At 55.7% G+C, this 45,805-nt stretch carries 40 protein-coding genes; 11 read left to right on the forward strand and 29 right to left on the reverse strand.

The window, feature by feature from the left end; translation table 11 throughout:
- Positions 1-142: 142 nt before the first annotated feature.
- The 6 genes from EDC14_RS23285 to EDC14_RS23305 form a co-directional block, all read right to left on the reverse strand.
- On the reverse strand, positions 143-1,114 hold the full coding sequence (locus EDC14_RS23285) for a glycoside hydrolase family 43 protein (protein ID WP_243663090.1): 972 nt from the start codon (positions 1,112-1,114) through the stop codon (positions 143-145).
- A 182-nt stretch (positions 1,115-1,296) separates the two neighbouring features.
- The gene (locus EDC14_RS23290; RefSeq protein WP_243663091.1) at positions 1,297-2,394 is read right to left on the reverse strand and encodes a mandelate racemase/muconate lactonizing enzyme family protein; all 1,098 of its coding nucleotides are present in this window, start codon (positions 2,392-2,394) and stop codon (positions 1,297-1,299) included.
- A gap of 159 nt (positions 2,395-2,553) precedes the next feature.
- A complete protein-coding gene (locus tag EDC14_RS23295; protein ID WP_243663092.1) occupies positions 2,554-3,006 on the reverse strand; it encodes a PaaI family thioesterase in 453 nt (150 codons plus the stop codon).
- A gap of 54 nt (positions 3,007-3,060) precedes the next feature.
- A complete protein-coding gene (locus EDC14_RS23300; RefSeq protein ID WP_132016948.1) occupies positions 3,061-3,492 on the reverse strand; it encodes a hypothetical protein in 432 nt (143 codons plus the stop codon).
- Positions 3,493-3,745: 253 nt separating this feature from the next.
- On the reverse strand, positions 3,746-3,919 hold the full coding sequence (locus EDC14_RS26950) for a hypothetical protein (protein ID WP_165908264.1): 174 nt from the start codon (positions 3,917-3,919) through the stop codon (positions 3,746-3,748).
- A 199-nt stretch (positions 3,920-4,118) separates the two neighbouring features.
- Positions 4,119-4,439: a YmaF family protein gene (locus tag EDC14_RS23305; protein ID WP_165908265.1), complete on the reverse strand. Its 321-nt coding sequence runs from the start codon at positions 4,437-4,439 to the stop codon at positions 4,119-4,121.
- Between the two features lie 314 nt (positions 4,440-4,753).
- On the opposite strand from EDC14_RS23305, the gene EDC14_RS23310 reads away from it, so the two are divergent.
- A complete protein-coding gene (locus EDC14_RS23310; protein WP_132016953.1) occupies positions 4,754-5,044 on the forward strand; it encodes a hypothetical protein in 291 nt (96 codons plus the stop codon).
- Between the two features lie 93 nt (positions 5,045-5,137).
- Here the strand turns inward: EDC14_RS23310 and EDC14_RS23315 are convergent, their stop codons facing one another.
- The 8 genes from EDC14_RS23315 to EDC14_RS23350 all read right to left on the reverse strand — a co-directional run bounded on the left by EDC14_RS23315 (position 5,138) and on the right by EDC14_RS23350 (position 14,753).
- Complete coding sequence (locus EDC14_RS23315; protein ID WP_132016955.1) at positions 5,138-5,992, reverse strand: class II fructose-bisphosphate aldolase; 855 nt, start codon at positions 5,990-5,992, stop codon at positions 5,138-5,140.
- Positions 5,993-6,031: 39 nt separating this feature from the next.
- Positions 6,032-7,339, reverse strand: coding sequence for a sulfatase family protein (locus EDC14_RS23320; protein ID WP_132016957.1), 1,308 nt, complete (start codon positions 7,337-7,339; stop codon positions 6,032-6,034).
- 72 nt (positions 7,340-7,411) lie between these two features.
- Positions 7,412-8,581 carry an aldose epimerase family protein gene (locus tag EDC14_RS23325; RefSeq protein WP_243663093.1) on the reverse strand — a complete coding sequence of 390 codons (1,170 nt, stop codon included), beginning with the start codon at positions 8,579-8,581 and terminating at the stop codon, positions 7,412-7,414.
- A gap of 153 nt (positions 8,582-8,734) precedes the next feature.
- Complete coding sequence (locus tag EDC14_RS23330) at positions 8,735-9,562, reverse strand: carbohydrate ABC transporter permease (RefSeq protein ID WP_132016959.1); 828 nt, start codon at positions 9,560-9,562, stop codon at positions 8,735-8,737.
- 11 nt (positions 9,563-9,573) lie between these two features.
- Entirely contained in the window at positions 9,574-10,500 is a 927-nt protein-coding gene (locus EDC14_RS23335) for a carbohydrate ABC transporter permease (protein ID WP_132016961.1), read from the reverse strand.
- Between the two features lie 63 nt (positions 10,501-10,563).
- The gene (locus tag EDC14_RS23340; RefSeq protein WP_132016963.1) at positions 10,564-11,832 is read right to left on the reverse strand and encodes an ABC transporter substrate-binding protein; all 1,269 of its coding nucleotides are present in this window, start codon (positions 11,830-11,832) and stop codon (positions 10,564-10,566) included.
- A 104-nt stretch (positions 11,833-11,936) separates the two neighbouring features.
- A complete protein-coding gene (locus EDC14_RS23345; protein ID WP_132016965.1) occupies positions 11,937-13,355 on the reverse strand; it encodes a hypothetical protein in 1,419 nt (472 codons plus the stop codon).
- A 207-nt stretch (positions 13,356-13,562) separates the two neighbouring features.
- Positions 13,563-14,753 carry an ROK family transcriptional regulator gene (locus EDC14_RS23350; RefSeq protein ID WP_165908266.1) on the reverse strand — a complete coding sequence of 397 codons (1,191 nt, stop codon included), beginning with the start codon at positions 14,751-14,753 and terminating at the stop codon, positions 13,563-13,565.
- Positions 14,754-15,212: 459 nt separating this feature from the next.
- Between EDC14_RS23350 and EDC14_RS23355 the strand changes: the two genes are divergently transcribed.
- Positions 15,213-15,416, forward strand: coding sequence for a hypothetical protein (locus EDC14_RS23355; RefSeq protein ID WP_132016969.1), 204 nt, complete (start codon positions 15,213-15,215; stop codon positions 15,414-15,416).
- A gap of 284 nt (positions 15,417-15,700) precedes the next feature.
- Entirely contained in the window at positions 15,701-16,792 is a 1,092-nt protein-coding gene (locus EDC14_RS23360; protein ID WP_132016971.1) for an aldose epimerase family protein, read from the forward strand.
- A 108-nt stretch (positions 16,793-16,900) separates the two neighbouring features.
- Here EDC14_RS23360 and EDC14_RS23365 read toward each other — a convergent pair whose 3' ends face one another.
- The 5 genes from EDC14_RS23365 to EDC14_RS23385 all read right to left on the reverse strand — a co-directional run bounded on the left by EDC14_RS23365 (position 16,901) and on the right by EDC14_RS23385 (position 23,040).
- Complete coding sequence (locus EDC14_RS23365) at positions 16,901-18,727, reverse strand: methyl-accepting chemotaxis protein (protein WP_132016973.1); 1,827 nt, start codon at positions 18,725-18,727, stop codon at positions 16,901-16,903.
- A gap of 188 nt (positions 18,728-18,915) precedes the next feature.
- Positions 18,916-19,413, reverse strand: a complete 498-nt coding sequence (locus EDC14_RS23370; RefSeq protein WP_132016975.1) for a chemotaxis protein CheW — start codon at positions 19,411-19,413, stop codon at positions 18,916-18,918.
- Between the two features lie 277 nt (positions 19,414-19,690).
- Positions 19,691-20,047 carry a Na-translocating system protein MpsC family protein gene (locus EDC14_RS23375; protein WP_243663095.1) on the reverse strand — a complete coding sequence of 119 codons (357 nt, stop codon included), beginning with the start codon at positions 20,045-20,047 and terminating at the stop codon, positions 19,691-19,693.
- Positions 20,048-20,892: 845 nt separating this feature from the next.
- A complete protein-coding gene (locus tag EDC14_RS23380) occupies positions 20,893-21,594 on the reverse strand; it encodes a LysM peptidoglycan-binding domain-containing protein (protein WP_132016979.1) in 702 nt (233 codons plus the stop codon).
- Between the two features lie 213 nt (positions 21,595-21,807).
- Complete coding sequence (locus tag EDC14_RS23385) at positions 21,808-23,040, reverse strand: DUF116 domain-containing protein (protein ID WP_132016981.1); 1,233 nt, start codon at positions 23,038-23,040, stop codon at positions 21,808-21,810.
- Between the two features lie 141 nt (positions 23,041-23,181).
- On the opposite strand from EDC14_RS23385, the gene EDC14_RS23390 reads away from it, so the two are divergent.
- From EDC14_RS23390 to EDC14_RS23405, 4 genes are all read left to right on the forward strand, one after another.
- Complete coding sequence (locus EDC14_RS23390; protein WP_165908267.1) at positions 23,182-24,609, forward strand: spore germination protein; 1,428 nt, start codon at positions 23,182-23,184, stop codon at positions 24,607-24,609.
- An 11-nt stretch (positions 24,610-24,620) separates the two neighbouring features.
- Positions 24,621-25,703, forward strand: a complete 1,083-nt coding sequence (locus tag EDC14_RS23395) for a GerAB/ArcD/ProY family transporter (protein ID WP_132016985.1) — start codon at positions 24,621-24,623, stop codon at positions 25,701-25,703.
- Positions 25,700-26,809, forward strand: coding sequence for a Ger(x)C family spore germination protein (locus EDC14_RS23400; RefSeq protein WP_132016986.1), 1,110 nt, complete (start codon positions 25,700-25,702; stop codon positions 26,807-26,809). Before EDC14_RS23395 ends, EDC14_RS23400 begins: the two co-directional genes overlap by 4 nt.
- Before the next feature lie 144 nt (positions 26,810-26,953).
- On the forward strand, positions 26,954-27,379 hold the full coding sequence (locus tag EDC14_RS23405) for an EamA family transporter (RefSeq protein WP_132016988.1): 426 nt from the start codon (positions 26,954-26,956) through the stop codon (positions 27,377-27,379).
- A 432-nt stretch (positions 27,380-27,811) separates the two neighbouring features.
- On the opposite strand, the gene EDC14_RS23410 is transcribed toward EDC14_RS23405, so the two are convergent.
- Both EDC14_RS23410 and EDC14_RS23415 read right to left on the reverse strand, forming a co-directional pair.
- On the reverse strand, positions 27,812-29,236 hold the full coding sequence (locus EDC14_RS23410) for a sensor histidine kinase (RefSeq protein WP_243663094.1): 1,425 nt from the start codon (positions 29,234-29,236) through the stop codon (positions 27,812-27,814).
- Positions 29,226-29,900 carry a response regulator transcription factor gene (locus EDC14_RS23415; protein ID WP_132016990.1) on the reverse strand — a complete coding sequence of 225 codons (675 nt, stop codon included), beginning with the start codon at positions 29,898-29,900 and terminating at the stop codon, positions 29,226-29,228. Before EDC14_RS23415 ends, EDC14_RS23410 begins: the two co-directional genes overlap by 11 nt.
- Positions 29,901-30,371: 471 nt before the next feature.
- On the opposite strand from EDC14_RS23415, the gene EDC14_RS23420 reads away from it, so the two are divergent.
- Positions 30,372-31,058 (forward strand): response regulator transcription factor, encoded by a 687-nt coding sequence (locus EDC14_RS23420; RefSeq protein WP_132016992.1) that lies wholly within the window; start codon positions 30,372-30,374, stop codon positions 31,056-31,058.
- A gap of 365 nt (positions 31,059-31,423) precedes the next feature.
- The gene (locus tag EDC14_RS23425; protein ID WP_132017023.1) at positions 31,424-32,674 is read left to right on the forward strand and encodes a flagellin N-terminal helical domain-containing protein; all 1,251 of its coding nucleotides are present in this window, start codon (positions 31,424-31,426) and stop codon (positions 32,672-32,674) included.
- Between the two features lie 113 nt (positions 32,675-32,787).
- Here EDC14_RS23425 and EDC14_RS23430 read toward each other — a convergent pair whose 3' ends face one another.
- The 7 genes from EDC14_RS23430 to EDC14_RS23460 form a co-directional block, all read right to left on the reverse strand.
- A complete protein-coding gene (locus EDC14_RS23430; RefSeq protein ID WP_132016994.1) occupies positions 32,788-33,204 on the reverse strand; it encodes a hypothetical protein in 417 nt (138 codons plus the stop codon).
- 5 nt (positions 33,205-33,209) lie between these two features.
- On the reverse strand, positions 33,210-35,120 hold the full coding sequence (gene fliD / locus EDC14_RS23435; protein ID WP_132016996.1) for a flagellar filament capping protein FliD: 1,911 nt from the start codon (positions 35,118-35,120) through the stop codon (positions 33,210-33,212).
- A gap of 75 nt (positions 35,121-35,195) precedes the next feature.
- Positions 35,196-36,260 carry a flagellar hook-associated protein FlgL gene (gene flgL / locus EDC14_RS23440; protein ID WP_132016998.1) on the reverse strand — a complete coding sequence of 355 codons (1,065 nt, stop codon included), beginning with the start codon at positions 36,258-36,260 and terminating at the stop codon, positions 35,196-35,198.
- Positions 36,261-36,271: 11 nt separating this feature from the next.
- A complete protein-coding gene (gene flgK, locus EDC14_RS23445) occupies positions 36,272-37,792 on the reverse strand; it encodes a flagellar hook-associated protein FlgK (RefSeq protein ID WP_132016999.1) in 1,521 nt (506 codons plus the stop codon).
- 146 nt (positions 37,793-37,938) lie between these two features.
- The gene (gene flgK, locus EDC14_RS23450) at positions 37,939-39,411 is read right to left on the reverse strand and encodes a flagellar hook-associated protein FlgK (RefSeq protein ID WP_132017001.1); all 1,473 of its coding nucleotides are present in this window, start codon (positions 39,409-39,411) and stop codon (positions 37,939-37,941) included.
- Positions 39,412-39,475: 64 nt separating this feature from the next.
- On the reverse strand, positions 39,476-40,840 hold the full coding sequence (locus EDC14_RS23455) for a flagellar hook protein FlgE (RefSeq protein ID WP_132017003.1): 1,365 nt from the start codon (positions 40,838-40,840) through the stop codon (positions 39,476-39,478).
- Positions 40,841-40,953: 113 nt separating this feature from the next.
- Entirely contained in the window at positions 40,954-41,391 is a 438-nt protein-coding gene (locus EDC14_RS23460) for a flagellar hook capping FlgD N-terminal domain-containing protein (protein WP_132017005.1), read from the reverse strand.
- 313 nt (positions 41,392-41,704) lie between these two features.
- Between EDC14_RS23460 and EDC14_RS23465 the strand changes: the two genes are divergently transcribed.
- Together EDC14_RS23465 and EDC14_RS23470 are read left to right on the forward strand one after the other, a co-directional pair.
- The gene (locus EDC14_RS23465; protein ID WP_132017007.1) at positions 41,705-42,172 is read left to right on the forward strand and encodes a hypothetical protein; all 468 of its coding nucleotides are present in this window, start codon (positions 41,705-41,707) and stop codon (positions 42,170-42,172) included.
- A gap of 86 nt (positions 42,173-42,258) precedes the next feature.
- Positions 42,259-43,278 (forward strand): SDR family oxidoreductase, encoded by a 1,020-nt coding sequence (locus EDC14_RS23470; protein WP_132017009.1) that lies wholly within the window; start codon positions 42,259-42,261, stop codon positions 43,276-43,278.
- A 396-nt stretch (positions 43,279-43,674) separates the two neighbouring features.
- On the opposite strand, the gene EDC14_RS23475 is transcribed toward EDC14_RS23470, so the two are convergent.
- Positions 43,675-45,444: a BamA/OMP85 family outer membrane protein gene (locus tag EDC14_RS23475; protein ID WP_132017011.1), complete on the reverse strand. Its 1,770-nt coding sequence runs from the start codon at positions 45,442-45,444 to the stop codon at positions 43,675-43,677.
- Between the last annotated feature and the right edge of the window lie 361 nt (positions 45,445-45,805).

Raw genomic sequence — 45,805 nt, forward strand, 5'->3', positions numbered from 1 at the left:
TTGATTCATAGGTTGAAATAAATACCGTGATTTGCCCTTTTCCAGCCATGCTTCACGGATGGAAAAGCTTACTCAAATATTTATTTCAACCTATATAACTTGATACTCAGATTTTGTTTTTGGGTTGACTTCCGGCTCCGACTTATCTTTCCAATCCCGGCCCGTCCACCACTGGTACGCCGAAATCGGGCGTGCCGTCCGGCTTCCATCCCAGCCGCTGCGCCCGGGTATGCCGGTTGGGATCGGAGAGCGGATCCCCTTCGATCCGCTTATAATTGCGGGCATGGTAGATCAGCACGTCCTCCCGGCCATCCTCGCTTACGGTGAAGCTGTTATGGCCCGGGCCGTACTGGCCATTCTCCTCGGAAGTCTGAAACACCGGCCGGGGAGACTTGGACCAGGAGGCCGGATCCAACAGGTCGCTGTTCTCGTCGGCGGTGAGCAACCCCATGCAGTAATTGAAATCGGTGGCGCTCGCCGAATAGCTGATGAAGACCCGGCCGTTCTTCCGGAGCACCGCCGGCCCCTCGTTCACCCAGAAACCAATGATCTCCCAGGGATATTCGGGCTTGGTGAGCATCACCGGCGGGCCGCCGAGCGTCCAGGGGTTCCGGAGCGGCGCGATGTATAAATTGGAGTTGCCGCGGATCGCCGGATCCTGCTGCGCCCAGACCAGGTAGCGCACGCCGCGGTATTCAAAGGTGGTCGAATCCAGGGCGAAGGATTCCCACCCCGTCTTGAGCTGTCCCTTCTCCTCCCAAGTTCCCTCCAGCGGATTGGGGTTCGGATTCTCCAGCACGAAGATACGGTGGTCGAACAGGCCATCCTTCGTCTCCGCGGTCCGGGCCGCCGCAAAGTAAATATACCAGGCGTCCCCGATGAAATGGATCTCCGGCGCCCAGATATTGGCGCTCATCATCCCGGCCGGGTGTTTCCGCCAGGCCACTACCGGCGTCGCCTCGCCCAGCCCCTGAATGGTGGCGGACCGGCGGATCTCGATCCGGTCGTACTCCGGCACCGAAGCCGTGAAATAGTAATAGCCATCGCTGTGCTTGTAAACCCAGGGGTCCGCCCGCTGTCTGACGATGGGATTGGTGAATGCCGTCCGCTGCAACGCTAATCCGCTCCTTTGCCGCATAAGATACATTTGCAATGATCCAATTATAGCAAGTTCATCCAATGTTAGCAAACCCATTTCCAGGCGCGGCACGACGGCAGCAAAAAAGCCCCTGAATCAGGAGGCTTTTTTGATGACCGGCGGCGGGAGCTTCGTCCCCGGAGGGCGCCGCTCTGCCGTTATTCGTTATATTTCCGGACATTCTCCAGGTTGAGCGTCAACCCCAGGCCCGGGCCGTCGGGGATGGTGAGGATTCCGCCTTTGGGCTGCGGCGGGTCGACGAAGACGAGTTCGTTCAAGGGTTCAAAGGCCTGCAGCCGCTCGAGGAAGAGGCCGTTGGGCGCGGCGCTCACCAGGTGCATATGGATATAATCCATGCAGTGCGGCGCCAGCGAGAGGTTCCAGGCCTGGGTCAGCGCGGCGATCTTCTGCCACTCGGTGACCCCGCCGCAGCGGGCCGCGTCCATCTGGATGATGTCGGCCGCGCCGTGCTTCACCAGATCGCGCGCGCCGTACTTGGTATACTCGTGCTCCCCGGTGGCGACCGGAATATCGATGCTCGCCCGGACCCGGGCCAGGCCCTCCAGGTCGTCGGCCAGCACCGGCTCTTCAAAGAACAGGATATCCTCATCGGCCAGTTGGTGGCCGAGCCGGATCGCGGCCGCCGCCTGGAAGGCATTGTTGGCGTCCAGCATGATCCCGATGCCGCCGCCGAGCTCGCGCCGGACCCGCCGCACCCGCCGGACGTCGAGGTCGGGCCGTTTGCCGTCGGCCACGCCCACCTTCATCTTGACCATGGTGTAACCGGCGTCCACCATCCCCTGCAGCTCCTCCAGCAGCTGACGCTCGTCATAGGAGGTCCAGCCCCCGCTGGCGTAGACCGGCAGCTCCTTGCGCTCGCCGCCCAACAGTTTGTAGAGGGGCAAACCCACCATTTTGCCTTTCAGATCCCACAAGGCGATATCGATGACGCTCAGGGCGCAAAAAGCCAGGCCCTTCCGGCCGACGCCCCGGATGTAATGGAAGATCCCCTCCCAGATCGCCTCGGTCGCCAGCGGGTCCCGCCCCAAGAGCAGCCCGGCCAGATCCTTCTCAATCAGCGAACGGATGGCCGCCCCGCCGATCTCATGATAGGTGATGCCCATCCCGGTCAGGCCGTCGTCGGTATGCAGGCAAACAATGACATAGCCGAGCGAGGCCACGGTCCGGGTCGAGTCGGACGGCGAATTGGGAATCGCGGTGGAGACCAGGAATACTTCAACTTTGTCGATCTTCATCTGCAACATTCCTCCCCGGATTGCAATGACTTGGGACCGCCGGCTCGGGCGGCGCTCTTCGCCGTTGCGGCCCTTTTGATCCTCTATATTCTGCGTCATCCGGCCGAGTCCTGTGTGAAAATCACCCATTCCCCGGACAATTCGCTCCGGACTTCAGTCTTAGCCGCGCGGCGCTTCATCGCTCGGATGCGGTTGCTCCTTCCGCTCCAGCAATTCGGCCAAGCGCTCTTTCTTCCGGTAGACGGTCGCCTGCATCATTGCCACCAGCTCATCCGCCTCATCGGTCACCCGGACGGTGTAGGTCCCGAGCCTGGTGCCGCGCGACTCTTCGACGGCCTCGGCATAGAGCACTCCCTTGGCGACCGCTTTCGCGTAGGTGATCCCGGCGTTGACCGATACCGCCGCGCTCCCGTGCGAATTGGCGGCCGCAGCCAACGCCAGATCGGCCAGGGTGAAGATGGCGCCGCCCTGGACGATTCCCAGGCCATTGAGGTGTTGCGGACCGACCGCCAGCCGCGTCTGAGCCCAGCCCGGCCTGACCGCCACCAGCTCGATTCCCACCGTCTCCATGCAGAACCGGTCGTTTAAAATGGCGCGTTTCACAGTTTCCACTGCATATTCCTCCCCAACGCATTCAAATTCCGACGTTCCGTGCTGTCTTCCTTTCTAAATTGGCTGCCGCCGGCCGAATCCCTGCCCCAATCGCGCTGATTTTTCGGCATCCGGTCCAAAGCGCCATTCCCGTTTCCCGGCGAGCCATCCGCCGCTCACCTTCCCGGCCCGCCCCCGTACAACCATCGTTTTGTAATAATAATCGGAAACGTTGGGGCCAGGCTCAAGGCTTTCTATCATGGATGATAACATTTTTGAAAAAAGATAGCCGCTTTCCTTCGAGTGGCGGAAACGCATTGAAAGTGGTGCGTCCAATGGACAGGAAGCGAACCGGGTACTGAAATTTTCCGAAAAGCGGTGAGTCCAAAAGGCTAATTGGGTTTGAAAATAAAATGGTTTCGGCAAAACCCTCTCCGCATGGAGAGGGTTTTTTGAATATTGGCTCATTCGATCTTTTCCGCCTTCCCGAAACGGCTGTCCGATCATCCGGAGACCACGGCGTTTCCTCCGAAGCTCTGGGCGGAACCCGCCAAGCCCATGAAAGACCCGACGGGGTCTCCGCCGCACCTTCCCAACGCCCGGGCGGGCCCTCCCAAGGCCCCGGAGGTTCCGCCGGGCCTCCCGGAAGACCGGCCAAAGCGTTGGGAAGAGCCTCGAAAAGCTTTGGCTGCCTTTGCCTAATCTTTGACAGCGGATCTGCCGGCGCCGTTTCTTTCATCGTCGAGGGGCCGGGCCCCGGCTATTCTTCCGTTTCGGGCTGGGACGGGTTCTTTTCCTGTTCTTTGAGGAAATGCAGCGTCGACAGGCCGAGCACCATGGCCTTAAACCGGCGCGAACCCGGTTGCCGCTCCGCGGCTTCCCGGAATTCTTGCCGCTCCATGATCTCCTGAATCTCCCGTGGCAGTTCGGACATGAGCGTTTCACCCCTTCATCCCTAGGGTGCCCAAAAAATTGCTTCATCCGCAGCCAACTAAAAAGCGTCGCCTAGAGAAAGCGACGCGTTCCATCTTCAAAAAATAATTGGACTCTAACGCGGCGTGAAAACCTGCACCGCGCATTCCGGCAAGTCAAATCTTTAATTCTGCAATGAAAATTCTCTTTGGGCCGGCTTTTTAGCGCCGGCAGCGCCGACCCTTGTCGGTGGTGCCGCAGAAACAATGCCGGTGGCCTTCGTCTCGGGAGGTCTCGTCCCCAAACTCGTGAACATGCCCGGAACACATATATTTGGGCTTTCCGGTGCGGCAACGGTAGCAGTGGCTATGGCAGGAATCAGTGGAAGTGACTCCCTCCATTTTATGCTTATGGTCCCGGGTATCTTCCGCGGGCGAGGTGACTCCCCGGATGACATGACGGTGGCATTCCGTGACTTCGGTAAAAACGCAATAGGAATGAACATGATAGTTCGGATCTTCGCAACAGCACTTGTTTCCCATGATTCTCTCCCCCATATGACTTTTTAATTCATTTTATGGGAATGGGAAAAAAGTTGTTATATTCCAAGCGAATATGTTAAAAACATTCGGCTTAAGGCATTGGTGTTTCAAAAGAGCGCCTTGCGAATTTGCGGCCCGCGAATGATAAAAGCACCCGTTCTGTGCGAAGGGTACTCCAAAAACATAAAAATGCCTCACTTGCGGCAGGCTGGAAAAAAACATCGCCGGTGATCCGGGGTCATTTCACACCGGTTCCATTTCCGGCCCCTCCGCCATACGATATAGTACAAAATCCTAATCCTGGGGAGGGAACCATGAAAGAGGTATTTGAAGATCTGTGGCTGGTCATCAAGACGATCATCGAAGGCTATGTGTTTGAGCAAGAGAGTACGGGCAAAACCGGCGAGGAAAAGAAACAAGCCGTGGTCACAGCGGCCAATGACCTGATCGATTCCTTGGCCAAGGAAGCCAAGATCGCGCCGCTTCTGGTCAAGCTGATCAAGTTTCTGATGCCCTGGATCGTCGATAGTTTGGTTGCCAAACTGAACTTCGAGGGCAAGCTGAATGCGCACGCCTCCGGCACCGCTTCCGCCACGGTCGCGTGAAAAAGGCGGGCTTTTCCCGGACTTTCACCAGCCATCGGCTTTCAAGGAGCATGGAAAACCACGGCCCAACAGCCGTGGTTTTCCAATGCTCCTTTAACAGCGGTTCGCCGACCCGGAAAGCCGGATGATGTCGCGGATCACTTCTTCCAGTTTGGCCTCGGCGTATTGCGAGACCTTCCAGGAGTGGCCTTGATGGTCGAGATGGTCCAGCCCTTCCTGGAAGTATTCGAGGTATTTATGGCGGATCAGGGTTCCGAAATTGATCTTGGCCACTCCCAGCCGGATTGCGGCTTGAACCGTTTCGTCCGGCATGCCGGTGCAGCCGTGCAATACCAACGGAATAGCGGTGATCTGACGGACCGCCTCCAAAATCTCCAGGTGAATCTCGGGCTGGCCATGGTAAAAGCCGTGGGCGTTGCCGATCCCCACCGCCAGCATATCCGGGCTGCAGCCCGCCAAAAATTCCCGGACATCCTCCACCGACGCCAAATTCTTATTGGCCAGGGCCTGGCCGCCGGCATCCAACCGGACCAGCTCCCCGACCTCCGCTTCGACCGGGATCGCCAGCGCCCGGCAGAACTTGAGCACCTCATGGGTGTGGCGGATATTATCGGCGATGGACTCCGCAGAACAATCCAGCATAATCGAGGTAAAGCCGTAATGAACCGCTTGCACGCAGGTGGCAAAGGAATCGCCGTGGTCAAGGTGAATTGCCACGGGCACCGATACCTTGCGCGCCAGATATTTGGCGACTTCCGCAAACCATTCGTTCCCCGAATACGCGGCGGTGCTGACATAATGCGCCAGAATCACCGGCGAGCGCAGCTCCTCGGCGGCGTAACAGATGGCCCGGATAATATCGTAATTTCCGCCCTGGGTATTGATGGCCGGGACGGCGTAGCCCTTTTTTTGGGCGTCCAAAATCATTTCCTTGCTCGTGACCAGCATGGCAACCACTCCTTAACCTGTTAGAAAAATAATTTCATTCTATCGTTTTACGATCTCCGGTGCGCCTTCCCCGGCCTCGGCCATCTTCTGTTGCAGCTTTGCGGCCAGTCGGCCGCATACTCCCTGATAGGCCGGATTATCGATCAAATTGACCTTTTCAACCGGGTCAGCCTCCAGATCATACAAGTATTTCGGGACATACACCTCACTGCCGGAATCGTTCCAGCCGTCCTTATCCGGCGCAACCACGCCATATTTCCAGCGCCGGGTCCGAATGGCCCGGCCGACTTCCGTCTCGCTGACCTGGATCAAAACCGCATCCGGCCAGTCGACCGGTTCATCGTTTGCCAGGGGTAAAACCGAATGGCCATGCATATATCCTGGCACGGGGAGCCCGGCGACATCCAGAAGGGTCGGCGCCAGATCGATTAGACTCACCAATTGGGTCCGTACTTTCCCGCCCCTAAAACCCGGGCCCTGCATCACCAGGGGAATTCTGATGCTCGCCTCGTGACAGGAGCGTTTATACTCATCGTTGCGGGTCTTAAAATGACAGCCGTGGTCCGTGGTAAAAATGACCAGGGTCTCGTCGCGCAATCCCAAATGGTCCAATTCAGCGAGAACCCGTCCGAAATTTTCATCGATCCGCCGGCACATCCCATAATAATCGGCTAAGCTTTCCTCCCAGTCCCCCGTTCCCGGGATTAAGTCTCCGGGGACCCAAAGTTCGGTTAACCGTTCGGCATAGCCGTCCGGCGCTACAAACCGGTTCCGATCGTTCTGATGATGAGGTTCCAAAAACGACAGGTAAAGCAGGAAAGGCTGCTCCCGGGTCCGAGTACGCAAATAGTCCACGGCAAAGTCAGCGAGCGCATCCACCCGGTATTTCTCAAACCGCACGGCCCGGTTATCGGAATCGTACAGTACGCCCGCATAGGGATTGGAAGAGAATTCGAGAGCATCGGCGGCCAGCCAATATTCGTATCCGCCCCGCAGTTCCGCGGGTACGGGCCGGTCGCGGGTGATGGCCAAATGCCACTTTCCGATGTAACCGGTTTCGTATCCCGCGTCCTTTAAATAATGGGCGATGGTTTTTTCATCTTTCGCCAAGGGGATCCGGTTCCGGAAGACCCCGGTTTCCGTGCCAAATTTGCCCGTCTGAATACAGGCCCGGGCGGGAGTGCAAATCGGTTGGCACGAAAAGGCGTTTTCAAACCGGACTCCTTGCGCAGCCAAGCCGTCCAGGTTGGGGGTCAATCCCATCGGGTTTCCGTAGCACCCCACCGTATCCCAGCGCTGCTGATCCGTGAAGAAGACAATGATGTTGGGTCTGGATTCTAAAGGCATTTCCGTTTACTCCTGACGTTTTCAATATGCCGCTGACCGGCGTTGCATGATGGCAGCAACACCGATCCATTACTACTTTGTAGAAAACTTATAAATCGAGGTCGATTTGAACCATTCTCCCGGATTGAGAACCGTGGCGGGAAAATTCGGTTTGTTGGGGGAGTCCGGAAAATGTTGCGGTTCCAAACAAACACATCCGTACACTTGGTACGGTTTTCCGCCTTTGCCGATAAAACCGCCCTGCCCGTTGAGATTATTGCCTGAGTAGAATTGGATTCCCGGTTCAGTGGTGTAGATCTCCATCACCCGCCCGGAGTTGGGCTCATATAAACGGGCGGCGAAGCTTAGCTCATTGCCACTTTTTTTATGGAGTACAAAATTGATATCATATCCGGGCACCGTAGGAGTCACTTTTAACTGTGGGTAATCCTCCTTAATTTTCGCCCCAATTTTCATGCCTTTGGAAAAATCCATCGGTGTGCCCTTCACTGGAATGATTTCTCCAGTCGGAATAAACGTGTCATTTTTGGGAGTATAATAATCGGCGTTGATGGTCAGTTCATTATGAAGCACGTCGCCGGAACCTTCTCCCGCCAAATTGAAAAAAGCATGATTCGTCAGGTTGATAACGGTCGGTTGATCGGTGGTGGCTTCGTAGTCAATCCGCATTTCATTCTCGTCGGTTAGGGAATATACCACCTTCACATTCAGGTTGCCCGGATACCCTTCCTCGCCGTCTTTCGAAAAGTAGGTTAATTCAAGAGTTTTCTCATCAAGCTGGGTGGCATTCCACACCACCGTGCGGAAAGATTTGTTTCCGCCGTGAATGTGGTTGACTTTGGCATCGTTTACAGTGAGTTGATAGGTTTTCCCGTTCAACGTAAAAGAGGCGTTTCCGATCCGGTTGGCATAACGTCCGACAATCGAGCCGTAATTCGGATTGCCGGTAAGATATTGATCAATGTTGTCGTATCCCAAAGAAACATCACCCAACTGGCCTTTCCTGTCCGGAACCAGGATAGAGACGATCTTCGCCCCGAAATTGGTTATCTGAACGACCATGCCCTTTGTATTCTTCAAGGTGTAAAGAGCGACTTTCTTGCCGTCAACCACTGTCTGAAAAGCTTCCGGCTTTAGAACAACGTAATTACCGCTTGCCCCGCCATAGGCCGTGATTACGCAAATTGAAAACACGATCAAGCTTGAGATTAATAATCTAATGAAACGCTTCACCCCAAACACACCTCTCTTTCCAATTTTACCGGTAGTATGCCATTCCCAATTTACTTGCTTCTGATATCGCCTCCTGATTCCGGCCTATCATTTACGGCTGGTTTCAGACGAGTCAGCCGGTAAGCCTTATTCTTCAACCGTTGCCGCGCAACATCCCGAGCTTTATCCTTTCACTCCGCCGGCCGTCAATCCCTGGATCATGTAACGCTGGAAGAAGATGAACAGCAGGAATAGCGGGACTGTCCCGATCACCGAGATCGTCATCACCGTCGCCGAGTCATAGGACATTTCCCCCAGGTATTTCAAGGCGATCCCCGTGGAAAGCGTGCGCAGCGAATCCTTGGTAACCATGGTCAAGCATAAAACAAAATCATCCCAGGACAACAGGAAGGTGTAAATCCCGATGGCCAACAGCCCCGGTTTGGCGAGCGGCAATACGATCCGAAAAAGAATCCCCAGCCGGTTGCAACCGTCAATGGAAGCCGATTCTTCCAGCGAATAAGGAATATCGTCGAAAAAGCCCTTAATCAACCAAATGCAAAACGGCAATGCCATCGAGGTCAGGCCGAAGACCAACCCGATGGTGGTATTCAGCAAATGCAAACTTCGAAAGAGCGTATATAAAGCAATGATAATTCCGATCAGCGGAAACATCTGCGTTGAAAGCAAGGCAAACATCAAAAGTTTATTGCCTTTGAACTTGAACCGCGAAAAGGTGTACCCGGCGAAAACGGCTAACAAGATCGTGAGCGCGGTCGATAAGATCGATACCACCAGATTGTTGAGGTAGTAAATGACAAACTGCCGTTCTTGAAAGATCTTGAGGTAGCTTTCCACCGTCGGCGCCTTGGGAAACCACTCCGGCGGTATGCGGTAACTCGCCATATTCGTTTTAAACGAGGTCACAAACATCCAGTAGATGGGGAAGAGCAGGAAGACCATTAGCAGCAACAGCGCCAAATACCGGCCGATACTGATTTTTTCGCGCATTGATAACCCTCCTATTCGATCTCGTTGACTTTAAAGACTTTATCGTAGATGAAATATGTTAATAGCAAGATCAAGAGCCAAATAGTGGCTATCGCCGCCCCTTTGCCAAAATTCAAACTGACAAAGGCGTTTTTGTAACTGTAAATCGCCAGGGTCGTGGTGGCGTTCACCGGCCCGCCGCCGGTCATCGTCCAAAAGAGCGGAAATTGTTTGAAATTCATGATAATGGACATTAAAACGGTGGTCCGGATGACATTTCGTAAAAATGGCAAAGTAATATGGAGAAATGTTTTCAAACCGTTCGCCCCGTCGATCAAAGCCGCTTCATACATCTCCAGCGGAATGGACTGCAAGCCGGCCAGCAACATCAGGACCATCAGCGGCAACTGTTTCCAGACCGAAGTGATCATAATGCTCGGAAGCGCCAATTGGATGTCGCCCAGCCAGGAGACGGGCTTCTCCAGAATGTGCAATTGGACCAGGATAAAATTGACGATTCCATATTGGGTGTGGAACAGCCAGGCCCATAAGAGCGCGGTAATAATGGTGGGGACCACCCAAGGCAGTAAAATCAAACTCCGGATGAACTTTCTCCCGGCAATGCTTTTATTTAAAATAACCGCCAAAACCAGTCCCAGGCTTAACTGCACGGCCACAACCACGAACACATAGAGTAAGGTTACCCGAATCGCCGGAAGCAGGTCTCCCTCGGAAAAGATCTGGCGGTAGTTCTCAAAGTTATTCCAGAGATAATCGCCAGAGCGGGATAGCACATATTTAAAAAAGCTCATGGCAATGGACTGCACGACCGGTATGAAACAGCAGGTTGCCACCACCAGGAATGCCGGCAAAAGGGCAAAAAATATGAACAAGCGATCCTGGGTCTTTTTGCGGGTAGCATTGGCGGGGTTAAGCACGACCATCTTTTCGGTTTGCATGTTCAACCTTCCTATCAGCCGGCCAAGGGAGGGTCATCCCTCTCTTGGCCGCTAATGAAAACTTTATTTTAATACCTCTTTTAATTTGGCATCCAAATCTTTCACCACGGTTGCAGGAGCCTCTTTGCCGACGGTAACCCGTTGGGCGGCTTTGATTATCTCCAGATAAGCATCTTCCATATTCAAGTGCTGTCTTGTCACGGGGACGATCTGGCCGATGCTGCTCTTGGCCGGTTTCAAGAGGCTGTCATGCAGTTTCGACGAATCGTCCACCGATTTCCGGGCGGCGAAGAACGGCGTGTTTTTATACAGATTGATCATGGTGTCTTCGTCGGTAATGAATTCGATGAACTTGGCCGCTTCTTTTTTATGTTTGGAATCTTTAAGCACGCATAACACATGGGCATTCAAAGGACTGGCCGCTTTACCGAAAGCGGAAGCCGGCGCCGGAGCGATCCCGATCTGAGCCTTCATCGCAGGGTTGATCCCAAAGATACCGCCGGTCCCCCACGCCTGATCGAAATACATGCCGAGCCTGCCGATGGCCATCAGGTTCCGCAGATCTTTCAATTTGGCGTTATCCGGAGTATATTGATTCTCGTAAAGAGTCTTCAAGTATTTAAAAGCCTCGATATTTCCTTTGTTGTTGAGATTGACCTTCCCCTTTTTATCCCAGATGCCCCCGCCGAAACTGTACATCAGCCGGGAGATACAGCTGCCGCTGATCGGAACCAAACCGGTTGCCTCGCCAGCGCCATAAATGGGGTTGCCGTCCTTATCTTTCAGTTTGGACAGTTTGGCCGCGGCAGCCAGCAACTCATCATAGGTTTTCGGCGGAGCGTTGGGATCGAGGCCGGCTTTGGCGAATAAATCCTTGTTGTACACCAATACCCAGGGGCTGATAATCCAAGGGATTCCATATAGTTTCCCTTTTTGCCGCAGGTCGTCGAGGACGTTGGGATAAAAGTCGTTCAGATACTTGCTGCTGAACAAGCGGTTCATTTCGGCGAGGTAGCCGGAGCCCAGGTAGGAATTGACCATGGCCCGTTCCGCCTGGACCACGTCGAGCGTCTCTCCGCCGGATAGCATGACTAAGACTTGCTGTTTGATGTCACCATAAGGCAAATTCACCAATTCCACTTTGATGTTTTTGTTGGCAGCTTCAAAATCGGCCACCATCTTTTTGAATACTCCCTCGGTGGCTTTCTCGGTCGCGCCCCAGTTGGCGAACTTCAGCGTCACAGGCTTGGGAGCGGCGAAACCGACCGAACTGACGATGAAACACGCGACGAGCAATATCAGACCAAACCGGGCCATAAAATTCCGCTTCAACCTACATTCCTCCTTTTTGTTCAACAAGACAGGATATTTTGCCAAGTTAGATATCCCAGACCGAAAGTTGCCGTTCCGCGACCCCCTTTCTTTTCATCAATTCGTTATATTTGAAGATAATCCTGATAGGGTACTTTTTCCAAAGGGGTGATTCCCAACCAGGCGGCGATCTCCAACATCTCTTTGGAGTGATCTCCCAATCCGACGGCGTAATGGTGCTGCATTCGCTGGACCAGAATGGTATTGACGAGATCGCGGGCGGTTATCGGTTCCCGCGCCAGCCGCAACGCGCGCAGCCATCCCCGGCTTCCATCGTAGCTCGGTTTTTCGGGATTGAAGAACTCTCCGTCCAGGAGGAAGAGTTTCTCGCCTTCCCGGGTCAATCGCGCAATCGTGGCCGCTTCCGGCCGGTAAACCATCTCGGTGACCGGCGCCATCTCAACCATCCCCTGGCCCGGCTTGAAGCTGGGATTGCAATGCGGGTTCAGCCAAAGCCGTCCCCGCTCCGCCAGCCGTGGGGAGCCCACGCCGCAATGCCAGAACTGCACCGATTGGTCCCCCTCGTCAAAGGCGACCAAATCCATCAACACCGTGGGATCCGGCGACAATTGCCGTAATAGGAACATGCTCAGCAGGCCGTAGACGTCCCCTTCGCAAGCCGTGATCAGTCCGGCATGGTTGAGGTAGCCAACGGCCGAGCAGGCGACCATCCCCAATTCCTGGCGGAACTTGGGCCAACAATTGATGGTGAGCGCGGCGTACCCCGCTTCCCCGGCCATATCCAGCAGCGCCTTGCAGACCCGGGCGGTATTTTCTAGAGCGTTCTCCGCCAAGGGATGGATCGCGCAGGCGGAACCAGCCAGCTCTTCGAGAAGCGGCCGCACATCCGCCGAAGGATACGCCAGCGCTCTGTGTTTTAGATCGGAAAATTCGAGCTGGCGATCGATCCGCACTTGAAACCGGTCATAGACCCGGCGCTCGTCATAGTATTGGTTATCAAAGCCATCGGAGATCCCGCCGATGATGGCCATTCGGGTGTGGCGCATTTCTTTGATGGCTTGCAAAGCTCGGACGGTAATGCGAAACCGGGTCTGAAACCACTCTTCCTCCGGCCAGCCATAAAACCATTTGAAAACTCGCTTGCCGAGGTATTCCCCAAGAATGCTGGCATTCATATTCATACCGCACCAGGAGTTCTGGGGCAGCGTCCCGCTGGACTCGGTCTCGGGAATCGCCCATAATCCGAGCGCCACCGGCAGCTCGCCGAGGACCTCGATAATCTTTCCGGAGGCAAATTGAACGCTATGGACCAGCAACAGGTCGAGATTCTCGCTCTCAAGCTCTTTTTTGAAACGGCGCGCGTCATCGCCGTTGAATATCCCCGCGGTCACCGTATAGAGATCAAAATCCCACTGAACGGACAATTCTTTTAAACCGGCGGCAGTCCGCAGGTAAATCGCTTCCTTATCGCCCCGGAAATTGGGGTGCATCAAGCCCACCAAACCTATTTTCAATCGTTTCATGCCAGTCTCTCCTTAACTTGCATTCGCCTGGATTTGCAAATTGCATCCTGGCTTGTAATTAATTTTTAAATCTAATTAATTAAATTCACAAGAACCTTCCCGACCCCGACATCACTGGTTACAGCATTTTGTCAAAGCGTTCACGGGTTTAGAGTGAAAAGCACGAACGCCTCAGCGCTTTTCGCGAACCAAGCCGATTACGCTTTATCAAAATGCTATATGAGCGTCCAATTCGTTTTGGACCAGGAACTTTTGGATAGCCATGGCTCCGGCGCCGAGAATCACCAGTTCATCCCCTGCCTGGCTATGTTTGATGGGGATCTCTTCGCCGCTGAAATAGTTCTGCGTAACCGGCCGCAAAGCCGCTTGCGTGTAAGTAGTGGAATCAAAGATCGAGCCATGGAGAATAATAAGGTCCGGCGCGAACAGGTTGACCAGGTTGATCAGCCCGTAACCCATGTAGGTGCCGCCCTGGTCCATAATTTCGACGGCGGCCGGTTCACCCTGATTTCCAGCAGCCAACAATGTTCTCAACGTCTTGGAATAATCCCATTCATCGCCCCGCTTTTGCGCATACGCCGAAGTCAAGGCCCGCCCCGAGGCGAGAGTCTCCAGGCAGCCGAACTTTCCGCAACTGCAGAGCGGCCCTTCCGGCATGATGATGGTATGCCCAAGCTCCCCGGCGCCAAATTCCCGTCCCGAATACAGCTGGCCGTTTAAAATGATCCCGCAGCCGATGCCGTAGCCCACGTGGATGAGGATCAGCCGCGACACGCTCCCCCAATTGTGAAAAAAAGTGTTCTCGCCCAAAGCCATCAGCCTGACGTTGTTATCCACCGCCACCGGCAGGTCCAGCTCCCGTTCGAGCAAGGCGCCGAGGGGAAAATTGCGCCAGCCGAGATTCGGCGAATTTTTGACCAGGCCCGAAACACTATCCACGATTCCGGTGGCCCCTACGCCCAAGCCGACCAATTTTTCGGGGGGACAGTCGGCGAGTAGCGGCCTGACCGCCTGCAGCAACCGGTCAATGACTGCCCGGGGTTCTTTCTCTCGAATCTCCAGGGTTTCCCGGCGGAGCAGTTCTCCCTGCAAGTTGATCAATCCCACGGTGAGCTGGCGGATTCCCAGCTCGACTCCGAGCGCCAGTTTGGAATTGCCAAGCAGCTGCAGTTGAATCCGTTTCCGCCCGACTTGTTTCCCGGTTTCCACCCCGGTCTCTTCCAGCAAGCCCTCACGGAACAATTCATTGACCAGCACCGTGATGGTCGGAGGAGTCAAGCCGGAGATCTCGCTGATCTCCGCCCGCGAGATCGGGCTTCGCTTTAAAAGAATCTCCAAAATCTTCGAGCGATTATTTTTACGCAAATCGCCCATGTTTTCACCTTTAAGATGGTGCATTGTTCCTCCGGGCATCCATAAAGAGTAGTAGAGTAATTTTTAATTTTTTAAAAGCCATGTGATAAAGTCTTTCGAATCGGCAATTGCCTTGCAAAAAGATATCAAACGACTTTATCACTTGCTTTTCTGAGCTTTTGTGAATACCCCGGCCTTCAGACGGGGTTTATCACAACGCTTTTAAATGATTAACTGATTATTTTGTTCGCTCAGCAAATGAATTACCGCATGATACGCAACGGAGCCATGTCTAAACATGATAACTACGAAATTGAAGCCGAAGTTTTCGGACTGAACTCACCCCCGCAGTCCCCTTCTCTTTTTTACGATTTACCAGGCCTGTCTTGTCAGAAAGAGCGGGGGCGGGTAGGGTCGATCAAAATCCACCAAAAGTCGCTAGGGAGTGAGTTCGATTTATCCCTCCGTCTACTGAGTCAGTCGCTGAGCAAGCTCTCTCAGTCGTTGAGCAAGCTCTCTCAGTCGTTGAGCAAGCTCTCTCAGTCGCTCAGCAAGCTCTCTCAGTCGCCGAGCAAGCTCTCTCAGTCGTTGAGCAAGCTCTCTCAGTCGTTGAGCAAGCTCTCTCAGTCGCTGAACAAGCTCTCTCAGTCGCTGAACAAGCTCTCTCAGTCGCTGAACAAGCTCTCTAATGATTATTTTTTATTCTAATTAATTATTATCATACAAACTGAAACAGTATTTGTCAATCAAGTTTTAATCAGTTTTTTACATTGCCGAACCGGTTTTCGGGCAGAACGGGCATTTACTGTTGATTTCATTGGGTTTTGCTGCAGGGACGGTTTCCATTCAAATCTGTTACAAAAACGCTTGCAAACCTGCCAATTCATGATATGATAATGTTTGTATTAATTAATTTAAAAAACAAATAAATTCCTTGTATCGATCTCCTGCACCTTTTCAAGGAGTCAATCCTGGAAACGGAGGCATCTCTCATGGATCCCCATCTGTTCGCCCTTGACGATGCGCTCGTGATCCGGCCGGAAGCTTTTCGTAAAACCTTCCCGGGCGAGTCATGCGATCTTTTCACTCTGTCCAACGGAGCCGGGCTGGTGGTCCAGATTACCAATTACGGCTGCAAGATTGTCTCCTTGCTGGTTCCCGACCGTCACCACCGGTGGAGCGATATCGTTCTCGGCTATGATGACATCGAAACCTATCGAGACGGCAACCCCTATTTCGGCGCCCTGATCGGGCGTTATGCCAATCGCATCGCCGGCGCGGCCTTTTCATTGCATGGGACGCGGTACTCATTGGCCCGCAATGACGGACTCCATCACCTGCACGGCGGCATCCGCGGCTTCCATGACCGGATCTGGCGGGCCAGGCAGTCCGGGCCGGACTGCCTGGAACTAACGTATTTTTCCCCCGACGGTGAGGAAGGTTATCCCGGCAATCTGGAGGTTCAAGTCCGCTACCGGTTGACCCCGGCCAATGAGTTGATTCTGGAGTACAGAGCGACGACCGATCGGCCGACTGTGATCAACCTGACCAACCACTCCTTTTTCAACTTGGCCGGAGCGGGAGTCTCGACCATCCTGGACACACTGCTCACGATTAACGCCGATCGGTTTACCCCGGTCGATGAGCATTTCATCCCCACCGGACAGCTATGGGAGGTATCCGGGACGCCGCTGGATTTCCGGACTCCGGCGGCGATCGGCGCCCGGATTGATGAGGACTACTCCCAACTGCGATGGGCTCGTGGCTATGATCATAATTATCAGCTGAATAAAAACGGTTCCGAATTGAGTTTTGCCGCCCGCGCCTTTGAGCCGGTCTCCGGCCGGATCATGGAGGTTTATACCACGGAACCGGGCCTCCAATTGTATTCTGGCAATCGGCTCACCGGCCGAACGCCTTTCGTCGGAAAGGGCGGGAAACCCTACCCTCGCTATGGAGCTTTTTGCCTTGAGACGCAACGCTTTCCCGATGCCATCAACCAGCCCGGATTCCCTTCCCCGGTACTAAATCCCGGAGAACGCTATACTTCCGTCACCATTTACAAGTTTACGACGGCCGGCTAACCGATTCCCGCGGCCAACTCCATTCGGAATGCGGCCGCGGGAGAACAGTTATGCCCTCCGGGATTGAGGCTATTTACCGGGGCTCGATCCGGCCCGGCTTATCCGGGATTAATACTTGCCAAAGTCATCTTTCCGCCGGGGTAAACTGCTGGCAGCCGCTTCCTCAACCGCTTCGGCCGGCGGGGCGCTATGCTTCTTTTCCGCCAGATCCTCCAGCACCTTCATGAACTCCGGGTTCAAATTCTGGACTCCGGCATGGGTATAAGTCTCTTTCCTGAGTTTAAACTGGTTGATCAAATCCTTTAGCAACTGTGCCTGACTCGACAGTTCTTCGCTGGCGGAAGCGCTCTCCTCCGAAGTGGCCGAGTTGGTCTGCACCACCTGCGAAACCTGGGTAATGGCCTGATTGACCTGGGCGATTCCCGAAGCCTGCTCATTGGAGGCAGTGGCGATATTGCTGACCAGATTGGCCGCTTCGGCCACTCCTTTGACAATCTCTTTCAAAGCTTCGGCGGTACCATTGGCCATTTTGGTGCCGGCTTCCACCTTCTTGATGGAGCTTTCAATCATTTCCGTCGTCTCTTTGGCGGCATTGGCGCTCCGCGCCGCCAAATTGCGGACTTCCTCGGCCACCACCGCGAACCCTTTACCGTGTTGGCCGGCCCGGGCCGCTTCCACCGCCGCGTTCAGGGCCAGGATATTCGTTTGGAAGGCGATCTCATCGATCACTTTAATGATCTTGGAAATATTATTCGAGGAATCGTTAATCTCCAGCATCGCGCTGAGCATCTCTTGCATCTGCGCGTTCCCCTGAGTGGCCTTGTCGCGCGCGGCCGAGGCCAGTTCATTGGCTTGACTGGCGTTCAAAGCATTCTGTTTGGTCTGGGAAGCGATCTCTTCAATCGTTGAAGTAATCTCCTCGATGGAGCTGGCCTGTTCGGTCGTTCCCCGCGACAGACTCTGACTGGATATGGAGACCTGACGGGCGCCGGTAGCCACCTGGTCGGCGGCGGCATTGATGTTCTTCAGCACGTCATTATTCTTGTCGATCATCTCATTCAGCTTCGTGCCCAGCAAGTCATTGGGGGATTTCGCCTTCACCTGGATGGTCAAGTCGCCGGCCGCTATTTTTTCGACCGCGAAGGCCTGATCGCGGATATTGGCGATCATCTTCGCGAACGCCTCCATTAAGATACCGATCTCATCCTTCGTCTCGGCGTGCACCTTGACGGTGACGTCGCCCAGCGCCAACTGCTCGGCGGCAGCCACCATTTTCCGAATCGGATTGCTGATCAGGCGGGATATCCAAATGCCGAGCGCGATGGCGACTATTACGGCGATGGCCACGATGATCACCATCGTCAGGATGGTGTTATCCGTGTTCCGGGTCAACTGATCCGAATGCTTCTGGCCGTTTTCGATCTTGTAATTGACCAGATTGGTGATGGCTTCTTCGACGGCGTTTGCCAAGTCGCCGCCCTCATTGCGCATGATGGCGATGGCCTCCGCGTCTTTGTCGGCTTCGGCGGTCCGGATGATGGTGTCGCGCACCGGAATAAACTTTGCGATGGCCTCTTTCAAACGGTTGAACTCGTTGCGGACCCGGGTAGTGCGGATGGTTTTTCCGAAAGCGGCAAGATTCTCGTCGATGATCCGGTCCGATTCAACGAGCTTCTTTTGGTATTGACTTTTATCGGCTGCTGCATCGGCCAGGATCGTCTCGCGCATCGCCACCCGCTCAATCTGGAAGGCGATGGCCACCTGGCCGATCTGAGCTTGCGCCAGGCCGTACTGTTCATATAAATCCGTGTACTTGGCGTCGCTGTCTCTTAAATTGAGAATTCCCACGATTCCCAAGATCCCGGCGATCGTAGCGACCAGGATGAAGCCGATCAGTAATTTCACTGCAATCTTCAGGTTATAAAACCATTTCATCGATGTTACCTCCTGTTATTTGTCCATGAATCCCTTCGATGTCTTGAAAAAGCGCTTTTAAAAGCCATGTGATAAAGTCCTCAAATTCGGAAATCATCCTTTCAATGGACTAAAAAACGACTTTATCACTTGCTTTTCTGAGCTTTTGTGCTCACCCTGGCCTTCGGACAGGGTTTATCACAACGCTTTTAAGCGATCGAGCTTAAGTTTTCCAACTCGGCGCCGTCCAGCAGCCGGTCGCAGTCCAGCAATAGCTTGACTTCATTACCGACCTTGCCGATGCCTCTCAGGAAACGGTGCTGAGAGCCGTCGCCCAGCGCAGGCGGGGGCGCGATCTCATCCGCCGTGATCGGCAGCACTTCCGAGACCGCGTCCACAATTAATCCCACGGCAACCGCCCCGACATGGATGACAATCGTGCAAGTCCGGTTGGTATATTCCCGGGCCTCTTTTTTGAAGCGCAACCGCATGTCGATGACCGGGATAATCTTGCCGCGCAAATTGATAATCCCTTTGACATAGGCGGGAATCTCCGGGATCTCGGTAATGGCCTGCAGGCCGATGATCTCGGTCACGTACCGGATTGCAATCCCGTATTCCTCGTTGCCCAGGGCGAAGGTAAGGTACTTGTCTTTTTGGGAATCCTCGGCCAGTTCCAGTGGTTCTTCTTCCAATCGGTTCACCATCTTTGCTCCCTTCCTTGGACGTATCCAATGATTTAATTCACGAAGCTTGTCATGTTTCATCCCTTCCGTGCCATTGCGCCTCCCATGCTTCCAATTTGAAACTGACGCTCCGTTTTTACCCGTTTTTTGAATTCATTGCTAACGAAAAAGCGGAAAGACAATGCCGAAGCCGAACTTGCAGGCATTACCTTTCCGCCTTGAGTTGCCTTAACCGGTCGCTTATCGAGACTAGCCTTTTCAACTCCTGGAGAAGTAACGAACCGGATCATATGATTTTTTAACTACACTTATCTTTCATCCGCAAGGGTTTATTGAAGATCAACACCATAACCTGCTGGTCGTATTGGAAATCAAAATCGAAGATATAATTGTTCAGCTTCACCTCATAGTCTTCGAATAACCGGTTAAATTGGGTCTTGAACCTGGTATCGATGATCTGCTTGCGAATATCCCAGACCAGTCTTTTATTCTCTTCCGAAATACGCAGCAACGTTTTTTCCAGGGGAGTTAAAGAATCTTTGATGGTCAGATGCAAGCAGTTCTCATCGATATGGACCTTTACGATGCTCGGACCTTTGCCAAGGGAATTCTTGCATTCCTCAATCACCATACGGACGATCTCTTTTGTTTCCATATTCACCTCAGCGCCTTCGCATCAATCCAATGACGCCTTCGACGGCCATAGTGAAAGAATTCCAACTTTGAACCCCCCCTATTCATTTGTAAACCCCATTTCCCCATTAGCAATCCTTTTGGATAATCCTTTTTGAGCCGGTGGAGCGAGACGGTTTGCCGAAGGATCTTCTTTCCGGGCTTGACCGCAGCGGAGCGAAAACCGGTGCAAATAAAAAAGGTAATGCTTAAATAAGACTTAAGCATTACCTTCCCCTGAGCCGTTGCCTTAACTTTTTCTCTCCTGAAGAAAAGTCTTTTCAACTTGCGAAAGAGGTAACTTAACCGTCGCCTGACAACCGTTTGGGATAATGCAGCCACCGCCGGAGCATTCTGCTCCCTGCCCAAAGGTTGCCTTAACCGGTTCTCTCATAAGAACGGCCTTTTCAACCCGGTACAGAGATGACATAACATCTCCGCATGAGGCTTCCCGACATAAAAAAAAGGAATTACTGACAAAAAAAGATTGTATATTTGGTTTCTGATATATATTTCTATCTATCGTCAGGCCGATTCAGTTCCTTTAGCAAAAAGTTTCCGTAAAAAAATGCCAGATTGACAAAAACCGTTTCCATCAGCCCCCTCTTCGCCAGGAGCTGCCGGACTCATCTTTCCTCTTCATCGATCGTAATCGATGGCCTGAAAGAAGAGAACCCGATAAAACCGCGTTTTCACCCCATAAACCCGTCCTAATCGGCCGAAGTTCAGAATCCGGCGAAGGAAGAGCCCGGGAGGCAGGGAATGACTCCGGACGCCAAAGGAAGCGGAACCGTTCCCTGCCGGATGGGCTGCCGATCCCGGAGCGGTTTAACGCGGTATACAGACCGGCTGGCCGGGTTGGAGGGCGTTGGGATCCCGGAGATCGGGGTTGGCTGCCAGCAACTGTTGCGGGGTCAGGCCGTAGCGCCGGGCAATGGCATAGAGCGTATCGCCCGGTCGGACCCGGTAAATGGTTCCGCCATAGCAAGGGAAGGGACCGCCGCCGGGGGCGGGCGGCAAGCAGACGGTCTGACCGACCTGCAGGCGGTCGGGGTCCAGGCCGGGATTGATGGCTAACAAGGCATCGAGCGGATAGCCGAAGCGGCGGGCGATCCCGATGAAGGTATCGCCGGCCTGGATGGTGTAAGGCCGGCCCGGGCAGGGCTCGACGCGAGGACCGGCCGGGATGCAGATCCGCTGACCGACCCGCAGGCCTTCGGGATGAACCCCGGGGTTGGCCGCGAGCAATGCCTGGACCGCGATCCCGTACCGTCCGGCGATCCCGTAGAGGGTCTCCCCGGCCAGCACCGTGTAGGAGAAGCCGCCCGGACACGGCCCCGGCGCGACAGCCACCGGAATACAGATCGTCTGGCCGATCACCAGGTTACCGGGGTTGACCCCGGGATTGGCGGCCTGCAACGCGGCCACGGTGGTCCCGAAGCGAGACGCCAGGTTATAAAAGGCGTCACCTGGCCGGATCGTATAGGCCGTTCCGCCCGGGCAGGCGTCAGGAGATAAGTTGACGGACATCGAATGGACCTCCTCAAACGCTAGGAAAGCGAACACATCGAATGATACTGTTCGTATATCCTATTCTGGACATGAGGAAGCGGTGTCCCGGATCCGGACAGTTTACCCGGGCGCTCGGCGGTTGGCCGTTTCCGCGGGGCCAAGGAGCCGCGTTGGTCCGCTCCCGGCCGATTGTAAATCATTCCGGGATCCTCGCCGGTTCATCGCCGAGGCTCAAGGGGATGGCTCGGGATGGCATTCGGCTTTGCCCAGCACTTTCAGGAGCTGCCGATGGTTGATCTCCGTCATCAAACCTTCCTTCAACCAATGCTTCGGGCAGCCGCTGTAGTTCAGCAAGACGCATTGGACCGGAATGCCCAGGGCCTTCACCTTCCAGCCGCCGGAGAGCAGGTTGAGCACGCACGCCACGCCGACCACGCCCAGTCGCTCCCGGACTTCCGGCGCGGCGACGCCCCGGGCGAAAAGCGACGATTCATGCGGCACGAAATAAACCTCGAAATCATACTTCCGGCCCAGCCGGGTCAGTTGTCGGACCCCGCACCCCGCCGCACATTCCCGGCACTGCCAACCCAAAGCGGACCGCACCGCCCGGCAGCCTCCCCCGGGCTCCCGGCGCAGACAAGCGGGGAGCAATACGGCCTGGCGCGGCCGGGCCAGAAACTCGGGCCGGAAGGCCCGGTTCATGAGCGCCGCGCCCACCATGTTCAAATGATACTCCTCCCGCCGCCGGCCGCAGAAGACCCAGTCCTCCCGGAAACGATAGCGGGAATGCTCCTCCGCCAAAAAACGCTCCACCTCCGGCGTATACCGGCCCAGAACCGCCGCGCTCTCCCGCGCGAACCAGGCGGCGCAGTCGCAGGCCCCTGCCAGGATCCGGGCAGCTTCCTCCGGCGTCCGGCGCCTCAGATAAGTCCGCCAGGCCCGGAGCCGGATGACCTCCTGGCCGAAGTCTCCGGTGGCGCGGAGCCAGCGCAATAGCTTGTCGAGCTGAGCCAGGGTCGGCGCCGCATCCGGCGCGGAGCGGGACGGATAATTTCCCCAAGCCGTCAGTAAAATGCCCCTTCCCCAGTCGGCCGCGGCCTTGAATAACGCCACGCGGCGCACCCCGGCCAGCCCGGCGGAAACATAAAGCGGCAGTGGAGCGGCTCCGAGAGCCGCCCCGCCGACGGTCCGCCATAATGTCCCCAGCATCAGCAGTTCCAGGCCATACTCCGGCCGGCTGCGCGGCGTTTCGATTCCGGCCGCGCCGACGAAAGAACGGAAATCGTCCAGCCACGGTCCGAATGAGGCTTCCATCGCTTCGAGCACCTGGTCCGCGAAAGCGTCCACATCCCGATAGTATCCGTCCGAACCGAGCGGGTGGTTCTGCAATTGATAAGGGAGGAGCGGCATGGCGACACCTGCTTTTTGGGAATTCACACCCGATTTGATCGATCCGTGTTGCAATCGATCCTCAGGGTATTCCTAATTTATCATACCAAAATCCATCGGGATGGGCCAGATCCTCTCGGCCAGCCAGGGAACGGACGAGTATCCAAATTTTTGAGGGGAATGCATATCCTCTCAAATGCGTGGAAAATTAGCCCCATGAATAAAGACCCCTCTCCTGACGCTTTGATCAATTTCATCAGCGGTCTCGGCTACAAACCCATCGATCTGGAGGTCCGGTCGGTGGTCGCGGCGGATCATTCCCTGACCCACCTGGTGTTTCGGAAGGGTTTGGCCGATCCTGCCATTCTGACGGATACGCTCTCCCAGGCTCCGAAACTTTCCAGGCAAAGCTTTGCCCCCTTCGGCGAGGTCCTGGTCTATGAGGAGGCGAGCCGTCTGACCGAGGCCATGAATCAGGGCGCCACCATCGTATTCCTCGAGGATCACCAGCCTTTTGCGGTGCTGACTCCGGCCTGGGTCAAACGGCCCCCGGGCGAGCCGCTGATCGAACGCTCGATCCGGGGTTCCTATCATGCGTTCACCGAGGACATCTTCGACAATTTGGCGGTGGTTCGCAAGGTCCTTCCCGACGCCAACCTGGTCGCCGAAGAGCTGGCCATCGGGCAACGGACCCGGACCAAGACCGCTCTCGCCTACCTGCAGGACGTGGCCAATCCCGATCTCGTTCAAGAGGTGCGGCTGCGGCTGGCGCGGCTCCGGATCGATGCCGTCCTCGACTGCGGCGTCGTCGAGGAATTGATTCAGGACTATCCCTGGACGCCGTTTCCGCTGAACCAAAGCACCGAACGTCCGGATAAAGTCGCCGGATATCTGCTCGAAGGAAGGGTGGCCGTATTCATCGACAATTGTCCCCGGGCGATCGTCCTGCCGGTATCCCTCAACGATCTGTACCAATCGCCCGACGATTATTATTTCAATTTCTGGTCCGGCAGCATGATCCGGATCGTCCGTTTCGTGGGCAGCCTGATCGCCGTGGCCTTGTCCGGCCTCTATATCGCCCTGGTCGGAGCCAGCCCCCAGCTCTTGCCGATCACCCTGGGCCTGGAGATCGCCGGACTCCGGGTCGGCATGCCGCTGCCGCTGCCGATGGAGGTGATCCTCACCGAATTGATGGTGGAGCTATTTCGGGAGGCTGGGCTCCGCCTCCCCGGCGGCATCAATGTCTCCATGGGCGTCTCCACCGGGATCCTGCTCGGCCTGGCGCTGGTCATGACCGGCTATATCTCCACCCCGACCATCATCGTGGTTGGCCTGACCGCCATTGCTTCCTTCTCGACCCCTAACTTTTCGGTCGGCTTCACCTGGCGGGTGCTGAAATACTTTCTGATCCTGGCCGCCACTTTCCTGGGGTACTATGGCTTCATCCTGGGCGCGGTGTTGATCCTGGCCCATGTCGCCAGCCTGACCTCTTTCGGTTCGGCCTACGCCTCCCCCTGGGGTCCTTTCCAGCTTTCCGGGGTCCCGGATTCGCTGATCCGGTTCCCGCACCGTTTGCGCAAGAAACGCCCGTCCGTTGCCAAACCGCTGCAACAGACGCGGCAACAGAATTCCGGCGAGGAGTAACTGTTACGGCGATGAATCATCCGTTGACCAGTAAATTGTATCTGCCGCTGATCCTCATGTCCATTCTGGGTTTCGGGATAATGTTCCACCCTTTTACCTTGAATAAAAACATCGGGGTCAATGCTTATCTCACCATTGTCTTCGGCTTCCTCCTTGCGGTCCTGGGGCTTTTGGCCATCCGTGCGCTGCTGGGGAAGTATCCGGGGGAATCGTTGATCGACTGGGGCAACCGGCTGCTGGGCCGGGCCGGCTGGCTGGGGTCCGGTCTGGTGCTGGCCATCGTCCTGGTCTTTACCGTGCTCGCGGTCCGCCGGCTCACCGAACCCATCGGCACGTCGATCCTTTTTCTGACCCCGGAATGGGCCAATATCCTCAGTTGCGTTCTGGTCATCACCTATATCGCCCAGCTCGGCGAGGAAGCCCTCGGCCGCCTCTGCTCCATCTGTTGCGGCCTAATCCCGGTCTTCGGCCTCAATCTGCTCCTGGGGTTTGGCAGCGTGACCTTAGCCCAGGTCCATCCGGCCTATATCATCCGGGATCTCCGCTACCTGAACTACTGGTGGGCCGGGCTGCCCGGCTTCGTACCGGTGCTGCTGATCGCGTCCTTGATCCGGACCCGGGATTTCCGGGACCGTTTCCGGTATGTCCTGCCCACTGTGGGCCTTGGCGCGCTCATTCTCGGGATCACCGCCTTTGAGATCGTCGGCGTCTTCGGCGCCGGGGGGATCCAGCGCTATCCCAGACCGGTCATGGCTTTTATGGGAACCATCCGCCTGGCCCAGGAGTATTTTTTCCAAAATTTCGTGTTGACCACGCATCTTTTCGTGTTTACCGCCCAATCGCTGGTTATCGCCACGGTCCTGCTGCGGGTGCTGGCCAACGGGATCATCGCGCTGTGCCGCATTCCCCGGAAACGCAGCCGTTGGGTGATTCCGGCGCTGGCGGCAGTGGTCTATCTGTTGACCCTGTTTTCAGACCTGATCGTCTATGCGCGGTACAACAACCCGCTGATCATCTCCGGCAGCTTCTTCATCCTGGCCTACCTCGGGATCCTGTGGTTATTATCCCGGCTCAGGAGGGACGGCCGGCCATGAGCGTCATCAAATTGGCCCGCGCGGGCCTCTTCGCATTGCTATTGTCCCTAACCGGCGCCGGCTGCTGGGATATATCGCCCATCGAGGACCGGGCCCTGGCGCTGATGCTCGGCCTCGACCGGGTGGGAGACGGATACCGGGTCAGCATCCAGGTGCCGACCATCTCCAATTTCATTCAAACCAATAACGGCGGCGTCCAACGCGACCAACACGCCTTCCAGGCTTTCGTGGAGCAAGGCGCCTCGCTGGCGGGGATCTTTCAACGGCTGGAGGATGAGAATTACCGGATCCTGATCGCCGGATCGGTAAAAGTGATCATCGTCTCGCGCTCGCTGGCCGAACAAGGACTCTCGCGACTGCTTGCCAGCTTCCTGCGGCAGCCAATGATCTCCCCCCAGACACTGTTGCTGTTGGCCATCCAAAGCCCGGAGGAGGTTCTCCGCTGGCAGCCCGGCTTCAAAATGCAACCGGCCCTCATCATCGGGAAGCAACTCCGCGCACCCTTGAAGCGATCCTTCTCCTACCCCATGGAGCTTTGGGAATTCGTCGCCAGGGTGGACAACCGGGCGCCCGACCCGTATCTGCCGCTGATCCGGATCAATCGGGCCAACGGGAGTTATTTGCTGGAAGGCCTGGCGCTCTTCCGCGACGACAAGCTGGTCGGGTTCCTCAGCCCCGAGGAGGCCTACCTCTTTGGCATCTTGAGCGGCAAAGCCCGGAAAGCCATCATCCAGTTCGCCGCCGGGCAGGACTCCGTTACGCTTCACAACGTCTACCACCGGACTCGCCTCGACGTGGTCAGGTCCAACCACCGCAACATCCTGCGGATGCGGATCGCGGTCAAAGGGAGCATCCTCGATCTCCCTCCCTCTATGGAGACCGACCGGCCGGAAAACCTGGAGTATCTGAAGGAAGAGGCGCAACGCCAATTGACCGCCCGCATCGGCGGCCTCATCAAAAAGTTCCAGACCCTCGGCGTCGACCCGGTCGGTTTCGGCAATCAGCTGATCATCGCCGGCGTTCCGGAATGGCGGGAGACCTTCCGCCAGATCCCCTTCCGGATCCAGACCACCATCGACTACCGCTATACGCCGCCCGCCCGTTGAGGCGGGAACGGCCGCCTTCCGCCGGGACCCGTCCGCCGTTCCGGCATTGGGGACGCTTATTTTCTACGTTCTCCTCGCCTCCGGAGCCTCAACCTATGGTACAATAAATGCGATGTCAAAAATTACTGCGAGGATGGATGAACCATGTTTCCTGCCTGGGTGTATTATGCGCTGGGGTCGGCTTTTTTCGCCGGACTGACGGCCTTGTTCGGCAAGATCGGGGTAAGCGGAATCAACTCCAACTTGGCCACTTTTTTGCGGACCATCGTGGTGCTGCTCTTTTCCGGCGGCATTGTGCTGGCGACCGGGGGCTGGCAGAATCCGGCCCGGTTGCCCCAGAAGACGCTGGGGTTTCTGATTCTGTCGGCGCTGGCCACCGGAGCGTCCTGGCTCTGTTATTACCGCGCCCTGCAACTGGGGCCGGCCTCGAAAGTAGCGCCCATCGACAAGCTGGGAGTGGTCTTCGCGATGGTGTTGGCCTTCGTCTTTTTAGGCGAAAAAGCCGACCTCAAGACGGTCGGCGGCGGGCTGCTCATCGCGGCCGGAGCCCTGGTCATCGCGTTGAAGTAAGCCTCCGGCGGGATCCGGCGGCGGTCCGCCGTTCTTGAGGAGGTTCGCAAAGCCGCGGCGACTGTCGCCATACCTGCTTCAGGCCTGCCGGCGTCCGCGGCGGCGATTCCGGTTCCCCTGGCGGTCACCGCCACAGTGGCAGCGCTCATTGCCGGAACTGAGGCGGTGACTGCCAGGGTTGCGGCGGGGAACCTCATGATTGCGGCGATCGTTGCCGCGGTTGCGCGCGAGGCTCCGGTCGCCGCGGCGGCGACCGCCACAGTTTCGTCGCGGCTCAAAACAAACGCGGCAAAGGCCGCCGCTTTTCCTTTTCCAAGCCATGACGCTCTGGCGAGGGGCGCCGCGGCGCCGCCGGGAACTCCGGGACGGCCCGGACGCTTCCGGTTTCAGCCCACGCCGGATCAAAATCCTGCCACGGCCGCCCGTCGTGATTCAAGCGCCGTTCTCTTTGGCTGCGGGCAATTGGATGGTGAAGGTCGTGCCCACCCCGACGGCGCTGGCGACGCGGATCGTACCGCCGTGGTTGGCGATGATCTGCTTGGCGATGGCCAGTCCCAAGCCGGCTTTCCCTTTGGAGCGAGAGGCGTCCACTTGGTGAAAGCGGTCAAAGATCTTCTCCAGGTGTTCGGGGGGGATCCCTTCGCCGCTGTCGGCGATGCTCAACTGGAGGCTTTTCCCGGCCGGGCGCAGCGCGATCCGGATGCTGCCGCCGGCGGCGGTATGGCGGATGGCGTTGTCGAGCAGATTCTCAATCACCCGCCGCAGATGGGATTCGTCGCCATGGCATAGCGCCGGACCGCCGCTCTCGGTTTCGAGCCGGATCTGCTTGGCAGCTGCCAAAGGCCCGAAGGATTCGGCCACTCTGGCGACGACGTGGTCCAGGGGAAAATTCCGTTTCTCCAACACATACTGGTGCGAATCGATCCGCGCCAGGAGCAACAGCTGCGAAACCAAGCCGGTCATCTGTTGCAGCTCTTCGTTGATATTGTTCAGCCAATCCATCTGTTCGGCCACGGTCTCCCGGGGGTTGCTGAAGACCACGTCCAGATTGGTCTGGATAATGGCCAGCGGGGTCCGCAATTCGTGCGAGGCGTCCGCCAGAAAATCTTTCTGCTGTTGCCAGGCCTTTTGGATGGGAGCGATCGCCCGCTGGGCCATAAAGAGGCTGCCGGCCAGCGACAGCACAAGAAAGATGACTCCGGTGACGATCAGCGAGACCACCAGCGACTGCTGGATATTCTTGTCCTGCCTCAGGTCCTGAAAGATGATGACCGATCCCGCCCCCTTGGCGAGGGCGGTCCGGTAGTAATAATAGCTGGAACGGGAGAAAGCGACGGTCCCGCTCTCTTTACGCGCCCCCATGATCTTTTGCACCGTCCCGGAGAACTCCGCTAGCAGCGGCTCCATTCCGGGGGACTGAATCATATTCCCGGCGGGTCCGGTCTTAACGAAAAAGACCGGCGCCAAAGGCCGCTTAGCGGGGGGCTTGGGACCGAAAGGTTCCAGTAGCCGGACCGGCGGCGCCAGAATCCGGATCCGCTTCTCCAGTCCGGACGGGTCCCGCTGTTTGAGAAGGCCGAAAGCTTCCGGCGGTTTGGGAAAGCCGAAAGATTGCGGCGGTTTAAACGGATCAAAAGGCCGCTCCCGGCCGGGCTGGGGAGGCCGCTGGTCAAAGGGGGGAAATTCCGGCACGGTGCCGGATTTGATGAGCGTAGCCAGCCGTTTCGAAAAAAATTCGGCGTGGCTGATCATTTTGATCTGCAGCAAAATATAAACTCCGATGGTGAGCGAGACAAACAGCGCGGTAATGATGGCCAGATTGGTGAAGATGAATTGGAGTCGCAGTTTACGAAACATCGGCTTCTCCCTTGATAAAATACCCCACGCCGCGAACGGTCTGGATGCAGGAAGCGGAGAGCTTCTTCCGGAGGTAATGGATGTAGAGATCGATATTGCCGAATTCGGTCTCCGAGTCGTAACCCCAGACCCGCTCGAAGATTCGTTCCTTGGTCACCACCTGCCCATGGTTCCGCATCAGGATCTCCAGCAGCAGCGCCTCCTTGACGCTCAGCTGGATCGTAGCCGCGCCCCGGGTCACTTCACATTTGAGCGGATCCAGGATCATCCCCGCCGCCGCGATGGTGTCCCCGACCCATTCCTTGCTCTTTCTGCGGGCGAGCGCCCTGAGCCTGGCGAGGAGCTCCTCCGTGGCAAAGGGCTTGATGAGGTAGTCGTCGGCCCCCGAATCCAGCCCCTCCACCCGATCCTGGGGGAGGTCCTTGGCGGTCATAAAGATCACCGGCGTATGAATCCCCTGCCGGCGCAGTTCCTTGATGACCGACAAGCCGTCGTTGCCCGGTAACATCCGGTCCAATACGATCAGGTCATAGTTTCCGCTCTCCGCCATCTCCAGGCCGGTGATCCCGTCGACGGCCACATCGACGATATAGCCGTTCTTGCGCAACAGATGGGAGAGGGCTTTCACCAATTTTATCTCATCCTCAACGAGCAACAATCTCATAACAACCGCTCGGACCTCCTTCTGCCCCGGTCCCGGCCTTTCGGCCGGCTGCCGATGCAAATCTGACGTTTCATATCCATGCAACACCCTCATTATCGCATAGCCGGTGAAACAAAACCATGTTTCGATGCTACCAGCCGGTTTCAGCTACATTTTTTGGGAAATGCCGAAATCCCTGCCGCCATTTCCCGAAGAAACCAGGACGAAATGAAACCTATTTATAGCATAAGCGATGTTCCTTTGAATTTCATTTACATTTCAAAGAATTTTCAAAGATCTTTTCTTAGCCAAATCAATAATTGCCGGGGCCCCTCCGGGCCTACCCCGCACTGCAAAAATTAAAATTTTTTTCCTTCGTCAAAAAGGCTTCAAACTAAATACAATTCCAACATTCACCTGCGAAAATAAAAATAGAATCAATTGTCCAAGGACGGATAATCTTTACAAGGTTGTAGTACCGAGGGTGTTCGCATGAAATTATTATTGGTGGAGGATGAATCCAAACTTGCCGAAGCGCTATCACACTTGTTAAAGAAGAATGGCTTTGTGGTCGATGTGGCACTGGACGGCGAAACAGGACTGGAAATGGCTTGCATGGGGATTTACGATATTATTGTCCTCGATCGCATGTTGCCGCAACAAGACGGGCTCTCGTTGCTCTGCGAATTTCGCAGGCTGGGGCATGACACGCCAGTCCTGATTTTGACCGCCAAGGACTCGCCGGAAGACCGGGCGGAAGGCCTGAACGCCGGCGCCGACGATTATCTGGTGAAACCCTTTTATAGCGTCGAGCTGTTGGCCAGGCTCCAGGCACTGGGACGCCGCAGAAATAAAGACCTGGTTGAAAACGTCCTGGTTGCTGACGATCTGGTTTTCGATCCGATGCGCGGCCAAGTCATCAAAGACGGCGCGGTCATCCAGTTGACCGTGAAAGAATCGCAACTTTTAGAACTATTAATCCGGAATCACGGCCGGGTCGTCACCAAAGAGCTGATCGTTCAAAAGGTATGGGGATTCAATTCCGACGCCGAATTTACCTCCGTCAACCTTTACGTCCATTATTTGCGGAAGAAGCTGAACATCACCAACCTCAAGACCGTCCGGGGAGTCGGATATTATCTGCAAAGAAATAAGAATGTCGCCCAAACCGCCAACTAAAAACCGCCGAATCTCTTATGCTTTTCAAGCCGCCGGTAATCAACCCGGTGGTTTTTTTTCTATGGATGCCGGCTGCAAAAAAATTCCTGAAAGGCGTGGACTAAACATAATTCCAATATTCAATTTAATGGATTTCCAATATTCCGGCCCGATGCCATCAGTAATTCCCATAGAAAGGCGGTGTTGCGGATGATGCGGTTACGCCGCAAACCATGCGGCAGAGATCCTGCCCCATTCCCGATGCGGTAGGGCCAAACATTTTTCACCGGTTTTGGCAGGCCAAGGAAATGGGCTGTCAAACCATGACCTGACCCAGATCAGTACGGATGCTTCATTAAAAAATCAAGGAGGAAATCACAATGGGTATGATCATCAATCACAATCTCTCGGCGTTAAACACCTACAATCAGTTGAACCTGAACAACACCGCCATGAACAAGTCCCTGCAGAAACTGTCGTCCGGCTATCGCATCAACGCCGCCTCGGATGACGCGGCGGGCCTGGCAATCTCCGAAAAGATGCGCGGCCAGATCCGCGGGCTCGACCAGGCCAGCGAAAATGCCCAGGATGCGATCTCCATGGTCCAAACCGCCGAGGGCGCGCTCGATGAGACCACCAACATCCTGCAACGTATGCGCGAGCTGGCCGTCCAGTCCTCAAGCGATACCAATACCGACTCCGACCGCCAAAACATTCAGGACGAGATGGACGCCTTGATCGAAGAGATCAACCGCATCGCCAATGACACCGAATTCAACACCAAGAAACTGCTGGACGGTTCGATGGGTTCCAAGACCGGCGACGTTGCCAATGTCCTGTCCAATACCGCTCTTGATACGGCCACGGCGGCAACATCGACTCTGACAACTCTGAATGACAGTGATACCAACAGTTTGGGTATCAGCGCGAGCGACACCGTCACCGTCAGCTACGTTAAGAATGGCGAATTAATCAGCTATGATGTCACGGTAGCCACGGACACTACTCTGGCCGACCTGGCCGATGCCGACGCCAACGGGACCAATACCGATGACGATTTCACACTGACGGTCACCGCCGACGGCGTAATCACTGCCACCGCTAACACCGCAGGAACCGCCGACGCCGTTTACGGTCTGACCATTACGGTCAAAGATGCCGACGGCGATACCAATACCACCGCCACCAACGCCTTGTCCAGCTTCACCCAGACCACCAAAGCGCAGGACAAACGGAATGACGGTTCATCCACGGTGCTCATCGGGGCCAACACCGGCCAAAGCATCAATATCAGCATCGACAAGATGGATGCCGCTTCGTTGGGCGTGGAGGGCCTGGACGTCAGCTCCCAGGATGCCGCGGATATCGCCATCAAGGTGATTGACACCGCCACCTCGGTCGTCACCACCGCCCGTTCCAAAATGGGCGCCATTCAGAACCGCCTGGACAGCACCATCAATAATCTGACCACCTCCAGCGAGAACCTGACTTCCGCCGAATCCCGGATCCGCGACGTCGACATGGCTTCGGAAATGGCCAACTATACCAAGTTGAGCGTTCTCAACCAGGCCGCCACCACGATGCTGGCCCAAGCCAACCAGCTGCCCCAGCGGGTGTTGACTCTGTTGCAAGGCTAACCTAAGGGAGTCTCCGATTCCCAGTGGTACAATTCCTCAAATATCCATAAATTAAGCGCCCATTCCTTTCGAGGGATGGGCGCTCTTGACTCTCGGTTCATGTTGAATACGAGTTACCCTTTGGCGTTCAACCGGTTGCCCCGCGTCAGCGGCGCCCAGCGCGCCTCATATTTTCTCATCAATTGACGCTGCATCCGGATCTTTCGCATTTCCGCCCCGATACGCTCCCGTTCCGCCTGAGCCTCCCGCAACACGCTGTCGCTCCGCTCCAGTACCGCGGCTTGTTGGGCCGCGACGGCCCGGATGACATCCGCCATTCCAGCTTCGGACCGCTCGTCGCCGGTCTCGGTCAGATCCCGATCCACAGCGGCGAGCTCCTCAATGAGCGCCGCGCGCTCGCGCAGCAGGCGCCGGATACCTCTCATCTCCCGGCGGCGGATAAAACGGCTCTGCGTTTCGGTATTCGCGGCGATCTGTTCCAAAATCCGCTGTTTCCGCAGCAGGCATTCATGCTTTCCAGCCCGGCTCATGTCGCTCAACTCCCTGAAAGATAGGATTGCAATGCGGACAGTTGCGCGTTCATCTGGGAGATATACGTTTCCAAGGCGGAATACTGTTCGTAGAGACGATCTTCCTCATCGTCCAGGCGGTCTTCTTCCTTGTCGATCTTCTCCTGATAATCGTTGATCATGTCGGTCAAGGTATTGTCCGTATTCGACGCGTCATTTTCGATACCGGCCTTCTCCAACAAAAACCCTTTATTGCCGCTGTTATCCCGGATGCTGGAGATGTTGTCCTGAATGATGTCATAAAAACGGTAGGCAATCCCTTCCTGTTTATAGCGGGTCTGCCGCTCGGAGGAGCTCAGTTTACGGACGGTGGTCGTCCCCGAGTAATCGGAGGACTGCTGGGTGAAAAGTTCCATCACCTGATCGGGATCGCTTTGGATCGCTTCCTTCAGCTTATCCTCGTCAATATACAGTTTGCCCTTTTCATCATAGGTCCCCGTGGTGATCCCGATGCTGGCCAGAGTGGACGACTGACCGGAAATCGAATCATAGAGAGCCATCCGCAGGTCGTCGAGGAGACCCTGCAAAATGGAATCGTTGCTCAACAACCCGGTTTTGGCCTTTTCATTCCAATTCTCGATCTCCTCGTCGGACATCTCATCTTCCTGCGCCTCAGTGAGCGGCGGATAGTCGGAATCATACTCGGCCGAGAGTTCGCCGTTGATGGTGCTGATCAGCGCATTATAATCGTCCACAAAACTCTCAATACTGTCGTAGATGGCGTCGACATCCTGGGTGAGCGTGATCGTGGCGGCCTCGGTGGTCTCTTGATTGAAGGTATAGGTAACGCCGTCCACCGTTACCGTATTCGAGCTCCGGGTCAAACTCTGCCCGTCGATAGTCACCTTGGCATCGGTCCCGGCGGTGGATTGGTTCAAAGCAGCCGACAAGAATGTACTGCCGCTCTCGCTCACGGATAAGGTTTTTTGCGCGCCCGTCGTGGTGGCAGTCAACACCAGTCGGTCGTTCAACTCATCGTATTTCAGGGTCGCTCCGGCGTCACTGTTGTTGATTTCGCTGATCATTTCCGAGAGCTTTGTATCTTTGTCGAAAGTGAAACTGACGCCATTGATGGACAATTCGACCTGGCCGTCTTCATTGAATTGAAAGCTGCTACTCATCGTGGTGGCCAGCGTCTCCAGCGTATCGGTGGTGCTGATCCGGTTGGAGAGTGTGGTGCTGCTAAAGCCCAGGGCGGTCAAGGCGCTGGAACTGCCGGAACTGCTCGGTTTACTGATCGTTATCGCTTGGACGCCGCTATCGGTGGCGGATTGGATGGTCAGGATCCCCGATTCGTCTTCGCTCACCGTCACCTTGCCCTCGCCCACCGCATCGTCGATGGCTGCCTGGAGCGAATCCAGATCCGTCACCGAGCTGTCCAGAGTCACCGTGGTCTGCGTGCCATCCAGCGAGATAACGAAACTGGTACCGGCCAGTGAATCATAATCCGCCGCCGTGGTTCCCTGGATATCCGCTGACAGCCGGCTGCCGGTCGCCAGCGACGCCGCCGTGGCCAACTGGCTGACCTCGACGGAATGGGTCCCGGACGCCGCGCTGCTGGTGTAGCTCGCCGTGACTGCACTGGAGCTGCTGGTGACGGAGAATTGTTGAAAAGTCGTCTCGCTCATCAAATTGCTGGAAGAAGTAGTATCAAAATACTTGCTGGCAAATGCCTGAATATCTTCGATAATACTCCGGTATGCTTCCTGGCGCCATTCCGCCAGCTGCTGTTGCTGCTGCAGTTTGTTCAATTTGGTTGCTTTGGCGGTCATCAGCTGTTCGACGATGGAATCCACGTCAAGGCCGGAAGATAGACCGCTGATTACGGTTCGGCCGTTGACAGTGGTCGAAGATATGCTACTGCTGGAACTGGACATTCGTCTCGCCTCCTTGCTTTTTTCGGTCAGGAACTCTTACAGCCTGGCAATCCGCATCGGTTAAAAGATGCGCGGTCAGGTCAAGAAATCCACCAGGCTTTTCCCGATCACTTTCGCCCCCACCGTCAAAGACACCTCATAAACATATTCGGCGCTCGTCAAATCGATGGAGGCTTCGGCCACGTCCACATCTTCATTGTTGCTCATGAGAGTGGTATAGGTCTCGACATCGTTGCTGATCCGGGTTTTGGCCATGCTGACGTAGTTCATTCTGGCTCCCAAGTCGGCGCGGGCATTCAGTACCCGTTCGTAATCGGCATCCAAGTCGGTGAGCACATCATCCAGATTCAGATCATGCGTCTCGACTGTGACGGTCGCCGGATCCGCCGAATTGTCGATTTCGGCCGTTTGATAACTTGTTGCGCCGTCCAACCCCAACAACAGTTTGTCAATGGAATCGAAGATGTTTGTTCCGGTTCCCTGGCCGGTGACGTCCTGGCCTTCGACATTCACCGCAATCTGAGAGCCAAAACCGATATTATACTTGATGGTCTGCGCCGCCTCGCTCTGATACATCTGGTCGGCGTTACTGGTGCAAAAGTCGGTGAAATCGCTCTCACTGACCTCTGTTGAGGTCGGTCCGCCAAGGCTGAGATATTGACCCTTGAAGGTAACCTTATCCCCCGCTGCGGTCGATTCAATGGCATACGGCGCCTCATCGGTGTCATATCCGGCAAAAATATAGCGCCCGGCGTACGAGGTGTTCATCACATCGACCACTTGCTCTTTTAATTCCCCGACCTCTTCTTGGATGGCTACTTTATCGCTGTCGCTCAAGGTATCGCTGGAGGCTTGAACCGTCAGCTCCTTGAGCCGTTTGATAATATCGCCCAAGTCGCTCAGGGCGCTGTCGGTCACTTCCTGCCAGGAGGCGGCGTTCTCGACATTCTTCTGATACTGCTCCGCCTTGGCGACATAGTTGCGGTATTTAATGGCCCGCGTCGCCACCACCGGATCGTCCGAAGGCAGCTGAATCTTGGATTGAGTGGACGCTCTCTCCTGCGCCTCGCTCAACCGCTCCAAGTTTTGATTGAGATTCCAGACCGCCTTGGCGGTCATCATGTTGTTGGTAATCCGCACCGCTATCACCCCTATTCGTTGACCATGTCGATGGTCGTCTGATAGATCTCATTCCAAGTCGTCACCAGTAACGCCGAAGAATTGTAGGCCTGTTGGTATTTGGTAAGATTGGCCGTCTCCTCGTCGGCAGAGACTCCGGAAACCGAAGTCCTGCGCTCATCGATGTTGTTGGCGATGGTACTTTTATTGTCAGCCAGGCGTTGGGCATAAGAGCTACTGGTGCCGAGCGTGGAGATGATGGAATTCATGAAATCCTCGGGCGTGCCCTTATTGAACATCTGGCTGTCCTGGCAAAGCTCGATCAGGTCGGCGATGTTTTCACTATTATCCGCTTGACCGGCGCTGGAAGACGCCGCAATCTTCCCCACATCCTCCTGAATATCCAGAGCCACGGAGATATTGGCGGCGGTGATATTGGCATAGCGCGACTCGGTATCGCTGCCGCTGTTCATGAAATCTTCCGACGAACAATCATCGTAGGTAAAAAAGCGGATCCCGGTGGAGCCGTCGCTGCTGTAGCCGCCGGCGTGGCCCGCATAATAAGTATTGCCGTCGGCGTAAATACCCTCATTGAAGGCTTCGGCGAAGGTCCGGGCGAATTCATCCAATTGGCTCAGATAATAAGGAATGCCCTTGTACTCCGACCCGCCGGCACCATCCCGGATGTCGAGATAACCCTTAAGCGCGCCGCTATCGGGCTCGAAGGCCTCTCCCGTATCCTGCCACTGGATTTGATACAGGCCATCGCTGTCACTGGTGCACTCCAATTGCCGGGCTTTGTCGCCGCTGACCAGCGTGGAGCCATTGACAGTGACATTCAGAATGGTGTTAACGGTGCCGTCGGGGTTGGTTCCGACCACCGTTTCGCTCACGCTGATGTCGACGAGTCCGGAGAGCTTGTCAAGCAGCAACGTGCGCTGATCCTCCAATTCATTGGCTGTCGCGCCCCCGGCCGTCGCCTGCTGAATCTGGTCATTCAATTTGGCGATCTGCTGGGCGTAGGAATTAATCTGATCCACGGTCGTTTTGACCGAGGTATTCAGATCATCGCGAATCATCTCCAGCTGAGCGGCGGCGTTATTGAGATACTCGCAGAGTGAGTTCGCGGCCGCCTCGACCGAAGTCCGCACCGAAGTATCACTCGCATTATTGGACAATTCTTCGAGAGCGTCATAGAAATCATTCATCACTGTCGAAAAACCATCGTCCGTCGAATCGCTGAAGACTGTCTCGATCTCCGTCAGCGCATCGGCTTTGACCTCCCATTCGCCCAGGGAAGTATTGGCCCGCCAATACTGATTGTCCAGACTGGCCTGGCGGATTCGCTCGACCGAGGTCACCTCGGACCCTCCGCCAATGATCACTCCCCCGCTGGTAGAGGCGGGCGTGCTCACGGAGGTCTGGGCTACCGTCTGCCGGGAATAGCCCTCGGTATTGGTGTTACTAATATTGTTGCTGGTAACCGACAGCCCGGCTTGACTGGAGTATAAGCCGCGCGTGGCGATGCTGAGACCCATAAACGTAGAACTCATTTGGATCACCTTCCCTGCTGCAACGAGAACCGCGGAAGATGGCGAAATGGCATACTGCCATCTCGTGCCCTACTTCACTCCCAGTGAAACAGCCATCCCCAGGGCCACGTTGCAGTGAATTCATTTTTTACCGTATCCTAAAAAAGTCACGAACCCAGATCTTCAATCAATTCTGCCAAAAGACTGTCCACCGTGCTGAGGACCCTGGCATTAGCGCTATAGGCGTTCTGATACATCATCAACTTGGTCATCTCTTCATCCAGCGAGACCGATGAGACCGACTGGCGCTGGGTATCGGTCTGCTGGACCAGCGCGCTTTGGGTATCACAATAGCCGCCGGCCGTGTCGCCCGTGGTCGCCACCCAGGAGATTAAGGATTGGTAGAAATCGTTCATATTCATAGATAACCCGTCGAATACGAAATTTTCGGCATCGGTGAGATGATAAATCGCCTCGGCAATGGTGCTGTCTTCCACTCCGCCCTCGACGGAGGTGACGATCTTATCCACATCAGCCACGATTTCCGGATTAACCTGCATATTGCTCAAGCTGAGCGGTTGGCTGGAATCGACGGCCACAAAAAAATCGAGTCCGGCATTGTCGTCCAGATCGGTCCCGGATTGATGCAACTCATTGACCTGGTTGGCGATGGTGGTCATCAGATCGTTCAGGCCCTGCCGCAAATTGCTGATGGAACTGGAGGACCCCGCCGTGTAACTGTACGGGAAGGACGTAATATCCTGAACCCCGCTCTGGTCGCAATCTTCCAGATAGGCTTTGAGGGTACCGCTGGTGATGTTCGCCGTGCATCCGAGACCGGTCCATTGCACTTGCAAGGGGTGCTCCGCCGAACCGTCGCCCACTGTCTCCAGCGTGCGCACCTCATCGCCCCGCACCAACGATACGCCGCCAATGCTGACTTCCAGGACCCCGCCGGACTCCTGGACCTTGATATTGGCCAGGCCGGACATGGTATCCAGCAGGCTGTCCCGCTGGTCCCGCAGATCGCCCGCTTCTCCGCCATTCAGTTCCAACTGGGTGATCTGACGATTCAAATCGGCGACTTGCTGCGCGAGAGCGTTCAGTTGGGCCACTCCGTCCTGGACTTGAGCCACCGCGTCCAACTGCAACTGTTCCAGTTGTTCATCGATATCCTGCATGATACTCAATAGGCTCATGGCATTCTCGACTACGGACTGCCGGCTGCTTTGGCTGCTTGGGTCCTTGGCCAGCTCTTCCCAACTATTGAAGAAATCCGTCAAGGTCTGTTGCAAGCCGCTGTCGGAACTGTCGTCAGCGGCCTCGAACTCGCTCAAGGTCTCCTGAATCTCCTCCAGGTTGGCCTCCTTGACCTCCCAATAGCCCAGGTCGGCATTTTGCTGGCGATAGGTCTGATCGAGCAGCGTGTTGCGCGCCCGTACCACCTCGGTCATCCTGACGCCGGTTCCGGTGGTGCTCCCCCCGGACTGGGCCACAACCTGTTCCGCGCTGCCGACCTGTTTCCGGGAGTAACCGGTGGTATTCACGTTGGTGACATTGCTACTGACCACTGCTAGTGAACTCTGGTTCACCGCCATTCCGGTGACCGCGATATTATAACCCGTGAAAGTTGAAGCCATCGCTTGCACCTCATGTTCAGATTTTTACCTAAAGGAGTGAGATCTTTCGTTAACTCAGCCATTCTTAACGAATCAGGTTGACCAGCACTTCCAGGATGTTGTCGGTGGTGGTGATCACTTTGCTGTTCGCCTGGTAAGCCCGTTGCGTAATCATCATCTCGCTGAACTGTTCCGAAAGATCCACATTGGACATTTCCAACGTTCCCGTGCTCAAGGTTCCCGAGCCGCTAGTCCCGGCCGCGACCCCGCCCGTGAAGTCCCCGGAATTGGCGGTAGTCGTATAAAGATTGTCGCCGATCTTTTCGAGGCCCGAGGAATTGCTGAAGACGGCCAAGGCGATCATTCCCAACGGTTGGGTTTGGTCATTGGAATACACGCCATAGATGACGCCGTCGGAGCCTATGGTAATGTCCTGAAGGTCGCCGGACTCATAGCCGTCGACGCTGGCCACCGAGATGCCGGAACCGGTGCTGGAGCTATAATAGGAGATCTTGCTGAAATCCAGGCTGACCTCGAAGGCGGCCGCGCCGGCGTTGGAGCCTTGCGGCGTCAGGGTAATGGTCGGGTTGGTGTCGTAATTGGTCGTATCCGTGGTCACGATCTTGCCGCTGCTGTCGAACTCGATATAGCCGCTGGCGCCGCTGACCGCCAGCGCGGAAGTGTCCGTGGAATCCACCGTCCAATAATAGGAAGTCGTATTGGTCGTCTCGTCCGTATAACACTTATATAAATTGGCCTTCACTTCATAACTGTTGCCTAAGGCGTCATAAACGGTCATGGTCGTCGACGCCGACGCCGTGTCCGGCAGCGGTATGGTGATCGTGTTCAACGCCGTGCCGTTCGCATCCTCCGCAGGGTCGAGGCTGCCGGTGATCGAGGCCGCGGTGGTGGCCTGCGGTGCAATAATTTGTTTATTCCCGTTGGTGCTGTCCGAGAAGAGATTCAAGGGCTCGACATCCTGCTGCGTGTTGAATACGTAATTGCCGTCGCTGTCCACGCTGTACTCTTCCCAGCCGCAGACCTTGTAGCCATTCACCACCAGGTTTCCTTCCTCGTCCACCCCGAAGTTGCCCGCGCGCGTGAATTGATATTCGCCGACCGAGCCGCCCTGGACAATGAAGAAGCCGTCGCCGCCGATGGCCACGTCGGTATAATTGCCGGTCGACTGGGTGCTGCCCACGCTCATATTGGTGGTGACAGCCGCCACGCTGACCCCCAGGCCGACCTGAATGGGATTGGTGCCGCCGGTGTTGGTCGTGGCATTCGCGCCCGTGGCGCTGCTGAGCGTCTGACTTAATAAATCACTGAAGCTAACCGTCTGGGCTTTATAACCGGCCGTATTGACATTGGCAATATTGTTGCCGATCACATTGAGCTTTTGCTGTTGCGCCTTAAGCCCCGAAACGCCCGAATACATGGACGTCATCATCTCGTATTACCTCCTGCCTGATATCGCTATTTCTTCCGTCATTCAGAAATAGGCATCAGCCTCCCCGAGCGGGGTCCAGCTGAAAAATGGTTCATTGCATTGGAGTCCCATGCCTATTCGCTCGCTGTGCCGTTGCTCACCGCCAAGACCGAACCGAGCTCCACCAAAGTGCCGTCAACCGTCAGGTAGGTGGTGCCGTTTTTGGTAATCACCGATTCCACTGTCCCCGATGCGGTGCTGGTCGCTCCGGTGGTATCGGTGGTCTGGTAGGTCACTTCCTTGCCGAGCATACTGTAGGCTCTGGTAGAATCCATCCCCGTGACCAACTCGTTCAAGCGCTCCAAAGAGCTCATCTGGGCCATCTGCGACACGTATTCGGTATTGCTGACGGGATCGAGCGGATCCTGGTACTGCAGCTCGGTGGTGAGCAATTGCAACAACGATTCAAAATCCAGGGATGTGCTGGAAGAAGTGGAACTGGATGAACTGGTCGAATCCGTGGTCGTGCTGGGAGTGATCCAATAGGAATCTGTCACTGAACTGGTACTCATACTCTTTTCCTCCTTTTTTGATGCGGACAATCCCCGCCCGGTTCCGGGACGGAATCCTGCCGTTGTATAAAGTTTCGAATGGCTTTATTAGTTTTTTGTTTAATATCAGGCGGCCGGCCGTGAATTTCGGGAAAATTGTAGAGCGGAGTCTTGCGCTTCCGGCGCGGACCCTTGGGCCGCGGCCATGGCGGGATGGAGGATCATCCGGTATAAACTGGGAGAGATTTTTAGATAATAATCAAGAAAGGCCCTTCCGGAAAGGCTTCCGGCGGGTGAATTTGGGGATGCCTAACTATCTGGACAGGATGGATTCATGATCGGTAAAGAGATCTTCTTTTTCTACAAAGCGCTCATCTTTTCAGCGGCCGCACTGCTGTTGATTCCCAAGCCTTCCTATAAAAAGTATTTTATGTACGGTCTACTCTTTGGCGGTATCGGCGACATCCTGGTGATCATGATCTTTGGAAAGCTATTGCACCTTTTTGAGTATCAGAACCTGGGCATTTTCAACATCGCTGATTCCTTCTCATTCTGGACGCCGTGGGCCTGGATCGCCACATTTGCCTATTTCCTTTACCTTTTGCCCGTCCGCAAGCTTTTCTTGGCCCTTTACATCCTGGAATTCGCCTTTTTCGGCCACACCGTGGGAATAACCCTCTCCAACCTCGGCTTGTTTGAGTATCATGGCGGCTATCGTTATTGGGCGCCGGCAGTTTATGCGCTCTGGTTCTCCCTGGCCGCCTGGCTGTATATCCGCCTGGAAAAGCTGAAGCTGGAGTGAAAGGCTGCCCGGCTCCACGGAGGAAAAAACGGTTCAGCAGCGAATAAGCTTCTCAGCGATGTTCTTTTGAGAGGGGCGATTTTGCAATGAAGGTGTTATTTATCGGCGGGACCGGCGTCATCAGCGAGGGTGTGTCGCGGCTGGCGGTGGAACGGGGCATCGATCTGTATCTCCTGAACCGGGGCAACCGGAGCGCGCTCTTTCCGGAAGGGGCCCATTCCATCCGGGGCGATATCGACCAGCCCCGGGAGATTGCCGAGGCTTTGGGAAAGATGCATTTCGACGCCGTGGTCGACTGGATCGCTTTCACCCCGGAACAGGTGCGGCGGGATATTGAGCTTTTTCGGGACCGGACCGACCAGTATCTCTTCATCAGTTCGGCGTCGGCGTACCAGAAGCCGGTCGGCGATTACCTGATCACCGAGTCGACGCCGCTGGCCAACCCCTATTGGCAGTATTCCCGGGACAAGATCGCCTGCGAGGAGGCGTTGCTGGAAGAATACCGCCAGAACGGCTTCCCGGTGACCATCGTCCGTCCCTCCCTCACCTATGGCAATACCATGATTCCGGTCGGGGTCGATTGCTGGAAAAAACCCTGGACTTTCATTGACCGGATCCGCCGCGGCCAAAAGATCATCATCCACGGCGACGGGACCTCGCTCTGGGTGATGACGCATAATACCGATTTCGCCGGCGGCTTCCTGGGCTTGCTCGGCAACGGCAGGGCCATCGGCCACGCCTTCCATATCACCTCCGACGAGGTGCTCACCTGGAATCAGATCTATGCCGCCATCGGCCGGGCGGCCGGGGTCGAGATTCGGGCGGTCCATATCCCCTCCGACTTCCTGGCCGCCGTTTTTCCGGGCGGCGAGGGCAGCCTGATCGGCGACAAGGCGCAGAGCGTGGTCTTTGACAACAGCAAGATCAAGCGCTTCGTGCCCGGCTTCGCCGCCACCGTCCCTTTCGCGGCGGGTGTGAAAAGGTCCATCGCCTGGTTTGAGGCCCATCCCGAATACTGCGTGGTGGATGAGGAATGGAACCGGCTGATCGACAAGATCATCGCCGCCTACGAAGGAGCCACCAACGCCGCAAAGAGTGGGTTTTGAGCAGGCGGATTGCCGCGGCGCCCGGCGCCGCTCCCGCTCCGGCCCAAAGTGCCTGAGAAAAAAACCATCCGGGGCTAATCATTCCCCGGATGGTTTTTCATGGCTCGACGCTTTTCGATACGATGGGCGAACCCGGATTAAAAGCGTTGTGACAAACCCTGTCGAAGGCCAGGGTGAACACAAAAGCTCAGAAAGCAAGTGATAAAGTCGTTTTTTAATCCATTGAAAGGATGATTTCCGAATTAGAGGACTTTATCACATGGCTTTTAAAAGCGTTGTGATAAACCCTGGCCGAAGGTCAGGGTGAACACAAAAGCTCAGAAAAGCAAGTGATAAAGTCGTTTTAAATCTTTTTGCAAGCTGACTTCCGTTTCGAAAGACTTTATCACATGGCTTTTAAAACATCTCTCCCATGCTGAAGACCAGCTTGGTATCATGCTGAGAGTTCCAGGCCTGATCCAGGCGGATTACGCCGAGCATCGGGAGGTTGTAGCGCAGGCCGATCCCGTAATCCCAGGCGTTTGAGCTTCCGCCGTCGAGATTGCGGATCTGGCCGGCGTCGTAGAATAGGACGAACTCCAGGCTCTTATTGGAGGGCAACCTATAGCGCAGCTCGGTGTTGGCCATCAGATAGCGGTCGCCGATGAGACTCTGGGTCATCTCGCTGCTATACCGGCGGTCATTGAAGCCGCGCAGCCGGTTCATGCCGCCCAGGTATAAAGCGCTGAAGTCGGGATAATCCCCGGTGAGCACCACCGCCTGTAGGCGATTGCCCCAAACCAGATCGGGCGAGAAGGAATGGAACCATTTGCCCTCCAGGGTCCCTTTCTGATAATCGAAATCCCCGCCGAAGTACTGTCCGGCCACGGTATAATCGGTGGACCACTGGTAACCGCCGTCCACGAAATTACGGTCTTGATACCTGAGTTTATTCTTGATCAGGCTCAGGCCGACCGAGTTGTCCCAGAATTCAATGTCCGAACCGCTGATGGGGGCTTTCTCGTCCTCGCTGGAGTCGGTATAGATGTCGGGGATCGAGTCCCGCTGGACGCTCAATTTCACCTGGCCGCGCAGGTCTTTGCCGACCGGGCGTCCCAAGGACAGCGAGAGACCGGTCTCGACCAGATGGATGTAGTAGGGGGTGCTGTCAGCGGGGTACCAGGTTTTCAGCGTCGAAGAGAAATAACTGTCGCTATTCCACATTGACAGGCTGAACGAGGTATTCTTGTCATCGATCCAGGGCTCGGTAAAGGTGAAGCTGGCATTGTTCTCGCTTTCCGAATAATCGAGGTCGATCGCGATATTCTGGCCCAAGCCCATCAGATTCGCCTCCGAATATCCGAGGACCCCGCCGACTTCCCCGTCGTTCTCCCCAAAGCTGACCCCAAAGGAGAAACTGCCGGTCTGCGCCTCCTTGAAATCGAAGATCACGTCGTAGGCATCGGGCGTCGCGCTCTTTTCCAGGTGCGGATCGACGTTGTCGAACAGGCGCAGCCGCATCAGCGTCATGTAATCCTCTTTGAGCGCATTGTAATCGATGATCTCGCCCTCGCGAATCGTAAGCTCGCGCCGGACCACGATCTCCTTGGTCTTTTCCAGACCCCTGATGATGATCTTGCCGTATTTGAACTCCACCAGCTCGACCTGGACAATGCCGTCGGCCGAGATTCCGACCCGGCTGGTCCGGGGCTCGATGAACAGCCCTTTCTTCTCCCGGCAGTCCCTCAGCGCCCTCGCCAGATCGTCCCGGAAAATGGCGGCGTTAAAGACCTCTCCGGGCTTTTGGGTGAAGAAGGGCTGCAATTCTTCGGGTCTCACCTTGGTGAGGCCCAGGAGCCGCACCTCTTTGAGCACCGGATTCTCGACCACTTGGAAGATGACCTTGATCCCATCCAGCAATCCCTCGGTCCGGATATGGACATCCGAGAAATAGCCCAGGGCCAGAATGGCCTTGCCGTCGGCCTCGGCTTTCTGAGGATCGAAAGGCGCTCCGATCCGGGTATTGGAGATGGCGCCGAGGATCTTTTCCGCGGGAACCTGCGCGTTGCCCTCGACATCGAACATGACCACATCGGGATTGGCTGCGGCCGCGGTCGGAGCAGCCCAAGCTCCGGCCATGCAAAGCATGAGGGCTAGGGTGACGAGTCCACTCAGTCGTTTCAACATCAAAAAATTACCCCTTTCGGATATGAAATGGACGCGGGGTCAGAATTTTCCAATCTTCCTTTTTAACGGCAGACGATGCTGATAGTTCCCGCTCGTCCCCAATCAAACGGGATTCAAAGGAGCGGCTTCCCGCCGGCCGGCTCCTTTTTCAACCGGTGATACTGGTCGAAAAAGGGACCTATCCTCCCCTTCTTCCTTAACAAGGAAGGAGAGATATTCGACCAAGACGTGTGCTTCATTCGTTCCATCCCCATTATAGCTACTATCTATCTAGAAAATACTCCCGAGCATTAGAACCTTGACAAGCAAATAAGTCATGCAGCAGCCGGTTCAAGAATAACTTTGTAGCCTAGGCTTTCAA

Source organism: Hydrogenispora ethanolica, assembly GCF_004340685.1.
GTDB classification, from domain to species: Bacteria; Bacillota; UBA4882; order UBA8346; family UBA8346; genus Hydrogenispora; species Hydrogenispora ethanolica.

What these genes read in the sequence shown, in the direction of transcription:
- EDC14_RS23400 (WP_132016986.1), top strand. Translation starts at nt 25,700, where the DNA reads ATGAGCGTCATCAAATTGGCCCGCGCGGGCCTCTTCGCATTGCTATTG.
- EDC14_RS23320 (WP_132016957.1), bottom strand. Translation starts at nt 7,339, where the DNA reads ATGCCTTTAGAATCCAGACCCAACATCATTGTCTTCTTCACGGATCAG.
- EDC14_RS23370 (WP_132016975.1), bottom strand. Translation starts at nt 19,413, where the DNA reads ATGGTGAACCGATTGGAAGAAGAACCACTGGAACTGGCCGAGGATTCC.
- EDC14_RS23360 (WP_132016971.1), top strand. Translation starts at nt 15,701, where the DNA reads ATGGATCCCCATCTGTTCGCCCTTGACGATGCGCTCGTGATCCGGCCG.
- flgK (WP_132017001.1), bottom strand. Translation starts at nt 39,411, where the DNA reads ATGGCTTCAACTTTCACGGGTTATAATATCGCGGTCACCGGAATGGCG.
- EDC14_RS23420 (WP_132016992.1), top strand. Translation starts at nt 30,372, where the DNA reads ATGAAATTATTATTGGTGGAGGATGAATCCAAACTTGCCGAAGCGCTA.
- EDC14_RS23455 (WP_132017003.1), bottom strand. Translation starts at nt 40,840, where the DNA reads ATGATGACGTCCATGTATTCGGGCGTTTCGGGGCTTAAGGCGCAACAG.
- EDC14_RS23425 (WP_132017023.1), top strand. Translation starts at nt 31,424, where the DNA reads ATGATCATCAATCACAATCTCTCGGCGTTAAACACCTACAATCAGTTG.
- EDC14_RS23415 (WP_132016990.1), bottom strand. Translation starts at nt 29,900, where the DNA reads ATGAGATTGTTGCTCGTTGAGGATGAGATAAAATTGGTGAAAGCCCTC.
- EDC14_RS23380 (WP_132016979.1), bottom strand. Translation starts at nt 21,594, where the DNA reads ATGTCCGTCAACTTATCTCCTGACGCCTGCCCGGGCGGAACGGCCTAT.
- flgK (WP_132016999.1), bottom strand. Translation starts at nt 37,792, where the DNA reads ATGAGTTCTACGTTTATGGGTCTCAGCATCGCCACGCGCGGCTTATAC.
- EDC14_RS23410 (WP_243663094.1), bottom strand. Translation starts at nt 29,236, where the DNA reads ATGTTTCGTAAACTGCGACTCCAATTCATCTTCACCAATCTGGCCATC.
- EDC14_RS23365 (WP_132016973.1), bottom strand. Translation starts at nt 18,727, where the DNA reads ATGAAATGGTTTTATAACCTGAAGATTGCAGTGAAATTACTGATCGGC.
- EDC14_RS26950 (WP_165908264.1), bottom strand. Translation starts at nt 3,919, where the DNA reads ATGTCCGAACTGCCACGGGAGATTCAGGAGATCATGGAGCGGCAAGAA.
- EDC14_RS23465 (WP_132017007.1), top strand. Translation starts at nt 41,705, where the DNA reads ATGATCGGTAAAGAGATCTTCTTTTTCTACAAAGCGCTCATCTTTTCA.
- EDC14_RS23395 (WP_132016985.1), top strand. Translation starts at nt 24,621, where the DNA reads ATGAATCATCCGTTGACCAGTAAATTGTATCTGCCGCTGATCCTCATG.
- EDC14_RS23460 (WP_132017005.1), bottom strand. Translation starts at nt 41,391, where the DNA reads ATGAGTACCAGTTCAGTGACAGATTCCTATTGGATCACTCCCAGCACG.
- EDC14_RS23430 (WP_132016994.1), bottom strand. Translation starts at nt 33,204, where the DNA reads ATGAGCCGGGCTGGAAAGCATGAATGCCTGCTGCGGAAACAGCGGATT.
- EDC14_RS23335 (WP_132016961.1), bottom strand. Translation starts at nt 10,500, where the DNA reads ATGCAAACCGAAAAGATGGTCGTGCTTAACCCCGCCAATGCTACCCGC.
- EDC14_RS23305 (WP_165908265.1), bottom strand. Translation starts at nt 4,439, where the DNA reads ATGGGAAACAAGTGCTGTTGCGAAGATCCGAACTATCATGTTCATTCC.
- EDC14_RS23350 (WP_165908266.1), bottom strand. Translation starts at nt 14,753, where the DNA reads ATGCACCATCTTAAAGGTGAAAACATGGGCGATTTGCGTAAAAATAAT.
- fliD (WP_132016996.1), bottom strand. Translation starts at nt 35,120, where the DNA reads ATGTCCAGTTCCAGCAGTAGCATATCTTCGACCACTGTCAACGGCCGA.
- EDC14_RS23405 (WP_132016988.1), top strand. Translation starts at nt 26,954, where the DNA reads ATGTTTCCTGCCTGGGTGTATTATGCGCTGGGGTCGGCTTTTTTCGCC.
- EDC14_RS23315 (WP_132016955.1), bottom strand. Translation starts at nt 5,992, where the DNA reads ATGCTGGTCACGAGCAAGGAAATGATTTTGGACGCCCAAAAAAAGGGC.
- EDC14_RS23330 (WP_132016959.1), bottom strand. Translation starts at nt 9,562, where the DNA reads ATGCGCGAAAAAATCAGTATCGGCCGGTATTTGGCGCTGTTGCTGCTA.
- EDC14_RS23390 (WP_165908267.1), top strand. Translation starts at nt 23,182, where the DNA reads ATGAATAAAGACCCCTCTCCTGACGCTTTGATCAATTTCATCAGCGGT.
- EDC14_RS23300 (WP_132016948.1), bottom strand. Translation starts at nt 3,492, where the DNA reads ATGATCGGACAGCCGTTTCGGGAAGGCGGAAAAGATCGAATGAGCCAA.
- EDC14_RS23310 (WP_132016953.1), top strand. Translation starts at nt 4,754, where the DNA reads ATGAAAGAGGTATTTGAAGATCTGTGGCTGGTCATCAAGACGATCATC.
- EDC14_RS23290 (WP_243663091.1), bottom strand. Translation starts at nt 2,394, where the DNA reads ATGAAGATCGACAAAGTTGAAGTATTCCTGGTCTCCACCGCGATTCCC.
- EDC14_RS23470 (WP_132017009.1), top strand. Translation starts at nt 42,259, where the DNA reads ATGAAGGTGTTATTTATCGGCGGGACCGGCGTCATCAGCGAGGGTGTG.
- EDC14_RS23475 (WP_132017011.1), bottom strand. Translation starts at nt 45,444, where the DNA reads ATGTTGAAACGACTGAGTGGACTCGTCACCCTAGCCCTCATGCTTTGC.
- EDC14_RS23375 (WP_243663095.1), bottom strand. Translation starts at nt 20,047, where the DNA reads ATGGAAACAAAAGAGATCGTCCGTATGGTGATTGAGGAATGCAAGAAT.
- EDC14_RS23345 (WP_132016965.1), bottom strand. Translation starts at nt 13,355, where the DNA reads ATGAAACGATTGAAAATAGGTTTGGTGGGCTTGATGCACCCCAATTTC.